The following is a 57,671-nucleotide window of genomic DNA, read 5'->3' as shown; positions in this document are numbered from 1 at the left end:
GCTCTTCTGCGTAGCGGAGCCCGTCGGCCATGTCACCTCAACGGTGAACCCATCTGGCAACGGATCGTTGTCCTTGCTGTCGGAGTTATGCCAGGCGATACCTGAGAGGCCGTTCCAGCCTGCAGAGGTGGCACCAGTGTGCGGGGCGCGCATATCGAGCACCGCATTCTTCGAGGCGGGATCAGACTCAACGCCGTCCTTGTTGACGAGCACGGCGGTAAGCACATAGTGCGTACGCTGGTCCGTGACGTTACCGTTAGTGCCGACACCGGCATTGAACTGGTTCTCGTCAAGGTCAACGGCCCACGTTCCGCCGGTAACTGGCACGGTATTGCATACCGGAGCCACCTGTTCACTGCTTCCCGGCTTGTTGACCGGCTGGTAGGAGGCATCAGCGGCTTGCGCACAAACCTTGATAGAGGCACCGTCCTCATTCCAGATGTATGTTCCGGAAATATGGAGCTTGGCGTCCTGTGGCAGTTTTCCGTTGACCGTGTGCTGCACGGTAATCGCAGCAACACCGTTGTCTCCATTGTCGCCATTGAAGGCTGGCGGTTCGCTCGGCTTCGGGGACTTGAAGGTGACGGTCTGTGCGTTTGACATTGCCGAAGTGAGGTGATAACCGCTGTTCTGAGTCTGCCGAGCGCGGTATTGAATCGTCCTGTTTGCTGCGTTGGAGACGTCCAAGTTGGCATCGGAATCGACAATCGACCAGGTACCGTCGGAATTCACCGTGGCATTGCCCACCAGGTCGTCTTCGGAAACGTCCTCGCCGCTGGCGCCGTTGTGCTCGCGATAAACCATCACGGTGGAGTTCTTTTCGGCCCCCGAACCGGTAATGGTCCTGGCTACGCTCGGGCTATCGAATGGGCTGCCATCAATCTTGTTGACGGTAAGGGCATTCGGACGCGGCACGTCGTAACGGAAGTAAGCCGAATTGTTGGTCCAGCTCTCATCAAGCAACTTGTTGACCTGATCAGGATGGTTCTTCACCATGTCCATGGTGATGCCCTTGTTGCTGGAGTCACCCGTACGATCGATCGGGTTGTAGATGTCCTGCGCCGCAGGTGTCTGCGTGCTGCAAGAGACATTGTCAGGCTGCTTCAATCCCTGAGGATTCGTGGTCACCGGCCAGGTCACCATCTTGAAGTAACCGGTCAGGTCTGGCTGGTCGGCCTTCGCCTTGGCAAAGTCGATATCGCCGCTTGCGGTGTTCGCCGCAGGACCGCCGAAACTGTTCTGCAATTGTGCAGGAGCATACATAACCGGGTAATCAGTGTGATTACGGTGATCCCTGTGCCCGTCGCCGCCATTACCGTTAGCAGGATCCTTGCCAACCTGTGCCACAGTGTTTGGAGTGTCGCTCAAAGACATTAGATTCTGGCTTGACTGATATGGCAGATTACTGGGTTGGGTCTTGAAATGACCAGCGTTGAGTTCGCCGTTCATTGACGAGTAGAACCCGATCTTGGTATTGCTCCAGTGCGAAAGTTGCTGCTGAGAGCGCAACTGTGCCGTAGGCGTCAAGTCTTTGACGGGCACCCAGTTGTTGTTGTGGTCAAGGCCCAGCCACTGGAAGTAGAAATCTGAGACTTCAGAGCACGGATGGTTTCGGTCGGCACCGTCGTTGTCTGCATCTCGGCTCTTCGGCAGCGACATGTCGTACCACATCGTCCAGAAGGAATTCATAGGTGCGACGCCCTTGGGCAATTTGTTCTGCGGCGCCTGGTTGTAACCATTGTCAGTTACCAGTGCCCAGTTGCTCTCACCGTGGTTCCATGTCTGATCGACGTTTACCGCATCGCCGTTTGTAGCAATAGGACCTGCAGCGATTCTCGGGCCATTGCAGCCGGACTTCTCATCAGCGCAGTCGCTGGAAGCATAGAGCTTGGTGGTGTAATGATGAATGGTATGGTCACCGGCCTTGTCCTGATCGGCATCAAAGGTGTTGGCGACATCCACCGTGTTAGCGGAGCTCTTGAACCCAGCGTGGGTAGGTTTGGCGTCTGTAGCAGCTACAGCCTTCTCGCCAGCGGTGACATACACATACTGCATGTAATCCGTGCCGCCGGGAGTATCTTTGCTGATCTGGTCAGCCGTAGGATTCGCGCAGCCCTTGCTAGTATCGCTTCCGTAGCATTCCAGTTCGTCGTTGCTATAGTCAACATCTGCCTTGATCGAGATGTTCAGATAATCGTAGACACCCGAATTCAACACACTATTAATAGTGAATCGCGGATCGCTGCTCTGGGCGTTTGCCCAGTACTGAGCTGCGGGATAGTCGTCGATGGTCCTGGTGTACTTGACCTTCTTCAAAGCACTATCATGGCCTGAACCGCCGTTAAAATCGTAATACACAGAAATCGACTTCTGGCTGGCGTTATCATCCTGAATATTGTGCTGGACACCATCCTTATCCGTTTCGACACGGTACCCCGTATCAGTGGTGTAATCAACGTCGTCATGAGCCACACGGACCACGAAGTCCATACGGAGCTTGTCGTTGCCGGTGTCCATCCGGTTGAAGTAATTGAGCATCTTGAAGAGCATCGGCTTGTGATCCACCGGCGTGATAGTCAAAGACTTGGTCGCCGAGAAATCGGAAGGCATATCGCGTCCACCACCCAAAGTGGTGGGAATCTGCTGCACACGATACTGATAGACGTGCTGCTGGCCGTCCGGATCCGGAGTCTGGGTGTCCTTGAACACCCACATCCCGTTCGCGCCCACGAGCACATCCTTGGAATTCTGCTGAGTGAAGCCCTTGCCGTCAATCTGGCGATAGATCATGACCTTGTCGCCGGGAGTGCCGTGTCCGGTCAACGACGGCTTGTAAACCTCAGGAAGCTTGGAATTATCGGCCGGGGTATCAATGGTCGGGACTTCCGTGAAAGAGTTGAAGTTATAGAACGCGGAGTTGACCGACCATCCCTTGGCCAACCATGCATTGGCCTCTGAAGGCTGCATGGTCGAAAGAATGCCCTTACTGCTGGTGCTCTGAGCTGCCAGCGGATTGTAGACATCTTGGTTAGCCGAGCAGGCGGTGTTATCCGGGTTCGTCGTTTCAGGCCAAGCGACCAGCTTGAAGTAACCGGTAAGTTCCGGCTGGTCGACGCGCGCCTTGGCGAAGTCGACGGAACCATCCTGAAGCTGAGCCGCAGCAAGGTCGGAACTTCCGGGTTTCTTGGCGACAAGAGGATCGGTGGTGCGTCCGCCGTAAGACGGGGAGCCATTGGTCTTGTTGAACGCGGCAAAGTAGCCATACTCATTGTTGTCAGGCGAAGAGACGACCACCTGGTTGTTCTCCTGAGCCGTTGGGGTCAGATCGTTGACGGGCACCCAATTGTTGTCCCTGTTAAGACCAACCCACTGGAAGAGGTACTTGCCAACTTGCGAGCAATCATGCTTGTCTCCCTTGGGCACGTTCCCATGCGGATCATAGGGGCTTGCCGGGTTATACCAAAGGTTCATGAATGTCGTGCTCGGGGCGACACCCGTGGGGGTATCGCTGGAGAGACCACGGCCTCCTGTTGCCAGTCCTGAAGAGGTATCCAGACCCCAGTTGGCGGAATCACCCTTGGTCCCTGGGGTATCGGTGGCGTTGTTGCCCTTCCAAGACCCAGACTTGCTGATATCCCACCAAGTGTCCACGGCGCCTTCTTTGCCGACGCCCAGGCGTGGGCCGTTGCAGCCGCTGGTAGTGTCTGTGCAGTTTACGCTCGAATAGAGCTTCAACGGTTCTGCAATCTCGGAGGAATTAGTCATGTCAAGAGTGTTGCCAGTCACATCAGAAGCGACATTATCGCTTTGTGTGGCATAAAGATAAAGTTGAGCGTCCACACCGCCAGGCGTGCTCTCGTCCACACGAGTCGCGGAATAGTCAAGGTTGCCCTTTATTGAAACGGAAATATCATCAAACTCAGTGTCTCCGCTTGCCGCAGGCTCCGTGTTGACACTGTGGATGGTGAAGGCATTGGAGCTGCCGTCATTGGCGACATTCGGGGTCTTGGCCCAGTCCGCAGCACCTTTCGAAGTACCCATCGACTTGACATATTTGGTGGGCACCAGCGCGGAATCCTTTTTCCCGTCTTTCGAGAACAGGAACGAGATTCCCGGCTTATCAAGGTTAGCGTTGACGGAACGATGCGGAACACGCAATACAAAGTCAGCACGCAGGAAACTACCGGGCACCTCGACACGGCTGACGTAGTTCAGCATCGTCTTCAATGAAATTTTGGAATCCGAGGATCGCGTTCCCACTTCGGCGTTGGCCGACTTGGCGGACTCTTCCTTCTTTGCCGATGTATCGGCCTTGGCAGCTGGGGCAGCACAGGTAATGGAGGACTTGTCGCCGCACCAGGACATGCCATCGGGATTCAAGGCCTGTCCTTGGATAAGCTCAGCTGCATAACCGGAATTTTCAAGACTATCGGGAACGGCCACATCGGCATCGGCTCCCGCCACGCTCGTGTCGCCAAGCGTAATCGGGGCATGGGCGTCGCCGTCATTAACCACGGCATAAATCTTCAAATCGTTGATATCCGAGCTCTTCAACGCATCGGCTTTCAAACCAATGGTCAGGTCGTCGTAACCCTGCTCAGCAGAAGCTGCAACGGAATGAATGGTGAAGAAGTTGCCGGCGGCACCGTTGAAGGCCTGTTCGGCGGCGTTGAGATTTTGCGTCGTGTTGTCAGCCTCTTTACTGGCACGCAACGTATTCATATACGCCAACGGACGCATCAGGTTCTTCGACTGCGCATCCGTGCCGTCGCCGACAAAGAGCTGCAACCCGCATTTACCCTGCTCGTCGAGACCACTGTTGGAGGCCGATCGCACTTTCTCGCCTTGGGCGCCGGTTGCAAGCCCGACACATTCCGGAGCGACGTCGCCGTGGCCTACACGCAACATAAAGTCCGCATGAAGACCTTGCGTGGTCCACAAGCCGCTCGCGTTGTAGCCCATCAATTTGGTCAATGAGGGTTTGTGTCCGACAATATTAGCCGAAAGTGGTTGAACGGTGTGCGAAGACCCGGCGTCTGACTCGGCAGGCGCGCTCTGAGCATTCGCACCGCCTACGACAGCCAATCCAATAACAGTTCCAGCTGCGACTACGGCAGCCAAAAGTTTGGCGAGCATAGTACGCCAACTTGTCGTGGTTTTTTTCATTCCTTGGCTTTCTCTCAATACTATTATTCTGTAATAATAGTTATCGATAAATAAAAAAGCAAATCGATCGGCGAATCGCGGTTCTGCAGAGCCTTCACGACGACGTGATAATTCTTATTATAATCGAAAGCTGCCATCCTTTAATTGTTTTTCCAAAAAGAAGACGCAAACGACCTACGCGATGCGCAAAGTTCTGATCCCCAAAATCGAATAATTTCTTCGAAAAAGTGAAGGCAAACGTTTGATATACATAAACCCGGCGAACAATCAAAAAAGATACTGTCCAATTTTTGGACTAAACAGATTTAGCCTTTAGCAGAATCCCAAAAATCTCACATTCACTAAACCATATATCTGAATTCGTTATGCCTAAATAATTTTATCGTTCGAAAAACAACGAAACAACCCTTCAAATTGCAAATAAAAGTGCTTTATATCTAGGAAAAACAAGGAAAGTAAAATGATAATACAATTTAAAAAATAAACTATTTAGGGTAATTTTTATCACATGAGAACGTTTCATTTATGACATTCATCTCTTTTACATCAAACGTTTAAGTTTTATCGTGATTCCTTTTTAAGATTCTGTGTCGCATAATAAGTGAATGACCAAAAATACGAATAATAACCCAATCGAATGGCTTAGACGCCTCACGCACGACGACTCCATCAATAAGATTTCACGATTGAGCAGGATTCCGTATACGACTCTGTATAAGCGTTTCAAATTGGACACACTCGCCACCGATGAAATCATCGCCATTGCACGAGGCTACAACATCAATCCTGTGGAGGCATTGGTTCAAACCAACGTCATCAATAAGGAGGAAGCGACCGCCGTTCGAGGAAACAACGGTCTGCGGCTCACCAGTATCAGCGACATCACCCAGGAGATTATCCGGCGCGAAAGCGATGCGAACGCTTTTTAACTGAAGGAAATCCGACTGAGCGGCACCTGGATGTGCAAAACGTTTAGGTGCCGACGAGGGACAAGACACCCATTTTGCGTTAGACAAATAGCTAGGATTACGCTAATAACTGAATCTATACTATTTCGAACGTTTTATATAATTTTTTTAAAAATTTCGTTAAACGATTTTGACGTACTAAGAAACCAAATCTATGTTATTTTTTTGACATTTTAAACACATGAAATGTGCTCACAGATTAAATATTAGTCTGATTTCCTTATAGATACAAGGCTTTATCAACATATTAGACAAAATAAAATTCACAAAAATCTTCTGTAGAAATATCATCAAAAACCGATAATCATTAAAAACGTCAAACGCTTTACGAAATATCAGCCCTTACATTTTCATCTGAATTATCGGAAAATAAAAACATGGAAATAATTCGACATAATAATATTGAATGGCTACGAGTAATCACACATGACGATTCGATCAATAGAATCTCGCAAGAGGCTGATATCCCCTATGCCACCCTTTACAAGCGTTTCAAATCAAAAGAGTTGGCGACCGATGAAATTATCGCCATCGCACGAAGCTATGGAATCAATCCCGTTGACGCACTCGTGAAAACCGGCGTCATCAGCAGCGAAGAGGCTTCAGGCGTTCGAGGAGACAACGCGCTGCGCTTGTGCAGCATTGAGTCGATCGCGCAGGAAATCGTTCGCCGCGACAACGAGAAAACACAACTGAAAGACATCGTCGGACGCGGGAATGACGTTGACGGCGAGACGCTTGAGACAAAAACCGCCTAGATAATTTATCAATTTCAATCGGGTTGACAACCAATGTGCTGCCAACCCATTTTTATATGGCTTACGAGCCGACGATGACCTTGCGGCCAGGATTGACCACATGGCTGCTGTTGGCTTGAGCCCAGAACGCATAAAGGTCGGCCGACAGGCTGCGGAAATGGTGAAATCAATACCAACCGCGAACCTGTCGGCCGACCTTTATAGCGAAACTGTCGTTAGCGACGAGCGAGCCGGTTGTTAGGCACGCTTGCAATCGACTATGAACATATATGGCAAACGGTTGCCATACAAAATATTGAGACACGCTTATGTCATTTTTCCCACACGGCGATTTTCGGCTGACGCCGAAAGACGTTCGGACATATGCGATAATAAGATAGACGTAAATTGTTTAACCATTTATCGCTCACGTAAACAAATCAGGAGCCGATAGCGACAACATAGCGGAATCTCCGGAAAAACCGCAGAATCATGCTATAGAGGAATATTATGAGGTAAGAACCTTGTGCGAAAGGCGGCGACGATGCGCGGCATCAGAGTTGGGGTAGTAGAAGACGAGCCCGCCGCATGCCAGAAAGTGCTGGATTATCTCAACCGTTACCAAACCGAAAACGGCGAAAACTTTACCGTTTCGGTTTTCGACGACGGTGCGAAAATCGTCGAGAATTACCGGCCGATCTATGACATTCTTTTGCTTGACATCGAAATGAAGCAGATGAACGGAATGGAGGCGGCACGGCGGATACGCAAGATCGACAACAGCGTCGTCATCGTCTTCATCACCAACGCCTCGCAATACGCCATCAATGGCTATGAGGTGCAGGCGCTCTCCTACCTGCTGAAGCCAGTGCCTTACTTCGCATTCAGCCAGGAAATCAAGCGCTCAATCGAGACGGTGCGGCGGCAGGCCGACGATTCGATGCTCTTCGAGACCGGTTCGCAGCGCACGCGCATCGAGCTCAGATCCATCGTCTACATCGAATCAATTCGTCATACAATCATCATCCATACGCTCGACGGCAAACTTTCCGTCACATCAACGCTGAAGGAACTCGAAACGCAGCTGGACGGGCATGACTTCTTCCGCTCCAATTCCTGCTATCTGGTCAATCTGCGGCATGTCACCGGCATCCAAGACCAAGACTGCATCATGAGCACCGGCGAGCGCCTGCGCGTCAGCCGCCCGCGCAAGAAAGCCTTCGTCGCTGCGCTGACCGGCTATATCAACGGCGGCCTGCAATGAACGTGTTCGCTTGCACCGTCAGAAAAGCGCATCCAAGCCCAGTCATCATGCATGTTTTCGACACCACCGTCAGAAACACACAACTTAGCCCCCTCTCAGCACACTTTTACGACGGCAGCTGGAGGAACGTTCGGCGGGAGCGCAGGCTGCAACAAACAGGCACGCACCGATGTAACCTGGGAGGCTCTCGATGAACACCATCACCAATGCGCTGCCCAACATTCCGCGACTTTACACCGGCATCTGCGAATGGCTGGCCTGCGTGGTCTACCTGTTGGTCATCTACCGAAGGGCACCGAAATGGCGGAGCCTGCTCGTGGCCGGAATCGGGCTGCCGGCGATTATCGGCATCCAATATTTCGACGGGACGATGAGCCTTGATTTCTGGATTCTGGGTATGCTACTTGCCGTAGCGGGAATGTACCTTATTATCTTTCTTGGCGCACAAACAACGCCACGCGAAGGGCTGTATATCACCGCGCGCGCGTTCGTGCTCGCGGAACTCGTCGCATCGCTGCACTGGCAGATCGCGACGTTCATCGGATTTAATATGCATAGGCGACTCTCCAAAACGGGCCTGTCCACAGCCATACTCGCCACGGCGATCTATCTGGTCGGCTTTGGCTTGGCTTGGGCCATCGAACGCCGTAATTTCGAGCGTGACAAGCCAATGAATCCAAGCCGCACTGCGGTATTGGGTTCCATCATCATCACCATCGTCACCTTTGCGATGAGCAACCTGAGCTTTGTTTCGACCAACACGCCTTTCTCCGGTTCCGTGGGGCAGGAGATCTTCTATATCCGCACGCTCGTCGATCTGTGCGGTTACGCGATTCTCGGCGCGCAGCAGGAGCAGGCGAGGGTGGCGCGGGCCAATGTCGAACTCGCTTCCATCGATGCCAAGCTGCAGAGCGAGCACCAGGAATACCTGCAATCCAAGGAAAACATCGAATCGCTTGGGCGCATTTCGCACGACCTGAAGCACCAGATCACCGCGCTGCGCGCCGAAGTCGACCCGGAACACGCGGCCGCCGGCTTCGAACAGCTTGAGGCGTCGGTCAAGGAATATAGCGCGCAAGAGCATACCGGCAATTCCGTGCTCGATGTCATCCTTACTTCCAAAGTGAAAGCCTGCGAGAAAAAGGCATTACGCTCACCACCGTTGCGGACGGCAAGCTCCTGACTGATATGAGCTCGATGGATATCGCCACGCTTTTCGGCAACGCTCTCGACAACGCCATCGAAGCGACCTCCAAGGTCACAGAACCGGAACGCCGGCTGATCAAGCTCGCACTTTATCAACACGGTCAATTTACCGTCATTCGCGTCGAAAACTATTACGAATCGGCTTTGCGAACCGACGATCAAGGCAACCTGCGTACCACCAAGTCCGATCAGCGGGTCCATGGCTTTGGCGTGAAATCGATCAAGCATATCGCCGGTCTCTATCACGGCGACGTCACCATCAAGGCCCGCGACCACTGGTTCACCCTGACCGTATTGCTCCCACGATAAAAGACCACATACAACAAAAGGCCAGCCGATAGGTTATCCGCAATGGCGGAATTCCGCCAATCACGTATTCCTATCGACCGACCTTTTACCCCTTTATAACGTCGGTACCGCGCCTAGCCGATACCGACGAAACTGCCTCTACTTGTCGGCTTCGTCGTCCTTCTTGGCGGGGGCGATCCACCACTTCAGAAGCGGGTAGCTGATGATGACGGCCAGGACGGTGTTGACCACGGAAGCGAGGGTGGAGGAAACGGCGTCATTCCAGCCGAAACCCTTGCACAGCGTGGTGATGTAGCCTGGCAGCAACAGGCCGCAGACCACGATGATGATGGCCAGGATCGCGTACTTCCAAGCCGCGGACTTGAAGCTCGCGTCGGACTTGAAGACCCACTTCATCTGCACCACGAAGTTAACGGCCTGCGCGCAGATTTCCGCGATGAGGAAGGTGAGGAAGCCGCCAAGGCCGTTGGTACTGGGCTTCGAGTAGTTGAAGATGAGGAAGCTGAACGGCTGGGTCAGGTGCATGGCGTGCACGAACAGCGCAGTCAGAATCCACACGGCCACGAAACGCGTGATGGTCGAGATATTCGAAAGCACGTTGAACTTAATGAATTCCCACAGGTTCGGATACTTATTGATCAGACGCTTGCACGCGGCGATGAAACCCGTGCCCTCGACCTGCTGCGAGCTTTCGTTCTTGTTGGTGTCACTCATTTGTTTTCAAGCTCCTTTGCTACGCGCTTGTTGGCGGAAATATTGCGGAAATAACCGGCGATGAACGAACCGGCGCCACGGAAGGTATGGCCGTTCGCGATCTTGACGACGGCCTGCACCATCGCGGAATCGATCATGCCTTGCGCCATTTTGCATATCGCACGCGGCGGCATATTCAGCACGAAGAGGATGCTGAGGTCGGGTTGGCCAGTCTTCTGGCGAATTTTGACCTCTTTATTGGTCAATACCTTGGCGATGGTTCGAGCCACAAAGCCGCGCGAATCCGCCCACGAGGAAATCGGGTCGTTCTCGCCGAAAACGGTTGGTTCGCCGGACGCGGCAACGCTGTGACCGAAGAGAGCCGTCATCTCGCTGTCGGAGACTTCCTTGATCTGCCCTTTGAGATAGTGGCCAAGAGCCGGGTTCGGCGGGCACAAATCGCTATCGCCCCGAACCATCTGGGTGACGGAAAGCGGCAAATGCTCCACGCTGTCGCCGACCAGAATCTCACGCATGCCGGTCTCGGTTTTCCATTGTCCGGTAACGACGTCGTAATGGCGGAATGTATAGCGATCGAAGGGGATCGTGACCGTCTTGGTCTCGTGCGCGCCGAGGAAGACCTTCTTGAAGCCCCTGAGCTCGCGGTCGGGACGCATCGCGCCACCACGAGGCCCGCGGACATACATCTGGGCGACGGTGGCACCGGCGACATCCGAATCGTTGGTCACGGTGAACGCGATGCCGTTCTTGTCGCCGGCCAGACCGGAATAGGTGAACGCGCTGTAACTCAGACCGTAACCGAACGGGAAGCGCACCGGCACCCCGGCCGTTTCGTAGTAACGGTAACCGACGAACGGACCTTCGCGATAGATCGAATCGCGGCCGGGGGACGGGTACCAGCCGGAACTGGGGACGTCTTCGTATTTGAGCGGCCAGGTTTCGGCAAGGTGTCCGGACGGATTGACCTTGCCAGTGAGTACACGGGCGGCAGCGGAAGCACCAGCCTGGCCACAAAGTCCTATATAAAGGAGTGCGGCAACGCTGTCGAACCACGGCAGCTCAACGGGGGAACCGGCAACGAGCACGATGACCACGGGCTTGCCGGTGGACGCCAACGCCTCCACCAGTTCGTTCTGGCACTCGGGGAGGGCCATAGTGGAGCGGTCGAGACCTTCGGATTCGCTGCGCTCGTCAAGACCGATGACGGCAAGCACCACGTCGGTGTCATCGGCTGCGGCCAACGTTATGGCACCATCAATCAGCACGCCGTTCTTGCCGCCGTGACGCTCATAGCCCTGCCGATAGCCCGCAACTTCCACACCGTCGATCTTCTTGAGCTCGTCAAGCAGGTTTTCTTCCTGCGTTGCATTGACTTTGGCGGAACCGGAACCTTGATATCGTGCGGTTTTCGCCATGTCACCGATGACTGCGACACGAGTGCCGGGTTTCAGAGGGAGCGCCGGGGCAATCTTGTCGTCGACACTGCCGTTTTTCAACAATACGCTGGTGTTTTCGGCGACCTGACGGGCGATCTTGTGGTGTTCTTGCGCCACCTCATCACTAAGCAGGTCATCGCGACCAACTCCTGCGAAATGCGTCCGTTTGGCAAGTTTGGCGACCTCACCGGCACGAGCGTCGATATCCGCCTCGGAAAGCGTTCCGGCCTTCACCGCGGCAACCAGCTCACGCACGGAAGTGTAACCGGGAGAAGGCATCTCGAGCGTTCCGCCGGCCTTCACCGCGGCGAGAGCGGACTTGGAACCGCCCCAATCCGAGATGACCGCGCCATCGAAACCCCACTCCTGACGCAGGATTTCGGTGAGCAGATGCTTGTTTTCGTGAGAATACGTGCCGTTGACCTGATTGTACGACGTCATAATGGCCCAAGGACGCGCCTGACGGACCATAATCTCGAAACCGGTCAGGTACAGCTCGCGCAACGTCCGTTCGTCGACCACGGAATTGGAAGCCTGACGCCGCAACTCCTGGCTGTTGACCGCGAAATGTTTCGGGCACGCGGCCACGCCATTGCTCTGGATACCTTTGACCAGGCCCGCCGCCATGCGCCCGGCGACCTGAGGGTCCTCGGAATAGTACTCGAAATTGCGGCCGCAAAGCGGGTTGCGTTTGATATTCAGGCCAGGGCCGAGCAGCACGTTGACACCGAGGTCGTGAGCCTCGCGCCCCAGAGCCTTACCCAGAACTTCCGCGAGCGCGGGATCCCAGGAATTGGCCACCGTGCCGGCTGTCGGGAAACAGGTGGCGGGCTTGGACACACCGATGCCCAAGTGGTCGCCCACACCAAGTTGGCAGCGCACCCCGTTGGGGCCGTCGCTCATCGCAAAGCTCGGAATTCCGGCCCGCTCATTGCCGCGCGAAGTCCACTCCGACGCGCCGGAAAGCAATGCCGCCTTCTCGGTAACGCTAAGTTCCTCGAGTTTCATGATTCTCCTTACAACATCTTGCCGTTCGCACCGTCTCGTCGCCGATGCCCTGAACGAACGTTGGTTGGCACATTTATGCGGCACTGCAAGCTTGTGCCACACCGCATAAATCCACCACCGGCAAGTCTATTTAATCAATAATCTTCAATATCCTGCCTGATGAAAGGCTAAGCTGTCATTTCTTTCGCACGATTGGCGCACGGACATATCTGCTATATAAAAAGGTGATGGAGCCTCGCTGTAACTGTTGTTGCGGCGAGGCTCTATCTCAGTGATTCCGTATTACAATTCCGTATCAGTGGAATTGCTTAGCAATCACTGTTCGTCAGGAGTCGCGGCATCGGCCGAATCGCTGGTGACAACGACCTTGGCTTCGTTGCGGCGACGGAGGTAACGGCGGACCGCTACGACTTCAAGGCCGACGAAGAGCACCGCGGCGACAACCCAGACGACGTACATGGCCGTCTTCCAGACCGGCGTGGCAGCCTTGGGCTCACCATTCTGGTACTCCCAGCCGTTCACCACAGTGTAGAGGATGTTCTTCGATGCACGACGCATCGCGATCACGGAGGTCGCGGACTTGTCGGTAATGTGGTTGGTCACCTTGGTGGTGGCGAGCATCGCATCGCCGCCGTTGCGGATGATCTGGTCGGCATTCTGCATCGGATCGCCCGAGAAGTAATCGGTCAACACGAAGCCGTGGAAGCCCCATTCGTCACGCAGCACCTTGTTGAGCAACGCATCGCTGGCGCCCGCATAGGTGGGTCCGAGGTAGTTGAAGGCGCTCATCGCAGCGGTTGCGCCGCCGGTCTTGACACCCATCTCGAACGGCTTCAAGTAGATCTCGCGCATCGACTGCTCATTGGCCCAGGTGGCCAGCATGTCGTTACGGTTGGTCTCCTGGTCGTTCAGCGCGAACTGCTTGATGAAGGCGTAGACACCCTTGGACTGGGCACCCTGCACCTGGCTTGCGGCCAAAGCGCCGGCGAGCTCGCCGTCCTCGGAGAAGTACTCAAAGTTACGGCCGGAGAACGGGCTGCGGTGCGTATCCATGCCCGGGGCGTACCAGCCGTCCACGTGCATGTCGTGAGCCATGTCGCCGATCATCTTGCCGAATTCCTTGTTGAGATCCTTGTTCCAGGAGCAGGCGAAGGAGACTTCAGCCGGGAAACCGATGGAGCCGACCTTGGTGAAGTTGTTGTTCAGAGCGGCCGGGCCGTCAGCGTCGGTGGTATGAACCTTGCCGACGGAATCCACAGCTGCGGTGCCATAACCAGCGTTAGCAATCAGGTCGTCCATGTCCTTGAAGGTCATCTGATCAAGCAGCTTGTCCCACTCCGGATCGTCGATGGACTTGCCGCGAAGCTGGGCCAAGCGCACGTTGTTCTTCGCACCTGTGGTCGGCATCTTGTCGCTGGACTTGTCGTGATCGGTCGGCTTGTAGTTGCCGTTGTTAATGAACTCGGACTTCACCTTGTCGCTCATGGAAAGGCTCTTCGGAGCGGCAGTAGCCTGCGCATAGTTCGCGAAGTGGTTGGCGCGGGACAGATAAGTCACATCGCCTTCGACATCGTCGAACCGGTTGGTGGCCGGAGTCTTGTCGCCGTTATGGGTCTTGGACTTGGAATTATAGGTGATGGTCTCTGGAACGTTGACGTTCTGCTGATCGATCGCCGTATGCGAATCGGAGTTGATGGAGACGGAATAATCGCCCTTCTCCAGCACCCAGGCCTTGGCGTTCTTCGAATCGTAAGAGGCCATGTCGCCATCCGTGAAGGAAATCTTGACGTCCTGGGATTCACCGGGCTTGAGGGTCTTGGTCTTGCCGAGAGCCACAAGGTTGGTGCTGGCCTTTCGATGCCGCCGTTGGTGTATGGCGGATCGAAGTAGGCCTCGACGACATCCTTACCGGCCTTGTCACCGTCGTTCTTGACGGTCACATCGAAGGAAACCTTGCCATCGGCATGGTTGATCTTGCCCATCTTCTGGCTGAACTTGGTGTAGCTCAGGCCATAGCCGAACGGGAACTCAACCACATCGTCATAGTTGATGAGGCCCTCCTTGGCGGCGGTCTCGTAGAACTTATAGCCCATGTAGATGCCTTCGGAATAGTTGACGAACGACGGGGTCTTGACCTTGGTCTTGCCATCGAAACCGGTGGTGGCCACACCAAGGCTCTGAGCGTTGTCATACTTGAAGTTGCCGAAGTTGTTGATGTTGACGGTCTTCTTGAGGTCCTTCAGGAACGTGTCGGAAGTACGGCCGGACGGGTTGACCGTGCCGGCGAGCACCTTGCCGAGGGCCGTGAAACCGGTCTGGCCGGCAGGCGGGCACCACAGCACGGACTTGATCTGCGGATAGTCCTTGAGGAAGCTGAACTGGAAGGCGTTGCCGCCATTGTAGACGACGGTGACGTTCTTGAAGTTCTTGGTGACCATGTCGAGCATGTTGCGCTCGGTCTGATCGAGTTCGAGGAAGGACTGGCCGTCCTTGAAGTCCTCATAGCTCTTGGAGTTGTTGTTGAAGGAGACGCCCGGAGCCTTCATATTGGTCGGCAGGTCGTTGCCCTCTCCGCCCTGGCGAGCCAGGAACACGACGGCATTGTCGGAGAACTTCTTGGCGTTCTCCATAGCGTTGGCCGGATACTTGTCGACCGGAGCCTCAGGAAGCTCCCAATTCGGCGCGAACATGGCACCCTTGATGACCGGACGCTGCTTCATGTAGTCGGTGTAGACCTTGGTCAGATCGGCGTTGGTCTGAAGACCTGCCTTCTTCATGCCATCGAGAACGCTCACGGTCTTGTACTGCGTATTCATGGCGCCTGAACCGGTGCCGGAATAAATTGGGTTGGTCGAGGCCCAGCCGAAGACGTTGACCTTCTTGCCGTTCAACGGCAGATTGGAATCATCGTTCTTGAGCATGGTGATGCCTTCGGCCTGCACCTCTTCGGCGAGCTTGTTGGCCCGGCTGATGGTGTCCTGCGAAAGCACGTATTTCTTGGAAGTCACGTTGTTGAGCAACGTGGACATCGGGCCAGTGAGCATCATCGAAACAGCGGCGACGATGGCGACCAGCACCACCAGCCACGTCTCGCTGTGCACAAGCTTACGTGTTCCGGTATTTTGCACCGTCTTCTTGTTGACGGCGACGCTGATGATAATGGCCAGAACCAGCAAGACGCCGATGACTACCAGGTAGGGCACCAGCGACTTGATGACGTTGACGACATCAGCCATGTTGATCTGCAACATGAGAAGTCCTCTCTTTATGTTTCACATATCATGAATGAACAATGGCTGTCACGTCTCATTTGACGTAACCACCACATCTACTCGCTCAACTTTGAACCAAGCCATGCGACGATGCTACATTCATACAGCTTCATTGTGTAATGGCAATCCTGAATTCTCAAGACTGTGGCTCAGCCTGTCATTTTCCACGCACGTTTTGCAACCATCCCACGTCAAATCCTTTTCGACAACGCACGACGGTAGTATCAAAACATAGTAGAAAAGAGCGTCTATGCAGTCAACAGGATTCGACGGGAACTGGCAGGTTCGGCACTTGGACAGCGACGAAGCGTTTACGCCGGTGACGCTGCCGCATGACGCCATGCTTTACGAGCCCCGTCTGGAGAACGCTCCGGGAGGGACCAACACCGGATGGTTCGACGGACGCGATTACGAATACATCCGACACTTCACACCTGGCGAGGACCTGCGCGACGACGCCATCATTCTCGAGTTCGAGGGCGTCTACCGGCTTGCCGAAGTCTTCGTCAACGGGCGAAAGGCCGGTTCCTGCGACTATGGGTACAGCGGATTCACGGTTGACATCACCGAGCTGGTCGCCATCGGCAAGGACAACGAAATCCGGGTGGTAGCGCATAACGCCGACCAGCCCAACTCCCGCTGGTATTCAGGAGCGGGCATCTACCGTCCGGTCACGCTTTGGACGGGGCCACGCGAGCATATCCGCTTCGAAGGCATCGGGGTGCGCACGATATCGACGGACCCGGCAAGAATCGAAGTCACGCTGCAGACCACCGGAGCAGGCAGCGCGTATATCGAGATCTTCGAGGGGAAACAGGATACCGATACGCCGGCATCCGAACGCATTACATCAAAAGCTTCCGGGTCAATGCCATCGGTGGCATCCGCAAACTGCGAAACCGACGAGCAAGGCAACGCAACCGTCATGCTCGATATCCCCAATGCACAATTGTGGAGCCCGGAACATCCCAATCTTTATACCTGCCAAGTAAGGTACCAAGCCGAACACGGCGAGACCACCGCCGACACGGCCAGCACGACGTTCGGTGTGCGTACGCTTGCCTGGGGCGAGCGCGGATTCCTCATCAACGCAAGACGTACCATCCTGCAAGGCGCCTGCATCCACCACACCAACGGCATACTGGGGGCCGCCGCGTTCCCCGATGCCGAACGGCGCAAAGTCGAAGAGCTGAAGGCCCAAGGCTACAATGCCATACGCTCGGCCCATAACCCTTGCTCCAAGGCCCTTCTCGATGCATGTGACGAGCTGGGGATGCTCGTCCTGGACGAATACATCGACCATTGGTACATTCACAAAACCCTCTACGACTATGTCGATTACTTCTCCGCCAATTGGCGCGGGGACCTAGCGGCCATGGTCTCAAAAGACCGCAACCATCCCAGCGTCGTCATGTATTCGATCGGCAATGAAGTGAGCGAAACCGCCGAAAAGAAGGGCATCGCGCTGACCCGATCCATGGTCGATCTGCTGCACACCCTCGACCCTAGCCGACCGGTGACCTGCGGGATCAATATCTTTTTCAATTTCTTGAGCTCGATCGGTTTCGGCGTCTATTCCGACAAGAAAGCGCACAAAGAGGCCGAATCGGAAGCCGGCGAGCGCCCACCCGAGCTTTCGCGAGAAGACATCGTACCCGGAGCATGCGGGTTCAACCGCCGAAAACCGGCAGGATAAATCCAGACACAAAGCCGTGGGCAGCGAGTTCTTCAATAATCTTGCGGGAATCTTGGGCGCCGATTTCATGAAAACCGGAGCCACACTGCATGCCTGCGACGTCAAGACCCGCGACGCCTTCGCGCAGCTCGATATCGCCGGCTACAACTATGGCATCAAACGTTACCGAAAGGACCTGCAGCGCTACCCACATCGGCTCATCCTCGGTTCCGAAACGTTCTGCAGCGATGCCTACCGGTTCCGCGAAATGGCTAAAGCGAACCCGCGGCTTATCGGGGATTTCGTATGGGCAGGTATGGATTACCTGGGCGAAACCGGCATCGGAGCCTGGGAATACGAGGATTATGCACCAGCGGAAAGCGGGTTCGGATGGCTCGCCGCGGGCTCAGGCCGTCTCGATCTGACGGGAAGGGTGACCGGCGAGGCTCTCTATACCCGCGTTGCTCTTGAAAAGGACCAGGGCCCTTACCTTGCGGTGCAGCCAGTGAATCATACCAACGACAAGCACTCCCCAAGCGCCTGGAGAATGACCGACGCCATGCCTTCCTGGAGTTGGGCGGGCTGCGAAGGCCATAAGGCGAACGTGGAGGTCTATGCGCGTGCGGCCAGCGTCGCCCTGATATTGAACGGACAGGAAATCGGACGGAAGACATTGCACGACGATTGCCTTGCGCGATTCAGCTGCGAATATCAACCCGGAACGCTTGAGGCCGTAAGCTTCGATGCAAACGGCGCGGAAATCGGCCGGTGTGCATTGACCAGCGCCCAAGGCCCGACCCGACTCACCGCTTCTCTGGAACCCGAAAGCGGTTTCGAGGAATCACAATCCGTTTACGCGGATACGACGGAGCATAGGCAACACATGGCCTCATCCGGCATCTGCCGTCCGGGACATCTGGCATACGTGCGCGTGCGCTACACCGATGCCGTCGGAATCACCAAACCGCTGGAACGCGGCATTTTACGGGCCAGAATCAGCGCTGGCCGGCTGGTCGCTTTCGGCTGCGCCGCACCGTTCAACCCGGGCAGTTTTGTTATCGGCAGCACCGACACCTACTACGGTGAAGCATTGGCAATCATTGAAATGCCTACTGCGGGAGAGACCCCGAAAACCGACGCCGAACCATCGCCGGTAGTCCTGAGCGTCACCGACGGCAAACTGGAAACCAGCCTTGCCATCAAAATGGCGTAACGGGCTCCGCGCATTTCAGTATCGGATATCCTGCCATCAGCGCCGTTACGTACGAATCTGCCACGTCCTGTCAACATACGATAATTTACCTATTTAAATAAAATAGACACGCTAAAATGCTCTATTTCAATCACATGGTATCATCTTAGAAAAATTATAATTCAAATAGGTCACAGCGGAGCACCTATATTCCTTTAATCCGGACGTGCATGTTGGCCCATTGCAGAGCACATGAACGATAGTCTTCCACGCTGGATTCACCACCGCCTGCGCTATTTACGACGAAGTCACGCAGGCAACCCAAAGAGAAAGGGATATCATGAACAAAGTCCTAGCGAAAGCAATCGCCATGCCTGCGGCAATCGCGCTTATTTGCCTTGCCGGCGCATGTGGATCCGACACGAAAGCAAATAATACAGCCCAGACGAATGCGGCCGCGCAGACCACCACCATCTACCTGGTCCGTCACGGCGAAACCGCAGCAAATGTGATGCATCGCGCACAAGGTTGGAGCGACTTCACGCTGACGCAAAACGGCGTCGACGGCGCCAAATACTTGGGCAAGGGGCTGAAAGACGTGAAATTCGCAGCAGCCTATTCCGGCGATTTGACCAGGCAGGAAAAGACAGCCGACGGCGCGCTGAAGGCCTCGGGCAACAACAACGTCAATCTGAAAATAGACCCGCGTTTAAGGGAGTGCAACTACGGCAGTTACGAGGGAGTGCCAGACACAGACGAGGCCATACCTGCAATAGCCCAGCATTTCGGCTACGCGAATTCCCCAAGACTTCATGAAAGGCTCCGGGAGCCAGCTGATGAGCAAGATGCAGGAAGGATACTACGAACTTGACCAGGCCAACAGCCTCAAAACCGACCTGCCGACGGAATTGCGCGCCGAAAAGCCCGAAACCGTTGAAAACAGAATGAGCGAAGCCCTGACCCAAATCGCCAAGAAGCAGGCCGACAAAGGCGGCAACATCCTCGTGGTGAGTTCGGGAATGTCAATCAGCCTGTTCCTGGAAGCGCAAAAGATTCTCAACAACGCAGGGCCGCTGAAAAATGATTCGGTCACCAAACTCACCTACAAAAACGGCAAGTTCACACTGGTCGGCGACATCGGAAGCCTAAAATATTACGACGCCGGCAAAAAGGCGGCATAACGGGCTTACGCCACTGTCGAGAAAGTGCACTTCAGAGCTACTGGAGTGCACTTTTTGATGCTGCGTGCAGGGAACACGCACTTTGGCTGAGCTGGCTTGCGGCTTTTGACGGCAGCGTCCGGAAAGTGCTCATATGGGCCGGGCCAGGGACGATGCGGCAGCCAAACGGCAACGTGCCATGCCCCAAGTAGTATTGACCATATGAGCGACTTGAACGCGTTGGACCTGGAACCCGGGGAGATTGTCGGCGGATACACGCTGATCTCACGGCTGGGCGGCGGCGCGATGGGCTCGGTCTGGCGGGTGCGCGATGACGGCGGGCAGATATACGCCATGAAGATTCTGCGCGATTCACTCAAGGACGAGAGCGAAACCGATAGTCCGGATTACCAAAACAACGGTACTTCAGGCAACAATGGATCCGATGATTACGGCAACACCGCTGCCGATGGCAACGGCGAATCAACGGGCCATCACCGCAGCCACGATCCGCACGTCACGGCCCGCGAGCGCATGCGGCGCGAGGCAGTGGCCATGCGCAAAATCAACCACCCAGGTGTCTGCGCCATCGTCGACATGGAACTCGACGATTCCCTCGCTTTCATCGTCACGGAACTGATCGAGGGCAAGAACCTGCGCGATGACGTGGCGGCGAACGGCCGATATGTCGGCGACGATCTGCAGCGTCTGGCTTCCAAGCTCATCGACGCGGTCCGCGCAGTGCACGCGCAAGGCATCATCCACCGCGACATCAAGCCCACGAATGTCATGGTAAGCGCCTCGGGACCGGTCTTGGTCGATTTCGGCATCGCCATGAGTGCCGGGGAAAGCCACGTCACCCGCACCGGTCTGGTGATGGGCACGCCCGGCTTCATCGCCCCCGAAATCATCGACGGCGCGGAGAGCGACGAAGCCACCGACTGGTGGTCGCTCGCCAGCGTCATCGCCTTCGCCGCTACTGGCAGACCGGTTTTCGGCAGCAAACCGATGATGGCGGTGCTCGAGCGCGAGGCGAGTGGCAACGCCAATCTCGCCGGCCTTCCGCCCAATACGTTGAACGCACTGCGAAGCGCGCTCAACCCCGACCCTGCCAAGCGCTGCAGCCCCGACCAATTGCTGCAAGCCATCACGCTCGACGCCCTGAACCCGTTCGAAAACGGCGAGCTGGATGATGAGGACGACAACGCGACTGGCAACAATGCCAACGGCTCTGACGGGGTGATGCCCCCTTTGGCCAAACGCCTCGGCCTGATTCCGGCCCTGGTTCGGGGAGTCTGGCAACAAGCAATCCCCGAACCAATTGGACCGATGACATTCCCCTATCACCGGCGGTATCAGAGGACGAGACTTCTGAACACGATGCCAATAATGTCGAAACAAAGCCAATGACCCCGCAAGGTCGGCAAATACGCGGTTCCACGCGAGCAATGCCGCAAGGAGACAATAAAGGCGACGGTGGCACTGCCGCAACGATGCCGCTCGCCCCGTTCACCGGGACAATGCCACTGAGCACAGAAATGACGCAAAGTCTGGAGCCGACGTCGACTCTGACCTCTGCGAACCCACAGGACGTTGAGCAGACGGGAGCCGGGACCGTACCTATGGCAATCGCCCCACTGGCTCCAGGCCAGCAACAAGTCCCGGGCGCACAATGCCCGGCACCATATGTATACGGTCAGCCGAACACGCAACCTGGCTATATACCTCAACAAGCGCAACCGCAACCGCTGATTCAGCCGCTTGAATCCGAACCAGCGGTAAACCCGGCAGATATCAGACGCGGCAGGCTCCTTTCGCGTTCCGTCCTGCCGCTTTGGCTTCTGGCGATTCCGCTCGCGCTGCTTTCGGCTTCGGCACCGCTCATCTCGATTTGTTGCGCCACGGCCCTGCTTTGGTTCCTTCTGATGTTGGGTTACAGCGAAGAGGGGCAACTTGGGCGCGAGGGTCGTCACGGCGGCATCCGCAAAGGCGGGGACACGGCGCTGCGTACGGTAAGCCTGCCTTGGCATACCCTCAAAGCTCTGCTGTTCACCGTCCCGCGAGCGCTGGCGCTCATCTTCATCGCCGGCGTGGGCCCGGTGGTCGTCAATCTGGTTTCGGGGCTTCCCATGCGCATGGTTACTTTGCCTCTCGGCCCCTTGCATCTTCCGCTTGCCTTGCCGGCGGATCTTTCCCTCTCCTATTCGAGCGCTTCGCTGGCGATATTCATGGCCGCCGCCTGGATTGCCGCCGTTTTCGGCCCGAAGAGTACGCTGTTGCGTATCGGCGCCGGCAGACTGCGCGGTGCAGCTTATCCCAAGCCAGGCAATACGATGCAGGCAGGGCCTCAACCTCTTCCCCCAACCCCAACTTCCAACGAATACAGATATAATTTATTAAATTATGAAAACAATGCCAGCGATATCGACGCTGATGTGGACATGAATGGCAGTGGGTCTTCCAAACGTCACTCGGCTGGGCACTGGGTACTTTTAGCGATTTGGCTGATACTCTCGCTTGCGGCGCTCGCGTTGGCCCTCAGCAACCATCAGATCAACTGGGTCCCTCTGCCCACCCCTCAATTGTGATCGCGCAATCCGAACATACGGTCAGAATCCGCATCGGTCACAAAATGCAATCAGCGTTCGCCCCAAAGCTATTTCATCCACCCATACGTGCAAAATAAAGAACATTAGGTCTATTGCAATGCGTTGGTGCTTCAGTCGCTACGACAAAGGGCCAACCAGCGGTTGACAGTATTTTGCAATCACAAAGAAGGGCATATGGCACAGCAGGGCAACAATAAAAGGCAAAAGCGCAAGATGAGAGCCAGACGCCAGGCCGAAGAAGCGGCGCGCCAGAAAGCGCTCGAAGAGGCTGCCGCCAAGGAACGCAAGCAACAGACCATCATCGGCGCTATCGTCGTCGCCGTCATCGTCATCCTTGTTGCCATCATCGCCATCGTCAGTTTCCGTTCCATTCACAAGAAGAACGAAGCGAACAAGGTCACCGCTAACGCTTCATACTCCGCCCTGCAAAAAGTGAAGACCAAACCGAAATACGCCGACGACAAGGGCGGCATTCTGATTTCCAAGGACGGCTACAACAAGAAAATCGCCAAAGTGCCGACCGTCGAGATCTACATGGATCCGCTTTGCCCCGGCTGCGGTTCGCTGCACCGCCAGATTGACACCGACCTCGATAAATTGGTGAACTCCGGCCAAATCAATCTGGTTTACCATCCCATGAACTTCCTCGATGCGGATTCGACCGACCAGTACTCCACCCGCGCCGCCGGAGCCCTGCTTTACGTCTCCAGCCACGATCCGGACGCCCAGCACCTGCTTGATTTCGTCAGCAACCTTTACAAGGAGGGCTATCAGCCTGCCGAAGGTCCTGAATACAAGCCGACCAGCAACGCCCAGATTCAGGCCCAGGCCGTCTCCGCCGGGATTTCCCGGGACGTGATGAGCAAGGCGTTCAACGGCACCTATAACAAGTGGCTCAAGGCCTCCTACGACTACACGGTCCGGCGCAAGGATCTGCTCAACAGTTCCGGGCAGATGAGCACCCCGGCCGTCACCATCAACGGCAAGCTCATGGACATGTCTGAGATTTCGCAACTGGGCATCACCCAGAAGCTAGGCTTTGCTCAAGCAGCTTGGCATCAAGGAATCGCAGGTCGGCGAGGAAGGGGTCCTGCCGAAGATCGGCACCGGAGCTCCCGAACCCTTAAACTGACAGTCTGATTATGAGCTTCAAGACCGGCGGCAGATTCACGCGTTCGTGCGCAATCTGCCGCCGGTTTTTGTTTTGTTGATGCGCTGAACTCACACGGAAGGCTGCGTCTTGGGGAACGTAGGATTGCCTGTGCTGCCGATCGCCGGTTGTTTGCCGACTATGCCTACATCCGCGTTGGCGAGGCCTATGGACTGAAGAATAGCCACTTTATAGGTGAGTCCAATATCGGAAATTCCTGAGATATCAAGCATTTTGCCGTTGATGACCACTACCGGCGTAGTGAGTTTGCCCTTGAACTGGCCGGCGACGTCCTTAAGTTCCGGGCGACGCAACGTATATTGCGCAGCGGCGGAGAGCCAGGGATCGTATTCACCGCCGAAGGCTTTGCTCGCAATATCCGCAGGCACCCCTGCCGCCTCGGCCTGCTCTTGCAATCGCCGATTATTCACCGGCTTGTAGTTGGCGGCCTCTTCAGGCTGGAAGGAGTCGCTATGAATGTTGGTGATGAAATCCAGAAGATGGTCGGGATCGGGATCGTGGGAAGCAATATAGGCCAAGCCGTTATCGGCTCGCGAAGAATAATGATCCGTCGACATATTGTCAAGGAATGTCACTGGATGAATTTCAAGATTGATCTGGCCGGAATCCAGCAGCGTACGCAACGTCGCATCCATCTGCTGATGCAGCACGGCACAACCAGGGCACATCGGATCGGTGTAGATTTCCAGCGTGGGGGCGTTGGCGGCCTTCTTGCCATACCCGACTTTCGAAAAAAGTATGCCACCTTTGTCATTAGCGTATTGTGGCTTCACTTTCACGTTCTGCAATGCCCTGTATGCCTGGTCCTCGCTAATATCCTGCGCCGCATTGCGCTTGACAATAGACCGGTAACTCACCATGGCAATAACCGCAATAAAAATTACTACAAGAATAAACGCGACAAAGCCGATGATACGGCGCTGCTTACGTTCTTTGGCTTCCTGTGCCCGCCGTGCCTGAATCAACAAATCGCCTGCGTCTGCACCATCAAACCAAGAAAAATCTGCTGGCGCCTGTGCGTAGCCATTGCCTGTCTGCCGAGCCATACTCCGTCCTCTATACTCTTTGCGCTAGCAACATTGTCTATTTGCCGGATCTTTGAGGGATACCGGCCGCTTATGTCCTGCCATTTCTACCCCCCAACAAACTATGTGGCCTATGCCGAAAAACGCAACGCCAATCAAGCTGTGCGAGAAGCAGCATTATTACAATATAACACGAGTCAAAACCCGACGAATTCTCTCTCGTCTAGCGAAGGCGTTTTGCGCAAAACGCAACTTCATTTTACATGACGTCAAACGGCAGCAAGGGTTGAGAATCTATTAATATCAACAATTATTTCCTTCCGATAGATTCTACAGAGAATCAACGAAATTATATTGAAACGTTTTATGTTTTGAATTGACGTATATGTATTTCGATTTAAGCAACTTTCATCACAAACCGTTTAAATGACACAAAATATCGATACGATTCCATGTCGCTCAATACCACGCAGGCACGTTTCAGTAATCGAGCCTTGCTGTTAAAGTGAGAGGCTGTCTGGTTTTGTCGGATACGATTGAAACCAACGCCTCCTTAGCTCAGATGGCCAGAGCGGCCGCCTTGTAAGCGGCAGGTCGTCGGTTCGATCCCGACAGGAGGCTCACCGGTGCAATGTTGCGGTGAAAGACATATGTTGTTTTTGTGTTGTACATGTTTGCAGTTGAGGCAAGCAATTCGCTTCGGCTGAAGTAGTAACGGATTTGTTGTAAGAGCCACGAGAGTGGTTTGCGTGCGTTGCGGTGACGGCACCAGCCAAGCCCAACGGTTCCGGCGTGAAGGAGGCGCCGACGATATTACTCGCGCTCGAGTAAGTAAGCGTTGTTCCTCTTCATATGGGGGACGACGTCCAAGGGCGTAGCTTCCCCCAATTTGCTTCGCCCTTTAGGGGCGGGAATATCCCCTTCTCTCCCGCCCCTTTCCCTTTTCTGCGAGCAAAGAGCGGTCAGGAAGAAAAGCACTATTTTGGGTCCGTTTTGGCGCTTTTCTTCCTGATTCACCCTTTCTTTGCACAATCTCGACCAAACAGACCGATCACGCATGGCACACTCATAGCGAAACCGATAGCCTGTAGACTAGATTGAGCAGCAGGAATACGCGGCATATTCCGCACACTACTTCAGGGGGTTTTCATGGCACGTCGATGGACTCCACGGCGGTTCGTCACCTTGCGCAGGGTTCGCGTGGCGGTTTGCGTGGGCGTGGTGCTGCTGGCCAGCATCGTCTTCTTCGCCATCACCGCACGCAAGACGGTAGCCCTGACGGTCAACGGCGCGACCAAAACCGTGACCACCTACTCCGCATCCGTCCCCAGATTCCTTGAATCGCAAGGCGTGAAAGCCAAAACCCACGATTTCATCGACTCCACCGACGAGAAAGCGGGCCTCAAGAACCACGATGTGGTCACCGTGCGCAGCGCTTACCAGACCACCATCAACATCGAGGGCCAGGAAGTCCCCTTCTGGACGTACGCCACCAGCGCCGACCAGTTGCTCGGGTTCTTCAAGGCCAATGAGCGCAATGCCACGAAGGTGTCGGTCGACGTGGGCAACGTCTACAACCAGCTCACCGGCGGGTTCGTGATCAACAAGGCCGGCCCGGTCACCGTCATCGCCGACGGCAAGACCTCGATCGCCCCCAACGGCAAGCTTACGGCCGCTTCGATTCTCGATTCCAAGAACATCACGGTCGGCAAGGACGATCGCGTCAGCGTGAGCGTCGAGAACGGGCAGACCATCCTGCGCGTCCAACGCGTCACGCACGGCCAGGAGACGAAAGACGTCAGCTTGCCGTTCGCCACGCGCACCGTGGTTGATTCCAGCCTGCAGCCCGGCCAGACCGAAATTCGTCAGGCAGGCCAAAACGGCAACAAACGGCAGATCTACGACGTCACCTACGTCGACGGCCAGGCCGAAAGCTCCACATTGGAGTCCGAAACCGTCACGCAGGTGGCCCTCGACCAGGTTGTGGCCGTAGGGCCTGCCGCGCCCGCTGCTCCCGCACCTTCGACCGGGAACGACAGTGGCACTGCGGCAGATAAAGACAACGGCTCAAACAACAACGATTCCGGCAAAGACAATAACTCAAATAACAATTCGACTCCGTCCACGCCAGCCCCTTCGACTCCGTCACAGCAACCCAGTCAACCGAGCACACCTTCCGCTCCTGCGCAGCCATCGCAACCTTCCAAGCCTTCAACTCCCACACCGGCTCCAGCCCCTGCGCCAACGCCTGCACCGGCCCCGACTCCGCCAAGCTCAAGCAGCAGCACTTGGCACGCAAGCTCCTCCGCCGCGCAAACCTATGCAGCCGGCGCTGCCGCACAACGTTATGGCTGGACTGGTCAACAATTCCAAGACCTCGTCTCACTGTGGAATCACGAATCCGGCTGGCGTTGGAATGCTGGCAATCCAACGTCCGGAGCATATGGCATTCCCCAATCACTTCCAGGCAATAAAATGGCCCTCTATGGATCCGATTGGCGCGATAATGCAGCAACGCAAATTGACTGGGGTCTCAACTACATAAAAACGACCTACGGTTATGGCGACCCGTCCACGACATGGCAAAAATGGCTTTCCCGCTGCAAGCCGCCGTATTCAGGCGTCGGCGGCTGGTACTAAATCGTTCGGATCCGAACTATATCCGGAGTATCTTTCAGCCCGGCAATGTCTCCGGAGCCGACGACAGCAGAACGCTATCCCCAATAACCCGTTTCAAGTGCCGACAATAATTAATGACTTCTGCTTATCGTTCCAAGCGTTAACCATACCCAAAACTTCATCGTCCCGAATCCAAAAGTGTCAGGTATAACTGGAACTTTTCTGCCAAAAGTACTGATTTTCAGTAGAAATGAAACCTCGCACCACCTCAGTTGTCTTCAACGAGTTACTTGATTATGAAAATTTCCGATTCTTGAGCTGAGGGTATGTTGAAAGCATGAACGAACACACGACGAATCACGATGGCTCCGACCACACAGGCCATCTGCTGGGAGCGGGGGATATCCGGCGCATCGCGGCCGAGGCCGGAATCAGCCCGACCAAGAAATTCGGGCAGAACTTCGTCATCGACCCGGGCACGGTGCGGCGCATTGTGCGCGAGGCCAGGGTCACCGCCGATACCCGCGTGCTCGAAGTCGGTCCGGGGCTGGGTTCACTCACCTTGGCATTGCTGGAAACCGGAGCTGCCGTCACCGCGGTGGAAATCGACCCGGCCCTGGCCGCTCGCCTGCCGGAAACCGTCGCGCAATTCATGCCCGAAGCAGCCAATCGGCTTACCGTCGTCACCGCCGACGCGATGAGCCTGAGCCCGAAGACGTTGCCGGACTTCGCGCCGAACGCTACCAGCAGCGCTACCAGCAGCAACAACCCGTTCACCCTGGTTTCCAATTTGCCATACAATGTGGCGACGCCGATATTGCTGACGCTGCTCGAGCGGTTCGAAAATCTCGATCATTTCCTTGTCATGGTGCAGAAGGAGGTGGCCGACCGACTCGCGGCCAAGCCCGGCTCCAAGATCTACGGCACCCCGAGCGTGAAACTGGCATGGTACGGGCAGGCCGAGCGCGTCGGTCTGGTGGGGCGCAACGTCTTCTGGCCCGCGCCGAACGTCGATTCCGCATTGGTCTCGTTTACGCGCTATGCCGAAAATGACGACAGGAACATAACCTCAAAAGCCAGTCGCGAGAAGGTGTTCCAACTCATCGACGCCGCTTTCGGCCAACGCCGCAAAACACTTCACGCAGCCCTGAAAAAGCTGGTACCCGCGGAAGCGTTCGCCAAAGCCGGCATTGACCCGACCAGACGCGGCGAGACCCTGACCGTCAATGAATTCGCCGCTCTGGCGACCGCAGCAGAGCAAGCCACATACCCCGAGGCATAAAGAATCGCGCCATAAATAAGCCACTCAGCAGACCTCAGCGGCCCAAATCTGGCGATACCCACAATAGCCGCCATATTTAAGCCGGTCAGCGTCACTCAGCGACTTATGTATGGCGCAAAACGGCCAAGCGGTAGCCACGCCTCGCGCGTCACACTCTCACGGTAAAGTGAAAACGTCGATATTTCGCCAAATCCTTAACACGTCGGGGAACCCACGCGCTGATAGGAATGGCGCAGGCACGGGTTGACAGGAATGGACAATGCAGCAATTTAGCGACGAGCGCAAGGCACGCAAGGAATATGTGCATCATCGTCAGGTGCGCGTGTTTTCAACGATTTCGGCCGTCTTGGTCGTGGCACTGGTGGCCTCGTTCTTCGTCTTCTTCCACACCATCGGCAAAAGCAATGCCGGGGTGCCACAGGCACAAACCAACTTCGGCGCGCCACTTGTCTGCGTTTCCAACGATTCGGACAAAAATCCCGCGACCTACATGCAAAATGGCAACATCGAGGTCAACGTCCTCAACGGCACGAAGTCGGTCGGCCTCGCCAAGGCAGTCGGCGAAGCCCTGCAAAACCGTAATTTCAACGTGTCCAGCGTCGGCGATTTTGGTTCACGGAGAATGGAACGGACCACCATTTATTTCGGAATGAACAACATTGCGCAGGCCTATACGGTCTATAGCAATTTCACCGACGCCAAACTGGTGCTGGACAACAGGCAGGACAAGGTCGTAAGCGTGGTCATCGGCTCGACATTCACCGATCTGGCGGATAAAGAATCAATACCCGCCGCCGGCACCCAAATCAAGAACATCAAGGGTTGCACGCCGCCGAACAAAATCGACGCCAAAAAGATTCCCAAGGATTTCCGTCAGAAAAAGCAGTAAATACTTGTAATCAGCCGAGCTTGCAATCAGCCGATTAGTCCCTCTTCCGCGGCCCAACGCTTGAGTTCGGCGACGGCGGTGTCGTGGTCAGCGGGGCCGTGGTCAAGGCGGAAATCAAGCATGTGCTTGTAGGCGCGGCCGACCTCCGGGCCAGGCTTGATACCCAAGATCTCGATGATTTCGTTGCCGTTGACATCCGGTCGAATCGCGTCGAAGTCCTCCTGCTGTTTGAGCTCCTTGACGCGGGCTTCCAGCTCGTCCATCGCGTCAGAGAACATCAGCGCCTTGCGCTTGTTCTGCGTAGTCGCGTCGGCGCGGGTCAAGCGGTTCAGACGCTCGTAAAGATGGCCGGAATCCTTGACATACCGGCGAACAGCGGAGTCCGTCCAAGGTTCATCGACGTAGCCGTGGAAGCGCAGATGCAGGTTCACCAGCTCGCTGACGTCCTGGATGAGATGCTTGTCGAAACGCAGCGCCTTCATCCGCTTGCGCACCAGTTTCGCGCCCACCGCGTCGTGATGGTGGAAGCTGACCTTGCCGTGCGGTTCGAAGCGGCGCGTGGCGGGCTTGCCGATGTCGTGCAGCAACGCGGCCAGACGCAAGGTCAAATCAGGCGCGGGCACCGGGCCGTCGGGACCGGTTTCCAGAGCAATCGCGCGGTCGAGCACCATCAACGTATGCTCGAAAACGTCCTTGTGACGATGATGTTCGTCGATTTCCAGCTTCAGCGCCGGAATTTCAGGCAATACGATATCGGCTAAACCAGAATCGCACAGCGCCTCGATACCCTCGTGCGGGCGCTGCGAAAGCAGCAACTTGGTAATCTCATCACGCACGCGCTCGGCGGAGACGATGGAGATGCGGTCGACCATATCGGTGATGGCTTCGGCGGTGTCCGGCTCGATGCGGAAACCGAGCTGGGCCACGAACCGCACCGCGCGCATCATGCGCAACGGATCGTCCTCGAAGGACTGTCGCGGGTCGACCGGCGTGCGCAGAATACCTTTGGCCAGATCGCTGGCGCCGCCGAACGGGTCGACAAATTCCAGATCAGGCACACGCAGGGCCATCGCATTGACGGTGAAATCGCGCCGGGAAAGATCTCCCTCGAGCAAGTCGCCGTAGCTGACCTCGGGTTTGCGGGAATCGGGGTCGTATTTGTCGGAGCGGTACGTGGTGACCTCGACCTTGACTTCGGTGCCGTCCTTGCGACGCCGCATCGCGCCCAACGTGCCGAATTTGCGGCCCATGTCCCAGAAACCGTCGTGGCCGAAACGCTTCAGAATCGGCTCGAACTGCTCAGGCCTGGCGGAAGAGCAGAAATCGAGGTCATGGCTTTTGCGGTGCAACAACAGGTCGCGCACAGGTCCGCCCACCAGCGAAAGCTCGTAGCCCTGCTCGGCGAACATACGCCCCAGCTCAATGGCCTCAGGCCACACCTCAAACTCCACGATTTGCCTCCAACGTTCAAATTTCACGCGCCTTCCAGCATACCGTCACCGTTGCCCGCACACATAAGAATCGAAAATTCGGCCGTGTCCTCAGCAATTCATAGCAGTAAAGGCTCCAACCGTGCTGCCCAACAGCCATTCATTAATATACGATTCGTTGAAAATACGCCATTCTATATTTTATATGCACAGCAATCACAGCAGGGAAGCAAGAAACCCTTATAAAAACGCTTTAGTGCTACAGATGCACGATGGTCGAGAGTACGATTCGTTGATATTTCATCATTTCTTATTTATAATAACGTAATACACATAGCAGAGAGGTCATTTTTCTGCTTAAACGAAGTTCCATACTTTACCACGCCGCAAATCCAACATAATCGCACAGCTTATTTATGTTATTTATGGCATTGGCAACGCTTCCGCCAAGAATCGCCAACAGACTTAGTACGGCTGTATGACCGCGAAAAGCATTCCGTCACCCCACCTGCACACCCTGTTGAGTAAGCTGGGTTGTATGATAACGCCCGCAGACCTGGCCCGCATGATGGCCAACTCCTCGGGCAACCATACCCAAAACGAGGACAGGGAAGACACATTGCTTTATACCTCACAATCCGAACGTCATATCGTCCGTTTCATCGAACCTGACGGCGCACCGACGCCAAAGATGATGCCGCACCACCGTGCCGGCCACGGTCCCACGAAATTCGCCACGCTCGACGCCCAAGAACTGCCGGTAGCCCGTGAATATTCAGCCGGCGGCTTGATTTTCGATTCACACAACCGCGTCGCGCTCATCGCACGCCATTCACGCAGCGGCCATCTTGAATGGTGCCTGCCGAAAGGCCATATCGAAAAAGGGGAGACCCCCGAACAGACCGCCGTGCGCGAAGTACACGAAGAGACCGGAATATTGGGCGAGATCATCGATTCCATCGCCACCATCGATTATTGGTTCACCGGCCAGGCCGAACGCGTCCACAAGCTCGTCCATCACTTCGCGCTACGGCAGACCGGCGGTTTCCTTACCGTCGAAGGCGACCCTGACCATGAGGCCGAAGACGCCATCTGGGTAGATTTCGATGACCTTGACAACGTGCTGAGCTATCCTAACGAACGTAAAATCGTGTGGCTTTATGCCAAGAAACTGAACAGGCAGGCAGAAGGTTGAACCACTCGAACCCCTGCATCGCTCACACCAATACACACCATAAGCAATCGCTGATTCGCACCCGGATTTCGGCGATTGTTTCTTCTGTCATAGCCTTGTTGTGCGCATCCGCCCTCATCCTCTCACCGAATACCGCATTTGCCGCGGACGGCACGGAAACCAACCCACCTTCCAGCGGCACTTCGGAACCCGGTGGGTCCAGTACCCCGCAAACCCCTGCCTCGCCTTCCGCGCCAAACAGCAATACCAATACGGAACCGACCAAGCCCACGACACCGGCCCAGCCTGCACCATCGCAGCAAAACGGAACCTTAAAGGAACAAACGCCGAGACCCCAAACGACCACGGCCCCACGCTCTTCAAATAATTCCGCGTCTTCCTCAAGACGTTCAACGCAGAGCAGCACCGGCAACAGCAGCGCTCAAGACAACTCGGCTTCCACCGATTCCAACACCGAAAGTGCGGGAAAGGATGCAGAGGTGACGATTGCCGCGTCGACGCCCGTGGTCACGTCGAATTCCGGCTATCACTTGAACGTGGCCATCAAAAACACTGGTAGTGATGCACTGCCTGCAGGCACCCTCACCGTGGCCGTCAACGATTACTACACGTTCGCCTCACGCTCGGACCTGCAGCAATGGGCACAGGGCAATTCGCGGATCCAGGTGCCCAATCAGATCGGGCAGGTCAACGTCCCGACCATCGCCAAAGGCGAGAAAACCAGCGTCACCATCGATGCGAATCCCGACCAACCAAGCCTGAAGAACATGCTTTCGTGGGGGCCAAAGCCTCTGCGCATCGATTATTCCTTCGCTCGTGATTCGACGGACAGCGGCAAAACCTCAGCAAAATCGAACCGCACCTATCTCAACACCACCCACACCTTCCTGACCCGTTCCAGCGATGGTCTCAAAACCGCGAACACCCCTCCGATGGATATCACCATCGCCATGCCGCTGACCAGTGACGAATGGCAGGTCGACGGGCAAAAACTCACGCAGTTCATGACTGCGGGGGAGGGCGATACCGCCAAAATCGTCAACGCACACAAGCTTTCGCAGCCCGTCGAACAATTGATCAGCAAACATCCCGGCCTGCAGGTGATCACGGATCCGACTCTGGCGCAAAGCCTTCCCGTGCCCCCGAAATCCAGCGGAATCATGCAGTCCGGCGATTTCGACATCACCGCATATTCCGCCATCAATGACGGCACCTCATACGAAAAAGCCGGAATCGCAGCCAAAGACTGGAATTCGGAAACCGCGCTGAAGCAATATCGTGACGCCGTGGGCGACGCCAAAGCCAATATGCCGGCCTACGCTTGGCCCGGGCGCGGGCACTGGACGATCAACGCGCTGGAAACAGCCAGAGCGCAGGGATATTCCACCGTCATCGAGCCGGACGCCACGGGCATGGATGACGGCAACACCAATTCCACCATCCGCACCGGCAAATACACCGTTCACACGTCTGCGGGCGATATCACCGTACTCACCGCACAGAACGAGCTGAGCAGGCTCGCCCAAGGCAAACCGACAGACAAAACCGTGGACGGGGAATCAAGCCCTGCCGGCCGTCTGGCACGTTTCATGGCACAAAGCGCTTTCTACCAGATGGAAAGCCCCTATGCCACACGCAACCTGCTGATCTGTTTCAATACCGCCACCGCGAATTCCGAGAGCAACGCGCAGGATGCAGACACATTGATGCAGACGGTGGAGCAGGCACCGTGGCTCAAGTTGAACAACATCGGCGATCTGAATCAGGCCAAAGCCTATCTTTCCGGGGACAAGGCCAATGCTTTGGTGCCCGGCTCACCCAATATCCACGCTTCCACCTTGCAGAATATCCGGGAAACGCTTGCCACGCTCGCCGCAAGCAAAAACGACATCGACCGATTCAATACCTCCATTCTCGATGAGTCCTCGGCTTCAGCCAATTCGTCTTCATCATCCGCCGGAACGTCGGGAACATCAGGAACATCGGGTGATTCGAATAATTCCGGGAATTTCAAGACGCAAGGCGGGGAAAACGGATCGTCAACCGCCAAATCAGGGTCTGAGACGGCTCCGGGAGCAAGCACGAGCACGAATTCAGACGGCGCTTCAGGCCAGTCCGGCGATTCCTCCAAAACCGGCGGTTCCGACAAATCAAGTAATACAAATAATTCCGGAAATGCTTCGTCCTCTTCAAATGCCAACGACGGCAACGCGGCCAACGGCAACAGCGGCAAGGTAGATACGGGCGACGCGCAATCGCTCGCACGCCAAGACGCCGACGCCACGGCGAAACGCTCGAAGAACGGCTGCGACTGGATCGCCGCCATCTCAAGCACGCAAAGCACCATCGCCTTGCATGCGCTTTCCCGCAGCGACACCGTCGCCAAACACATGGTCGCGAGCGCCCAGAACCTCGCCTCCCAACTGATGAACGGCATCAAAATCACCCCTTCGGAATCCATCACCGTCTTGAGCGAATCCGCGAAAATGCCGGTAACCGTGAGCAACAACCACCCTTACCCAGTCACGGTCAAGATCTCGTCGCTCTCCGATTCGATGGAAATCGTCACGACACGTTTCGCCACGCTTTCCATTCCCGCCCGCAGCGAGGCCCAGACCACCTTCAACGTGCGCGTCTCGACTTCCGGCACCGCCACGGCGCGTCTCACACTCACCGACCGAAGGGGAGACGAATTCTCCACTCCGCAGTCGACACGCATCACCAGCACCTTGCGCTTAAGCGACATGAGCGGCATGATTTTCATTGCAATCGCGCTGGTTCTGGGTGTGCTCGGCCTGTGGCGCCAATTCAATCGCAAGAAAGATCCTGACGAATGAGTTCTTCTGTAGGTCATAATTCCATGGTTATGGCCGTGGGCACGGCAGCGAGCCGTGTCACCGGCCAGGTACGCACCATCCTTCTGGCGGCGGCTTTGGGCACCACCGGTCTTGCGGCGAACGCCTATCAGGCCGGCTCCACGATTCCGCAAGTCATCTTCACGCTGGTTTCCGGCGGCATCTTCAACGCAGTGCTCGTTCCGCAAATCGTGCGCACGCTCAAGGCCAAGGACGCCGAAGACCGGCTCAACAAGCTCATCACCTTCGCCATCGTCCTCTTAGCCGGGGTCACTGCGCTGGTGGCCGCGCTCACCCCGCTGCTGGTGCGCCTTTACGTCCACGCCGGGCCGGACATGCTCGCGCTTTCCACCGCGTTCACCTTCTGGTGCGTCCCGCAGATCTTCTTCTACGGGCTCTATACGGTCATCGGCCAAATCCTCGCGGCGAAAGACCATTTCGGCGCCTACTCCTGGAGTTCGGTGGGCGCGAACGTCATCAGCTGCATCGGTTTCACCGTGTTCATCCTGATGTTCGGCCGTTCCAGCCACCAGCCGCTCGGTTACTGGACCACCGGCAAAATAGCGCTTACGGCCGGCACGTGGACGCTCGGCGTGGCCTTCCAAGCGCTGATCCTCTTCATTCCGCTTTTCCGTATCGGCATCCATTACCGCCCGAGCTGGGGCATCCACGGCATCGGCCTGCGCTCGATGGGCCCTGTGGCGGCTTGGAGTCTCGGCATCGTCGTGGCCGGGCAGATCTCGAACATCGTCAATAACCGCGTGCTGACCAGCATCCCCGGAAAGGCCGCCGCGGCCCAGCACTTAAGCCAGTTCGACGTCGCCGGCAACGCCTCGTACCAGAACGCCTACACCATTTACATCCTGCCGTATTCACTGATCGCCGTCTCCGTGGCGACGGCCGTCTTCCCGAAAATCGCCCAGGCCATCGCCGACCACAACATCGACGCCGCGCGCGGCGACCTAAGCGAATCCCTGCGCAACGTATGGCTCATGATGTGCTTCTTCACCGTCGCCTTCGTGGTGATGCCCACGCCGATCGCGCTGGCCCTACTGCCCAGCGTCAGCGTCAAGGAAGCCGTGCTGATGGCCACGCCGATGAGCCTGCTTTCGCTGAGCCTGCCGATTTCCTCGGCCTACCTGCTTATCCAGCGCACCTTCTACGGCTTCGAGGACGGCTACCATCCCTTCCTGTTCGTTGTCATCCAGAACATCATACAAATCGGCATCCTGCTGGTCGGCTGCCTGTTCATCTCGCCTTCGAATTGGGCTTCGCTGCTCGCGTTCTCGAGCGCGGCCGGCTACATCCTCTCGTTCCCGACCCTGCTGATCATGATCCGCAAACGTTTCAACGGCGATATCGACGGCAAACGCATCACCGCGACCTATGCCAAAGGCATCATCGCCACGCTGGTCGCCATCGCGGGTGGCCTGCTGCTGCGCTATCCGACCTACGCGCTCTTCCACGCCGACATCGAACCGGGTTCGGGTGTACGCGGCGGGCACATGAACTGGCTGCAGGCAGTGGGCGTCTGCTGCGTGCTGACCATCATCATCATCCTGCTGTATATCGCTACGTTGTGGGTACTTCGCACACACGAATTGATGCCGATTGCACGAACGCTCGCCGCCAAATTCGGTATCAGACTCCCCGGCGGCACCGACACCGCCGGTCGAGGGAATAGTAACAGTAAGGCTACCGCCGACGGTAACGTCAGCCAAAACACCACCAAGCGGACCGCGCAAAGCAGCCCGCGCAACGACGACAGCTTCTGCCAAATCATCAACGGCACCCAGCCCAACGCCGTCTCGCCCGATCGCAGCTTCGCGCGGACGGAGGAAATCGAGGATGCGGGCATTCCCGACAATTTCGGCGTTCCCGACGAACCGGACGTGCCACAGAACGATGAAACCGACGGCTCGAACGGCTCGGCCGCGACCTCAACAAAAAAACCCGATATGTCGCAAGAAACAACGGTTTCTGACTCGCCTAGCGCAACCCATGGCGCTAAAATAGAGGATATGCCCACCACAAATGTCGATTCCTCCGATACCGAAAAGAAGGGCTTTTAGACTTTGTCAGACAGACTTCCTTTCGGTGTAGGCCATCCGCGGCATTATGACCCGGTCGGTTTCAATCCGTTGGATCTCAATCCAGCGGATGACGCTTCGTCGCATGGAAATCCATCTGCTGATTCTGCCGATAACACGTCAAGCAACGTCTCGGAGTCCGCGCCGGCACCGCGCGATGCCGAGCCGTCGGCGGATTCCGCACATCTCCAAGGACGGAGTCCGCTTCAGGATTTCGGAATTTCGGGCGATTTGACATTTTCTTCCATTTCGCCGGCTTCGGAATCGAGAAATACCACCGAAACGGAACTCCCCGCCCTGCCGATCGCACCCATCAATTCCGGTGATTCGGCTTATGGCGAGCGCCCGCCTTCGCAGATCAAGCCACTTTTCGACGCTGCGGGCATGCCCACACGCCAAACCGACGCCGAGTCCGACGAAACCAAAAACGACGGCGTAGAATCCGGCACCTGGCTTCCGGCCCATGCCGATGATTTTGCATGGCTTTCCCCACAATCGCTGGGTTTGCTGCCGGCCGCCGAAGACAGCGGGATAGCCCTGGAAAGCGAGATCGCCAAGACTGCCCGCCACCGCGCACGCTGAGTCGGCGGGAATCTGAACTCCGTCAAGCAGACGACATTTTATAAATCGACACGAAACCTTGCCACAAAACCTTCCCGTCCGGCCACCGACATGGATAGAATGAAAGGGGCGGTTTGTCGCCTGACATTGTTTACATTCGTTTGCGTATAGGGTCGAGGACATTATGAAGCCACAGCTGGGAGATATCGTCATCAGCAGATATACGTTGGTGTCGCCGCTGCGTAGCGTACCTGGGCTCGAAGCGTGGAAAGCCAATGACCGCGTCCTCGCGCGCGATTGCCAGCTCTTCATCGTCACCGACAAGGCTGCCATCCCCAGTTTCGAGGCCATCGCTTCGACACTCACCCTTTCGCGCAACCCTCATTTCACACCGGTTATCCAGATGCAGCGCGTCGATGACGTCCCCGTGCTCATCACGCAACTGGACCGAGGACTTTCGCTCAACGATTTCATCGGGCACGGCACGCGCAAGCTTAGCTACACAGCCATGCATTCCGTCATCGCCGAAGTCGCCGACGGACTCGAAACACTGCTGCGTGACGATTTGGGCATGAAGTCTCTGAGCACCGACATCATTCGCATTACCTCAAAGGGTGTCCAGATCGCCGACGCCCCTCTTCAGGAGATGTTCACTGATACCCCCGCGCAAAGAAGCCTCCAACCGGAGATGCGCGCAATCCATGAACTCGCGTCGCTGATTTACGCCATGCTCATCGGCAAATGGACTTCGGAAATCAAGGATTTTGACCTTTCTGCGTTGCCGGAAGACACTCCGGAAGAATTGCGTATCATCTGCGAACGTGGGCTGCCCATCAACGATACGGATGGCAGTCCGACCCTTTCGATGGTTTCTCTGTCCGAGCTTGTGGCGTTGCTGGGCGAGGCCAAACCGTTGGCAACGCTTCCGGCAAGCGAAATAAAGCGACCCAATTCCGATGGTGAGGCTTCGATTCAGAGGCTTCCACTTCGCAGGACTCGGCCAAATAACCTGCTTGATTTTCCACAAAATCTTTCGACCAACCAGTTGCAGTTCCGTGCGCGTCAGGCACAATCCGCGGCGACAAAGGGCGCCAACACAGCTGCGGGCGCGGCCGGAGCCGGAGCTCTGGCCTCAGCGGCACGAAAACAAGGGGATAAGGCAGCTTCCAAAGCCGCCACTTCCACCGTCTCGGGGAAATCTGCGGCTTCCAGCCAGTCTGGCGCAAATCCGGTAAACGCCGGCTCACCGAACAAGTCAAAAGCCTCAAAGCCAACCGACGGCACCAACCGAACTCCCGACAAGGCGCCGTCCGCTTCATCACAACATACCCCGGCACCATTGCCGCTGCCAGCAAGCGCCGCACAAGGTACTCCTTCCGGCTCCGCAAACAACGCGAACAGCAACCCCGACGCCCCACAGAGCCCGAATCCAAAATCCTCACAAGACAAATCCTCGAAATGGTGGCGTCAACACGGCAAGTCCGGCAGCAATCAGCCCGGCGCTTCTGATGATTTGACCAACGCTGCAGCCCCGCGCATGGATCTGCACGATCTGACCGCCGCGGAAATGGCGGATGCTTTCAAATCCTTCGATTCGACCGCCGACGACTCCATCTTCTCGGATTTCGACCAGAACGCCGTGCAAAACACCAATCCGACGATGCAATTTGACTTCGCCATGAAGGGTGATGTCGACGGCACGCACGACGTCACCCCAGGAAACCGTACTGAAGCCACAGGCCGCATTCCGCTGCTTGACGCCAACGGGAATTTCATCGAGCCGGGGCACGAGTCCGCACAGGCGCTGCAGGCGGAGCAAGAGGCCATCGACGCCGCCAACCCTGTCATCACGCCTCCCAGCTTCACGCCTCAGCAGCGGGCCCATCAGCAATCCACCAACCCGACCAGCGACGATATCGCCGACACCCCCTTGCTCGGCAAACTCACCACCAAAGCCGTCGCCATCATCGCCGTCATCGTGCTGATTCTTGCGGCCGCAGGGGTCGCCGCGTTCGTGCTCACCGGCCATAACAGCAGAGGCGCGGGCAGCTACCAGCAATCCAGCTCCGACCCATGGCCCGATATGAACCTCAACAAAGTGCCCTTCGGCGCTCAAGGCAACGGAGCGGGCAATGATGCACAAGGCTCGGCCAGTTCCGAAAGCTCCAAAAAGCAAAACAGTGATTCTTCGAACGGCTCGTCCAACGGGTCAACTTCGAAGTCTGAAGCGGGTTCCAGCTCCAGCTCCAGCTCCAAAGTCATTACCTCCGACAAGGTCGCCAACGCCGTGCCCGCGCCCTCGATTCCGGTGAACAATACGCCGCTGACCATCGACAAGCAGGAGTTCTACCGTCAGCCTGCCGGGCAGAACGGCCTTGCATATTACATGCATGTCAGCGATCCTGCGACCGTCACCCGGTTCGTGGTCCAGATCCGCACTTCCGGCGGTACGGGCTATCTCATCGCCAACACCACTCAGGACCCGAACGCCGGCCAGCAGGTCGCGCAGTTCACCTTCGACGAGAGCGGCACCACAGAGGTCAAGCTGGCCAAACCCGTCAAGTCCCAGGACTTCATGCTCTGGGTCCCCATGGACTCCCTGCCGAACCATTCCCTCTACATCAACCACGTCCAACTGTTCTAAAACGTCCGGCTATTCCAAGGATTCTGTTGCTTTAAGAATCGGCATTCTAGAGACTTCCGATTCTTGGTTTTTGATTCGGCGAGCCGCCGGAAGCGTGTTGAAGCAGTGCCGGTTTTTCGTGGGTGTTTACGCCACGACTGATGACGACTAAAGTCTTCTTCTATATTGTTTTAAACGCGCGAAATCTGTTTGGAAGGCGGCGCTCGTTTAAGGCGGTGCCGCAACCGAAGAAAGGGATGGTTGATGTCTGAGACCAAGAACATTTCCGGAAAACCGAACGAGGGCAAAGGCAACGGTTCCAAAATAATCGCAGGAGCTGCAGCCGCGAAAACCGAGAGCGCCGAAACGAAAACCACGGAATCCAAGGTCTTCAAGAACGACCCATGGTACGACTCCTACGCAGCCCGCGCCGACAATATGCGCGCCTCCGAGATCCGGGCCCTGTTCGCCACCGCCTCGCGTCCGGACGTGGTCTCGCTGGCCGGAGGCATGCCCTATCTCGACTACCTGCCGTTCAAGGAGCTTTCGCAGCTCATCGCCAAGATGCTCGTCGACAAGGGCGACGTGGCCTGGCAGTATGGCTCGGCGCAGGGCGATCCGCATCTGCGCGAGGACGTGCTGCAGATCATGGCGCTCGAAGGCATCAAGGACGTGCAGCCCGATGACGTGGTCATCTCCAACGGTTCGCAGAACGCCATCGACCTGATTACCCGCATCATGTGCGACCCGGGCGACGTGGTGATCGCCGAAGCCCCGAATTACGTGGGCGCGCTGGGTGTTTTCGCCTCCTTCCAAGTCGAAGTGGTCAACGCGATGACCGATGCAGACGGCCTTATCCCCGAATCGTTCGAGGAGACCATCGAGGCCCTGCGCAAGGCCGGCAAAAAGGTCAAATTCCTTTACACCGTGCCCAATTTCCACAACCCCGCCGGCGTGACGATGAGCGTCGAACGCCGACCGCGCATCATCGAGATCGCGCGCAAATACCATGTGCTCATCGTGGAAGACAACCCTTACGGCCTGCTCGGTTTCAATGGCCAGACCTACCCCGCGCTGCGTTCGATGGACGCCGAGAACGTCGTCTACCTTTCCAGCTTCTCCAAGATCATCGGGCCGGGCATGCGCATCGCGTGGATCGTGGCGCCTCCGGGAATCCGCAAGAAGCTCGTTCTGGCCAACGAGGCGTCGATTCTCTGTCCGCCGAACATGAGCCAGCTGACCATCACCACCTATCTCGACAACTTCGACTGGAAGAAGCAGATCAGCCAGTACCGCGGGATGTACAAGGAGCGATGCGACACCATGGACGCGGCGCTCAAGAAGTATCTGCCGTACTGTTCCTGGAACAAACCCCAGGGCGGCTTCTATATCTGGCTGAAAATCCCCGAGGGCTTGAATTCCAAGGCAATGCTGCCTCGCGCCATCACCGCGAAAGTCGCCTACGTGGCCGGCACCGGCTTCTATCTCGACGGCAGCGGCACGCACCACATGCGCCTTTCGTTCTGCTATCCGACGCCGGACAAGATCACGCTGGGTATCAAGCGGCTTGCAAGTGTGATGGACGGCGAGCTCAAGACCGCCGAACTCTTCGGCACCGCTGCGGCCGATGCGGACACGCGCCGCACCACGGGCACGGACAAGAAAGACTGAAGGAGCGTAATTATGGCAAAGCATATCAAGGCCACAAAGCGTGCAACCACAACGAAAGACATTGCTCCCATCGACCGAGCGGCGACCAAGGTGCTCGTCATCTGTGGTGGCATGAGCCATGAGCGCGATGTCTCGCTCGCCAGCGGCCACCGCGTCTCCGGCTACCTCGAAAAGGCTGGCTGGAATGTTGCCACGCATGATATGGACAGCGAGCTGCTGCCCTACCTGAGCGACCCCAAGACCCGCCCCGACATCGTCTGGCCGCTGCTGCACGGCGCCAATGGCGAGGACGGCTCGATCCGCGACATCCTCGAGTTGGAGGGCCTGCCGTATATCGGTTCGCGTGCCAAGGCGTCGCGCACCGCCTGGAGCAAGCCCATCGCCAAGAACGTGGTGCGCAAACTCGGCGGACTTTCCACGCCCGTTTCGGTGGCGCTGCCCGAATCGATGTTCCGCGAGCTGGGTGCGAAGAAGGTGGTGGACCTGCTGGTCTCCTCGCTTAAGCTGCCGCTGTTCGTCAAGCCGACCCAAGGCGGATCGGCGATGGGCTGCACCCGCGTTGACAAGGCCTCCGAGCTGCCGCAAGCCATGGTCAACAGCTTCGCATATGGCGATGTTGCGCTGGTGGAGCAAGCCGTCACCGGTACCGAGATTTCCGTTTCCTTGCTGGAAATCGACGGGGAACCGCTCGTTCTGCCGCCGCTCGAAGTGGCCACGCCTGACGGCGATTACGATTACGAAGCCCGCGTGACCCCCGGCCCGACCGATTTCTACGTTCCCGCGCGCTTGCCCGAAGCCGTGCTCAAGGCGGCGCAGGAAGCGGCACTCACCGCGCACAACACTCTGAGTCTACGCGACATCTCCCGCACCGACTTCATCGTCGACGAGTCCGGCATCCCGCAGTTCCTCGAATCGAACGTGGCTCCCGGCATGACCGCGACCTCGCAGCTACCGCAAGCCGCCATCGCCGCCGGTTACAGTCTGTCCGATCTCTACTCGCAGCTGGTGGAGTCCGTCCTACGCCAGCATCGCGCCGATCAGTAAGAACCGTTCCCGTTTTCTCGCCGTCTGAGATAGCGGCCTTCTGTCGACAGACGCACTCCGCCTTCCGACGGGTGGTACACGTCGCAATGTGCAACTTGTTTCATGCAGGTTGCACATTTTTATGTATTACATAACTTATGCTCTACAATTGACACTTTTTACTTGCTCGCTCATGGACACTAAGTAAAAGGCACAATTAGTGGCTGCATTCGTGTCTTTTTAGTTGGCTTACCGTTTATCGCAAGTAAAAAAGACACAATTTCACCGGTAAACGGAACAAATCAGGAATAAAGCGATTCCTTACGGCATGTCCGGCAAATTAATCTGCGGAGTTTGCAACTCGAAGCGAATCAGCCACGACGGCGTCAGTACCACCGCCAACACGACCAGCAGCACGACGAGAACCGCACCGTAAACCAACATCCGTACCCACAACGGGCGGCGACGCAGTGCGGGAATCCCATCCAACAGCAACCAGCCCAGCACCAAGCCAATCACAAATCCGCCGATGTGCGCCTGCCACGCCACGTTCGGAATGAACAATGGCATCGCCAAGTCGAGGACGATCCAAATCACCATCCCACGAATATCCGCGTGCGTACGCTGGAAAACAAGCAGCACCACGCCGAAAAGCCCGAACAACGCGCCGGAAGCGCCGTATGCGGACGTGCCCCAATCGTGAGTGACATAGCTGTAGACCATCAGGCCATCAGAAGCGCCGAGCCCACAAATCAGATAAACCGCGAGGAAGCACCAGTGCCCAAGCAGCTTTTCCAAGTACGGCCCGATGATAATCAGCGTCAGCATGTTGCCCAAGACATGCAATACATTTGGGGAATGCATAAACATCGACGTGAACCACGTCCACGGCTTCACAACCGCCAAACCTGAAGCGAACGAGCCATTAAAAATCAGGGTATTGAACTGTTGCGGGAAGGGCATACTTGAACAGCACTTCCACAAGCCATACCGCTACGCATGCAACCACAATCGCCCACGTGACCACCGGCCCATTGGATCGCCACTCGTACCTCAGCCTTCGAAACCACCGTTGAATGTCGCCGCTCTGATTGGTCATTACTCCATTTTATCGATGACCATTCCCAACAGGCCATCTTCCCACACACCCCGATAGGGACATTGACCAACAAAACCTCACCAAGCAGCCAATCATATTTTGAATACCGCTGTTTAGGGATGCGAGAATTCTGATTTTTCACTTTTCCACCCAATTGTCACAGAACATCGGCTAGGATAGAAGCAACGTCGGCTTGGACGCACAGGTCGACACTTATGAAAGGAGCCGTCATGGAGAACAAGTCTTCTAACGGTTGGAAGTTCTTTGCACTGCTCTTCGGCGGTCTGCTCGCTGCAGTCGTCGGTCTGTACATGTACAAGCAGCAGAACCCCGACTATGATCCGTGGGAAGAGCCGTGGGAAAACAGCTCTTCACCAGTCGATTTGGGTCTTGATAAGGAAGCCGATCCGAAGCCCGAGCAGGGCCCGGAAACCGCTACCGCCTGATCTTTATTTATTTCATTATTCAAAGCCGCCGTATTGCTTTCGAGGTAGTGCGGCGGTTTTGTTATATCTGCTTCCGTCCACAACGCGAGGGACGATGGCGCTATGGCAGCGATACGGGAACAGGACATTTCGAAGGGCATGGCGGCGCTGGACGCGTGGCGCAAAGTGGCAGACGCACATCGCGGAGAACCGCTTGAGGCACGACTTGCGTTTTCGCCGGACGGCCTGCCGCGCAATACTTGGGCGATGGCCGTGCGCTATTCCCTGTACCTGCTGGAAAACAAGGCTCCTGGTCCCGGCGTCGAAGTGCGTGTGGCACCGTGGGGAGCAGTGAAGATTCTCGATGGGCCGAAGTCGGACCCGCACAATCTCACCCCGCCAGACGTCATCGAGCTCGACCCGGACGTGTGGCTGCGCTTGACTTGCGGGCTGACGAAGTGGGATGAAGAAAAGAACGCCGGCCACATCAGCGCGGTGGGCGAGCGCGATAATTTGAGCGCACTTCTACCACTGGATTAATACAACTCACGTACTTGATAAACACGCTTATCAAGTACGCAAATTCCGCTTATCAGTATGTCAATTCCGCTATTTAGCAACACCGTGTGTCAACTATTAAAAAGAGAGCTGTCAAGTCACCTTCACTTGACAGCTCTCAATACAAATAACTAAACCTGCTAGGCCTCGCTGGCCTTGGGCTTCGGCTTACGCAAAGCGCTGGGAATAGGCATGTGAATCGGCTTGTGCGGCTTCGGCATCGGCGCTTTCTTGGCGCTGGAAGCAGATTTCGCATTGTCACCGCTTGCCGCCTTTGCTGCGGCCTCGGCAGCCCACTTGGCGTAATCGTCCAAATCATCGTCGACAATCGGCGAATCCTCATGCCGGTCTACGTCTTGCTCGGCCGTATCTTCATGTCGCTTGCCGTGAGTCTTTGAATATTCCTTCTCGACTTCATCGAACGGATCTGCCGACCCGCTACCCGGTTCCTGCGCGCCAAGCTCCTTTGCCAGCTCGTCATAATCGGTATCGGTTGTCAAATACTTAAGCTTACGGGCCATTTTCTTTTGTTTAGCCTTTTGACGTCCGCGGCCCATTTGACCCCCTGAATAATTTTTAGTCGCAATTTAATCCATCAATATAGTAGGATACCACCCAATCTGTTACGTTTCATTGTCGGCTCAGACTTTTACCATAAAAACAAGATTTTCAAGGTTTCCAGACATTAAGGGCAGGTCATGGCGGACACACAAAACGACGCGAAAAAAGAACAGATCACTGCGGCGGGCAATGAGATAAGTGCAAGCTTTGTCGAGGCGAAAAAGCGTTCTGACGCGGTTTTGGCCAAGCTCGAGAAGGATCCAGGCAAGTTCACCATGCTCACCGGCGACCGACCGACCGGCCGTCTGCACCTCGGTCACTATTTCGGATCGATCCGCGAGCGTGTCGCGATGCAGAACAAGGGCGTGCACACCAACGTGCTCATCGCCGACTATCAGGTCATCACCGACCGCGACACCACCGAGCATATTCAGGAGAACACGCTGAACATGGTGCTTGACTATCTGGCCGCCGGCATCGACCCGAACAAGACCATGATCTTCGCGCATTCCGCGGTACCGAGCGAAAACCAGCTGATGCTGCCGTTCCTTTCGCTGGTCACCGAAGCCGAGCTGCTGCGCAATCCGACCGTCAAGTCCGAAGCCGAAGCGAGCGGCCACGCGCTGACCGGCCTGCTGCTGACCTATCCGGTCCATCAGGCCTGCGACATCCTCTTCTGCAAGGCCAACGTCGTGCCGATCGGCAAAGACAACCTGCCGCACGTTGAGATCACGCGCACCATCGCCCGCCGCTTCAACGAACGGTATGCCAAGAAGAACCCCGTCTTCCCCGAGCCGACGGCCATTCTCTCCGACGCCCCCGAGATTCCGGGCTTAGACGGCCGTAAGATGAGCAAGTCCTATGGCAATTCCATTATGCTCAGCGCCACTGCGGAGGAAACCGCCAAGCTCATTAAGAAGAGCCCGACCGATTCCGAACGCCGCATCACTTTCGACCCGGTCAAGCGTCCGCAGGTTTCGGCGCTGTTGACCACCGCCGGCCTGGTCACCAATCGCGACCCGAGGGACATTGCCGAGGAGATCGGCGACGCAGGCGCAGGGGCCTTGAAGCAGTACGTCACCAAGGCCGTCAACGAATTCCTCGCCCCGCACCGCGAGCGCCGCGAGGAGCTGGCGAAGGACATGGATTCGGTCCGCGACATCATCCACGACGGCAACAAGCGCGCCAACGAGATCGCCGAGGAGACGCTCGACCAGGTGCGCGACGCTATGGGCATGAAGTACTGATTCAGCGTATTGGTGACGCTTGGCATCCGCTTAGCGCCACCAACGTAACTAACGATTGCAAACTGTTGCAAATACGACGCTAAACCCTTAACTTGCGTCGCAAATGCAACAGTCCATTACGTTCTCATTGCTTTTGTGACGCATAAACGCCGATTTGCGTCACAAAAGCAGCACTTGTTGCCGACGAAACCTGAAATCTCACACGTCGTAGCGCCAGGACTTGTCGGTAATCACGCGGGCCATCGCCAGACCGATGGGCAGGCAGAGGATGACCATGAAGGCGCGGAAGGCCCAATCGAGCGCGTTGGCCGTGTCGAACTGGCCCAAGTAGAACATCGCGCGGTACATATAGAGGCCGGGCACCATGATGACGATCGACGGCACAGTCAAGCAGATGCGCGGATAGCCCAGATAAGGCGGCAGAAAGCCGTGGCGCACCGACGAGCGCCATACCGAGGCAAGCAGGCCGGCGAGCATCGCACCCAGAAACGCGGCGGCCTCCGGCGGCATACCGAAATCGACGATGGTCAGGCGCAAGGTATCGGTGATGGCGCCGATGATGGCCGCGGTGAAGCACATCCGCTGAGGCGAGTTGAACAGCACCGAGAATCCCCAGACACCGCCGAATGCGCAGATTGCACGCAAGCCGGCATTGACCCACGGGTTCAGGCCTAACGGCTCGAAGCCTTGCGGGCTCAGATGGACGATGGACGCGACCATCCAGCCTGCGAGTGTGGCCATGAGGATGAGCGCGAGCGTGTAGACCAAGCGTTGGATGCCGCTGGGAAGGTCCATTTTGGCGATATCAAGACCGCCGGTGATAAGCGGGAAACCGGGAATGACAAAGAGCATCGCGCCGATGTAGGCGGTATCGTGGCGCAGCGCCACCGGGTCGAAAACGCCGATGAGACGCAAGGTGCCCACACAGGCGAACGCAGCCACCGCAACCGCCACGAACGTGACGAAGAACTGGTTCAGGTGATAGATGAACATCCGCCGCCGCACCCAATGGCCAACGCCCGCGCCGACGAACGCGCCGATCATGTCGTAGGGGCCACCGCCGAGCAGGAAAACGAAGCATGCACATGCCACGGCGGAAGCGATCGCCGAGAACCACGGCGCGTAAAGCGGCTTGCGATGCTGGATGAGGCTTAGCCGTTCATGCGCCTGACGTACCGTGATGCCACGGCTGGACTTCGACTTGGCAGGCTGGGGCTTCTGACCTGCCGACGCCGTCGCAACCGAGGATTGGCCGGCCCTGACGCCATCGTGCTGTTCAGGCACATGATGAGTGCCATTCACGGGGCCTTGCTTCAGCGAAACGCCAGGCTCGTTCTGGCCAGCGGCGGTCTCGCGTTCGGCCGCGATATCCTCGCGTGTCTTGCCAATGTGCTCGAAATGCTCCGCATATTCGCCCTTCGGCGGCTGGAATCCGCGCTTTTTGGCACGTTTGATGGCCTTTTCGTGGACCCGTTTGCGTCGCTCGATCTCACGATGGGCTTTTTGCGTGGCACGCAGCATGGAACGTTGGGCGTCGGGGTTGTCGAGCTGTTGCACCATCTCTTGCGACACCGCGGTCTGCGCGTGGTAGGTGGTCGCCGGCGCGCCGATGTTGACGCTGAACCAATCGGCGAAATGCTCAAGCAGCCAGATACGCTCCGTATTGACTCCGGTCGTCGGCAAATCGACAACTTGCGTAATCCTGCTGACGCCATCGCTGCACGAGACCCCCATATCGGTGAGGTTGATGTTCGCCCGCACATGCACGCCAAGCGGATAGCCGATGCGGTGCATCAACTCGCGGATGCGGAAGCTTCCCGTGCCGGCGCGCAGGTCGAGCAGGCCCACACGAGCAATGATGCTCGCCTTCGCCGCAATGCCGGCGTCGACCACCGGCGTATCCCAGTCACGCTCGATATCGGCGGTGTCCAACGGCATATAATGCGTCAGCCGGTCGTGCACCTTGGCTGGGTCGCTGCGGGCTTTGTCCCCGGCCTCATCGCCGGCATCATCGCGGCTGCCTTCAATATCGTCAATGGAAGCCACCGCCCTGGCCACACGCCGGTATTCTTCGGAATCAGATTCGTTCAAATCGCCGAAAATATCTTCTAGCCCGGAATCACCCTTGTCTTCGACCTCGTCGCCGTTGCTGTTCACCGTTTTCTCAATATCCTCGGCCACCGCATCCAAACCGACTTCATCGTCCTTGTCGCCATCAATCGAGTTTGCATTTTTCATCGACATAAAATCGGCTTCCCCCATCGCCTTTCGGCATCTTCTCACATCTTTTCAGGCGTCTCTCGCACCCAGTGCCAATAGCCCGAGTTCTCTACGTTCAAGCTTCATTGGAATCTAACAGATGTTGACAAATCACAAAAATTTTGGCATATCCTGATACATCATTTCTAGCACTCTGCCTCTAACTTATTCGCAACATCAATGCATAACAATCATGATTTGAACGATTTAAATTTTATTTCCCATCAGAAGTTAGCAATTTTTGAAACCAGCTTAATATCGTTGATTTAAAGCCTAATTCATGCCCTCGCAGCATTGCATCTTACATTTTGCGCCATTTTGATTGAGCATTTTGCACCACACTTGATGGGACATTACGAAGTCTTACCGATTCTAGACCGCCAACTCTGGAAATAAAAATGGTCCAACTCTGGAAACGAAATCTCAAAACCCTGATATAACCACGAAACGACCAGGCCCTGCTTTTGCGCCGCAAAAACCAAAACCAATACAAATGTCCTAATGACGCAACCAATTCGTCCGGCATATGGCCATTGTCGAGTTCCTATTACATAAATGTCGATTAGGTCACCCTACAATCAAAGCGTACTCGCCAAGCAATGGCTTTGGGTTCGCAACAGATGGCACCACAACTGCGGAGGAGCCGCGGAATGCCGACAGACCGAACAACCGGAACTTGGTTTGAAGGAGGTCTGAATGGCTACAAGTACCAAAAACAACAAGCCAGCCAACAATCAACCGATCACGCAGCCTGATGCCGCACTGTTCACTTCCGGAGTCGGGACCAAAGGCCCCGAGGAACGTGATCTTCCCCAGTCGCTCAAAGACGACCTTGCACTCTGCCTTGAGATTTTGCGCACCGTGCTGGGGGAGTACGACAAGAATCTGCTTTCCACGTTCGACACCGTACGCGACTACGCCGTCAAGGCGAGTGCCGAACACTACGCGGAAACCATCGGCAAGGAAAAGCCCAAGGAAGACAACCTCGAAAAAGCCGAAAAGGTCATCGACGCCCTGAATGTCCACGAAGCGCAACTGCTCGCGCGAGCGCTCACCACCTACTTCCATCTGGCGAATCTCTGCGAGGAGAATTACCGCGTTTCGGTGCTTCACAAGCGCGAGGCGAATGTGGGCGAAGACGCGGCGACCGATCCCGTCAACGAACTGACCGGCGCCTACCATCAGCTCATCGGCGAAATGGGCCCGGCAAAGGCCAAGGAGCTTCTGAACAAACTCGAGTTCCACCCTGTCTTCACCGCCCACCCCACCGAAGCGCGTCGCAAGGCCGTCGAAGGAAAGATCCGCAGAATCGCTACGCTTTTGGGCGCCGGCAAGCTGCTGGGCGGGTCCGACAAGAAGGAAAACTACCGTCGTCTGTATAACGAGATTGACGCGCTCTTCCGCACCTCGCCGATCGGCGCCAAGAAGCCGACACCCGTCGAGGAAGCCGACACCATCATCGACATTTTCGACAACACGCTTTTCGAAACCATTCCACAGGTCTATCGCCGTTTCGACGATTGGATCCTTGGCGACCAGGCCGGAATCTCGGAGCCGCAATGCCCCGCATTCTTCCATCCCGGTTCCTGGATCGGCACCGATCGCGACGGCAACCCGAACGTCACCGCCAAGGTCAGCCGCGCCGTGGCCCGCAAGTTCAGCGACCACGCCATCGAAGCGCTGGAAAAGGCGACCCGCACCGCCGGCACGAACCTGACGATGGAAGCCGTCACAACACCCCCGAGCGACGAACTCGTCAATCTTTGGAGTCACCAGAAGGAAATGAGCGAGCGCCTGACCGACAAGGCCGCCTCCACTTCCTCGCACGAGCTGCATCGCGCGGTCATGCTGGTCATGGCCGACCGCTTGCATTACACTATTGTGCGCGACGCCGACCTGATGTACAAGAACTGCGATGACTTCATCGCCGACCTCAAGATCGTGCAGCGTTCGCTGGCGGCTGCCGGCGACAAGCGCGCGGCTTACGGTCCGGTGCAGGACGTCATCTGGAAGGCGCAGACCTTCGGATTCCACCTCGTCGAGACGGAGTTCCGCCAGCATTCACTCGTCCATTCCCGCGCCCTGGAGGATATCCGCGAGCACGGCCTGCATGGCGAACGCGGCGAACTGCAGCCGATGACCCACGAGGTGCTCGACACCTTCCGCGCACTCGGCGCCATCCAGAAGCGCAACGGCCAGAAGGCCGCCCGCCGCTACATCATCTCGTTCACCAAGTCCGCGCAGAACATCCGCGACGTCTACGAGCTCAACCGCATGGCATTCTCGAACCCCGAGGATGTGCCGACCATCGACGTCATCCCGCTGTTCGAACAGCTGCAGGATCTGCGCAACTGCGTCGACGTACTTGACGAAATGATCAAGATCCCCGAGGTGCAGGCCCGCCTGAAGGCCACCGGCGGCAAGCTCGAGGTCATGCTTGGCTACTCGGATTCTTCCAAGGACGCCGGCCCCACCACCGCTACGCTCGCGCTGCATTCGGCGCAATGGCGCATCGCGCAATGGGCCAAGGAGCACGATATCGACCTGACGCTCTTCCACGGGCGCGGCGGCGCTGTCGGTCGTGGCGGCGGCCCAGCGAACCGTGCGGTGCTTGCGCAGCCAGCCGGTTCCGTCAACTGCCGCTTCAAGCTCACCGAACAGGGCGAGAGCATTTTCGCTCGCTACGGCAATCAGGCGCTGGCCATCCGCCACGTCGAGTCCGTGGCTGCGGCGACGCTTCTGCAATCCGCCCCGAGCGTTGAGAAGCGCACCACTGAGATGACCGAGAAGTACGCGCCGATGACGCAGAAGCTCGACGAATCCGCGCACAAGCGCTTCCTTGACCTGCTCAATACGCCTGATTTCACACCTTGGTTCTCCACGGTGACCCCGCTGACCGAAATCGGCCTGCTGCCGATCGGCTCACGCCCGGCCAAGCGCGGTCTCGGCGCCAAGTCGCTCGATGACCTTCGCACGATTCCGTGGGTCTTCTCCTGGGCCCAGGCACGCATCAACCTGGCCGCCTGGTACGGCCTCGGCTCGGCATGCGAGGAGTTCGGCGACCTTGAGACCCTGCGCGGCGCCTACAAGGAGCTGCCGATGTTCTCCACGTTCATCGACAACATCGAGATGTCGCTGGCCAAGACCGACGAACGCATCGCCAAGATGTATCTGGCGCTGGGCGACCGCGATGACCTGCGCGACAAGGTCCTGAACGAAATGGAGCTCACCCGCAAGTGGGTACTCGCCATCGTCGGCGACGATTGGCCGCTGCAGCACCGTCATGTGCTCGGCCAGGCCGTGCGCGTGCGTTCGCCGTACGTCGACATCCTTTCCGTCATCCAGGTGCTTGCCCTGCGCAGCCAGCGTGAACTGCAGAAGAAGCAGGACGCCGAGGCCGCCAAGGCGAAGGCCAACGGCAAGGCCGCTGCCGATGCGAGCGCCGTTGCGCCCAAGAAGACGGACAACGAGGAGCTGGCCCGCGACCAACAGCGCGGAGGCTTCACCTACCTCATCCTCTGCACGGTTTCCGGAGTAGCCGCCGGCCTGCAGAACACCGGCTGATTCGCAGCCGATAAGCGGTAAAACGAAGCCTCGCCGGCAATCCCGATTTTTAAGGATTCCGGCGAGGCTTCGTCGTATTTACTCGAAATTGATGAATAGAAAGACAATCCATCTGTTTTAAAGTACAAAAACTACCAAAATCGACATTGATGATCCTTTTCTTTGAGACCTCTGTCAGAACCAGCTATCAAAACCAGTGAAAATGTGTAAGTAAACGACCTCAACAGCAGTGAAAGTGTGCAGTAAATAGCTTAAAAGTGCTGTGAAAGCGTGTACGCAACCGTAACTTGTGATGTTTCACACCACAAGCTGAGCGACATCGTCAAGCGTAAGAAGACGGCCGAAACGGGTGTTGAGGGCCTGGTCGCCGCCGTAGACAACGATGCGCCGATCGGTGGGCAGGCCAATGGTTTCACCCAGTTCATCGACCCTTGTAAAGGCGTGCAAATCATAAGTGGCAGAAGCCTTGACCTCTACTAGGTACTGGACTTCACCGCCCTTTTCGATAATCAGGTCAACTTCCTTCTGGTTGGTGTCGCGCCAAAAATAAAGAGTCGGCTTGCGGCCATGCACATAATATTCCTTGGCGACTGCATTGATCACCGTATTCTCAAACAGAGGCCCGCGGTACTTGCTCAAAGCAAGGCTTTCCGGCGACTCAATACCCAACAGGTAAGCGGCCAATCCAGTGTCGTAAAAGTACAGTTTCGGGGTCTTGACCAAGCGCTTGCCGTAATTTTTATAATACGGATAGAGCCGATAGACGATGAAACTGGATTCCAGCACGGAAAGCCATTCTTCCACGGTTTTCCTGTCGATTTCGCAGGCTTTGGCCAGCGCAGTGTAATTGAGAAGTTCGCCGTCACGCACTGCACATTGCACCAAAAAATTCTCGAACGCCGCCAGTTTGCGCACGCCTAGCTCGGCACGGACGTCACGCTCAAGGTAAGTGTTGATATAGTTCGGGAAATAATCGGCTGGCTTGATTTTGGAATCGTAAAGCCGGGGATATCCGCCTCGCCACATCCATTCGTCCATTGCCCCAGTGTCTCTGCCCGCGGCCTTGAGTTCGGCACGGGAGAACGGCATGAGATACAGCAACGCTACGCGGCCGGCAAGGGATTGCGAAATCGACTTCATCAACAGGAAATTCTGTGAACCGGAGAGAATGAACTGCCCCGGCTCCTGATGACGCTCGTCGACAATACCCTGAAGATACGAGAACAGTTCCGGCACCCTCTGAGCTTCGTCGAAAATGACGTGGTTACTGTATTGGCCGAAAAACGTTTCAGGATCGGTTTCGGCAAGCGCCCGTACTTTCGGATTTTCGAGTGAAACGTAGACGTAATCGCTGAATACTTCGCGCAGCAAAGTGGTTTTACCGGTCTGCCGGGCACCGGTAAGCGAAATGACAGGAAACTGCCCAGCCAGCTCCCGCATTTTTGTCGTGATTCTTCGAGGAACCATCTTCGTATTGACTGTACTCATAATCGGCCTATTCCCAACGATTATCACTGTCTATTCCACAATTAACATAAGGTCTATTACCCAATTAACATAAACTCTACTCCACAATTAACATAAAGTCTATTCCACAATTAACATAGGAGCTACCACCCAATTAACATAAACCCTACTCCACAATTAACATAAAAGACCTCCACCGGAATCATCCGGGGAGGCCTTGAGAAGAGGGACTCGGCGCCTTACGCTCTAAGCCTCGTTAATGAGATCGAGCATTTGCGGGACCGACTTCTTGCCGAACTCGACCTTTTGAGCGGTCGTGCCGTCGGCAGCGGTCTTGTTGACGACGATGCAGGGCACGCTCATCGCACCGTACCGCTTCTGCAGCTCGGGGAAATGCGAGATGTCGTATGCTTCGGCCCGCACCTTCGGGTTATCGGCGGCAATGCGCTGCGCGGAAAGCACCGTGGTCGGGCACATCGTGCAAGTCAGCGAGACGAGGACCATCACATCGGCAGAACCGCCGTCAGAGCCCAACGTATCGATGCGCTGCTGGGTATCGTTGTCAACGGACTGACCGGGGCCGGCCGCGTTGTACAGCGCTAGAACGAACGAGTTGAACTCATGGCCGCTGGGGACGCCGTGGAACGCAAGTCCGGTAGGTTGCGGCTTGCCGTCGTCTCCCACCTTGCACAGGCGAACGCAGGGACGGGCCATCGGCATCACTGCTTCGACGTCGAACTTGGCGCGGCCTTCGGCGTCCTCTTCGCCTTCACCAGGCTCGGAAGCCACGACGGAAGTAAGCTTGCCCCCGCTTAAGTCAACCAACTCGTCGATGAAGCCTTTGAGCTCCTGCGAAAGCTTGGTTTTGTCAAGCGAAAGCTCAAGCACCAGCGGCCGGCTCATGCGGCCGAAGACCACATCGAGCTGTTTGCGAATGGCGTCGTCAAAGAACCCGGAGGTCTTGACCGGTCCGGCGGCCTGAGCGCCGGTAGCATCGGAAGCGGCGGCCGGAGCCGGGGAAGTACCGGAATTGGCGGCTTTCCTCGCTTGCTCGGCTTCACGTCGTTCGTAATTCGAGCTAGTCGGGCGAGGCGGCACAAGGCCGGTCTTCTCGCTGAGGTCCTTGGCATAACGCTCAAGCTCCACACCTGCAACGGCACCGTCGGAAACGGCGGTGACCACCTGACGCAGGTTCTTCTCGCGCAGATCGCCGGCGGCATACACCCCGGCGGCGGAGGTTTCGAGATAATCGTGCGTGATGACATACCCGTAGTCGTCAAGGTCGATGACGCCTTTGAGAATCTCGGTTTGCGGCACATACCCCGCAAAGACGAAAACACCGAAGTTCTTGCTCTTGGTCGGTTTCCATTCGATGTCCTCACCGGTTTTGCGGTTGTGGAACACGGCGCTGACCAGACCGCCTTCACCGGCGGAAACCGACTTCATCTCGGTGTTGAAGTGAATTTCGATGTTGGGATCGTTCTTGGCCTCGTTGGAAACGGAGGCGTCGCAAGTGAAATCGTCATCGCGCGCCAGAATGGTGACCTTGCTGGCGTATTTGGTGAGGAATACGGATTCCTCGGCCGCGGAGAAGCCGCCGCCAACGACGATGACTTCCATATCGTTGAAGAATTCGCCGTCGCATGTCGCACAATAGGAAATGCCGCGACCAGCGTACTCGGCCTCACCCTGGAAGCCGATTTTGCGCGGATTTGCGCCGGTAGCTACGAGAATACCGAACGTTTTGAGGTCGCCGCGGTTGGTATGCACGGTCTTGATATCGCCTTTAACGTCAAGTCCGGTGGCATCGGCTGCCATGAATTCGGCACCGAAATCCTCGGCTTGCTGACGCATGGTTTCGGTCAATGACCGGCCGTCCGTCTTGGCGATGCCAGGATAGTTGACCACTTCATTGGTGATGTTGATCTGGCCACCGTACTCTTCCTTCTCAAGAATGAGCACACGGTACCGTGCACGCGCAAGATAAAGACCAGCAGTCAGGCCAGCCGGGCCCCCGCCGATCACCACTACATCGTACAAATCGTCTTGCTGCTTCATAATTTCCTTTATATCAGTACCTGCATCCGCACATCGGCGCAATCCCCATACGGACTTCGTGCGCCGCTACCGTCGCATATCATCGCGCCGGCGTTACAAAATGGCGGAACCTGTAATTTTGCGTCATATTTTGGCCTGTACTTTCTCAGAGGCCCAAATATGACGCAACCCAAAAATGCAGGCAACACCGCCTAAGATCAGAGCTGACCGACGAGATCGAGGCTCGGGGCGATGGTTTCGTCACCCGGCTCCCACTTCGCGGGGCAGACTTGATCGCCGTGCTCATACACGAACTGCGAAGCCTCGACGCGACGCAGAATCTCTTCGGCGTTGCGGCCGACGTTGGAGGAGATGACCTCGTAGGCCACGACCTTGCCTTCGGGGCTCAGGATGAAGTCGCCACGCTCGGCCTGGCCGTTGACCGGGTCATAGCTGTCGAGATCGCGAGAAAGCGTGTTGGTCGGATCGGCGACCATCGGGAACTGAATCTTCGCGATCTTGTCGTTGGCCTCGTGCCAAGCCTTGTGAACGAACTCGGTGTCGTGGGAGACGCCGTAGATCTCGCAGCCCGCCTTCTTGAACTCGTCGTAGTGATCGGCGAGATCCTCGAGCTCGGTGGGGCAGACGAAGCTGAAATCGTTCGGATAGAAGAAAATCAGGGACCAGTGGCCGAGCACATCCGCCTTGGTGAGCTTGCTGAATTTGTTGTCCTGATAGATATTGGCCGTGAAATCGGTCAATTCATGCTGAAGCATGGTCATAATTTGTACCCCTTTAACCTCGAAAATGCCATACATGTCTACGAGCGACTCTGGCCGTCATGATTCCGCCTGACGCTCTTCACGAACGTTTGTGACAATAATCCAGCACCCTACAGGAGCGCCTATGGAACCTTTCGTCGTTGCGACCATATTATCGTAACGCCGAAAACAGCAAGATCGGCAGTTCGCATGCGCCTGAAGGCACTTCTTTTCGTGAACCGCAATAAAGAAAGACGCATACGGGCACAATGTCCTGAAAATCACCGATTAATTAGACATATCCGTATCGAATATTAAATTGCATGTCGAATTATGAACATCTATTCCATACGGTTTAATTATTTCATATATAAAAATACTTATTTGCAATACAGCTATCTATTCAGACTATCACATAAGAAAACTGCGAAAATCCCAAGGTGACCCGGCAAGAGGGTAACCTTGAAGACAAACGACTTCACCCCTCGAGCGCTTTTCGCTTGGAAGGAAGACTCACAAGACAACGACCCGAATTCTGCCGAA

General features: G+C 56.4%; 34 protein-coding genes, 1 tRNA gene and 3 pseudogenes (1 of these 38 only partly in view). 26 read left to right on the top strand and 12 right to left on the bottom strand.

Translation table 11 applies throughout. The features are described from left to right. Positions 1 to 4,908: the 5' portion of a hypothetical protein gene (locus OZX74_RS00405; RefSeq protein ID WP_277156645.1), read on the bottom strand. The gene continues 294 nt to the left of window position 1, outside the view; the window shows 4,908 of its 5,202 coding nt (coding positions 1-4,908); the start codon lies at positions 4,906 to 4,908; its stop codon lies off the left edge, out of view. Positions 4,909 to 5,852: 944 nt separating this feature from the next. Here OZX74_RS00405 and OZX74_RS00400 point away from each other — a divergent pair. From OZX74_RS00400 to OZX74_RS00385, 4 genes and pseudogenes are all read left to right on the top strand, one after another. Further along, on the top strand, positions 5,853 to 6,095 hold the full coding sequence (locus tag OZX74_RS00400; RefSeq protein ID WP_277156644.1) for a hypothetical protein: 243 nt from the start codon (positions 5,853 to 5,855) through the stop codon (positions 6,093 to 6,095). Between the two features lie 545 nt (positions 6,096 to 6,640). Beyond that, complete coding sequence (locus OZX74_RS00395) at positions 6,641 to 6,892, top strand: hypothetical protein (protein ID WP_277156643.1); 252 nt, start codon at positions 6,641 to 6,643, stop codon at positions 6,890 to 6,892. 523 nt (positions 6,893 to 7,415) lie between these two features. Continuing rightward, positions 7,416 to 8,135, top strand: coding sequence for a LytTR family DNA-binding domain-containing protein (locus tag OZX74_RS00390; RefSeq protein ID WP_277156642.1), 720 nt, complete (start codon positions 7,416 to 7,418; stop codon positions 8,133 to 8,135). A gap of 190 nt (positions 8,136 to 8,325) precedes the next feature. Continuing rightward, positions 8,326 to 9,650: pseudogene (locus OZX74_RS00385) on the top strand (GHKL domain-containing protein). A gap of 138 nt (positions 9,651 to 9,788) precedes the next feature. Here OZX74_RS00385 and OZX74_RS00380 read toward each other — a convergent pair. The 3 genes and pseudogenes from OZX74_RS00380 to OZX74_RS00370 all read right to left on the bottom strand — a co-directional run bounded on the left by OZX74_RS00380 (position 9,789) and on the right by OZX74_RS00370 (position 16,059). Next, positions 9,789 to 10,364 carry a GtrA family protein gene (locus OZX74_RS00380; protein ID WP_277156641.1) on the bottom strand — a complete coding sequence of 192 codons (576 nt, stop codon included), beginning with the start codon at positions 10,362 to 10,364 and terminating at the stop codon, positions 9,789 to 9,791. Continuing rightward, positions 10,361 to 12,808, bottom strand: coding sequence for a glycoside hydrolase family 3 C-terminal domain-containing protein (locus OZX74_RS00375; RefSeq protein ID WP_277156640.1), 2,448 nt, complete (start codon positions 12,806 to 12,808; stop codon positions 10,361 to 10,363). Before OZX74_RS00375 ends, OZX74_RS00380 begins: the two co-directional genes overlap by 4 nt. A gap of 315 nt (positions 12,809 to 13,123) precedes the next feature. Next, positions 13,124 to 16,059: pseudogene (locus OZX74_RS00370) on the bottom strand (glycoside hydrolase family 3 N-terminal domain-containing protein). A 271-nt stretch (positions 16,060 to 16,330) separates the two neighbouring features. On the opposite strand from OZX74_RS00370, the gene OZX74_RS00365 reads away from it, so the two are divergent. The 7 genes and pseudogenes from OZX74_RS00365 to OZX74_RS00335 all read left to right on the top strand — a co-directional run bounded on the left by OZX74_RS00365 (position 16,331) and on the right by OZX74_RS00335 (position 23,856). After that, a complete protein-coding gene (locus OZX74_RS00365) occupies positions 16,331 to 17,776 on the top strand; it encodes a glycoside hydrolase family 2 TIM barrel-domain containing protein (protein WP_277156639.1) in 1,446 nt (481 codons plus the stop codon). Positions 17,777 to 17,792: 16 nt separating this feature from the next. Then, entirely contained in the window at positions 17,793 to 18,968 is a 1,176-nt protein-coding gene (locus OZX74_RS00360) for a DUF4982 domain-containing protein (RefSeq protein WP_277156638.1), read from the top strand. Between the two features lie 319 nt (positions 18,969 to 19,287). Next, entirely contained in the window at positions 19,288 to 19,818 is a 531-nt protein-coding gene (locus tag OZX74_RS00355; RefSeq protein ID WP_277156637.1) for a histidine phosphatase family protein, read from the top strand. Continuing rightward, entirely contained in the window at positions 19,784 to 20,128 is a 345-nt protein-coding gene (locus tag OZX74_RS00350) for a histidine phosphatase family protein (protein ID WP_277156636.1), read from the top strand. Before OZX74_RS00355 ends, OZX74_RS00350 begins: the two co-directional genes overlap by 35 nt. A gap of 192 nt (positions 20,129 to 20,320) precedes the next feature. Continuing rightward, a pseudogene (locus OZX74_RS00345) lies at positions 20,321 to 21,277 on the top strand (serine/threonine-protein kinase); the annotation flags it as partial. A 236-nt stretch (positions 21,278 to 21,513) separates the two neighbouring features. Continuing rightward, complete coding sequence (locus tag OZX74_RS00340) at positions 21,514 to 22,695, top strand: hypothetical protein (protein WP_277156635.1); 1,182 nt, start codon at positions 21,514 to 21,516, stop codon at positions 22,693 to 22,695. 195 nt (positions 22,696 to 22,890) lie between these two features. Further along, on the top strand, positions 22,891 to 23,856 hold the full coding sequence (locus OZX74_RS00335; RefSeq protein ID WP_277156634.1) for a thioredoxin domain-containing protein: 966 nt from the start codon (positions 22,891 to 22,893) through the stop codon (positions 23,854 to 23,856). 81 nt (positions 23,857 to 23,937) lie between these two features. Here the strand turns inward: OZX74_RS00335 and OZX74_RS00330 are convergent, their stop codons facing one another. Further along, entirely contained in the window at positions 23,938 to 24,933 is a 996-nt protein-coding gene (locus OZX74_RS00330; RefSeq protein ID WP_277156633.1) for a thioredoxin domain-containing protein, read from the bottom strand. A 526-nt stretch (positions 24,934 to 25,459) separates the two neighbouring features. Here OZX74_RS00330 and OZX74_RS00325 point away from each other — a divergent pair. The 4 genes from OZX74_RS00325 to OZX74_RS00310 all read left to right on the top strand — a co-directional run bounded on the left by OZX74_RS00325 (position 25,460) and on the right by OZX74_RS00310 (position 29,702). After that, a tRNA-Thr gene (locus tag OZX74_RS00325) sits at positions 25,460 to 25,533 on the top strand. A gap of 528 nt (positions 25,534 to 26,061) precedes the next feature. Further along, positions 26,062 to 27,552, top strand: a complete 1,491-nt coding sequence (locus OZX74_RS00320; RefSeq protein WP_277156632.1) for a G5 domain-containing protein — start codon at positions 26,062 to 26,064, stop codon at positions 27,550 to 27,552. 316 nt (positions 27,553 to 27,868) lie between these two features. Then, the gene (gene rsmA, locus OZX74_RS00315) at positions 27,869 to 28,813 is read left to right on the top strand and encodes a 16S rRNA (adenine(1518)-N(6)/adenine(1519)-N(6))-dimethyltransferase RsmA (protein WP_277156631.1); all 945 of its coding nucleotides are present in this window, start codon (positions 27,869 to 27,871) and stop codon (positions 28,811 to 28,813) included. A gap of 259 nt (positions 28,814 to 29,072) precedes the next feature. After that, on the top strand, positions 29,073 to 29,702 hold the full coding sequence (locus tag OZX74_RS00310) for a LytR C-terminal domain-containing protein (RefSeq protein WP_277156630.1): 630 nt from the start codon (positions 29,073 to 29,075) through the stop codon (positions 29,700 to 29,702). 26 nt (positions 29,703 to 29,728) lie between these two features. Here OZX74_RS00310 and OZX74_RS00305 read toward each other — a convergent pair whose 3' ends face one another. After that, positions 29,729 to 31,153, bottom strand: coding sequence for a CCA tRNA nucleotidyltransferase (locus OZX74_RS00305; protein ID WP_277156629.1), 1,425 nt, complete (start codon positions 31,151 to 31,153; stop codon positions 29,729 to 29,731). 517 nt (positions 31,154 to 31,670) lie between these two features. Between OZX74_RS00305 and OZX74_RS00300 the strand changes: the two genes are divergently transcribed. From OZX74_RS00300 to OZX74_RS00270, 7 genes are all read left to right on the top strand, one after another. Continuing rightward, positions 31,671 to 32,327, top strand: coding sequence for an NUDIX hydrolase (locus tag OZX74_RS00300; RefSeq protein WP_277156628.1), 657 nt, complete (start codon positions 31,671 to 31,673; stop codon positions 32,325 to 32,327). After that, positions 32,324 to 35,164 carry a DUF6049 family protein gene (locus tag OZX74_RS00295; protein WP_277156627.1) on the top strand — a complete coding sequence of 947 codons (2,841 nt, stop codon included), beginning with the start codon at positions 32,324 to 32,326 and terminating at the stop codon, positions 35,162 to 35,164. The genes OZX74_RS00300 and OZX74_RS00295 overlap by 4 nt, the downstream gene beginning before the upstream one ends. Next, entirely contained in the window at positions 35,161 to 37,254 is a 2,094-nt protein-coding gene (gene murJ / locus OZX74_RS00290; protein ID WP_277156626.1) for a murein biosynthesis integral membrane protein MurJ, read from the top strand. Before OZX74_RS00295 ends, murJ begins: the two co-directional genes overlap by 4 nt. Before the next feature lie 3 nt (positions 37,255 to 37,257). Beyond that, the gene (locus tag OZX74_RS00285) at positions 37,258 to 37,854 is read left to right on the top strand and encodes a hypothetical protein (RefSeq protein WP_277156625.1); all 597 of its coding nucleotides are present in this window, start codon (positions 37,258 to 37,260) and stop codon (positions 37,852 to 37,854) included. Positions 37,855 to 38,017: 163 nt separating this feature from the next. Continuing rightward, positions 38,018 to 40,477 (top strand): hypothetical protein, encoded by a 2,460-nt coding sequence (locus OZX74_RS00280; RefSeq protein ID WP_277156624.1) that lies wholly within the window; start codon positions 38,018 to 38,020, stop codon positions 40,475 to 40,477. Positions 40,478 to 40,720: 243 nt separating this feature from the next. Then, complete coding sequence (locus OZX74_RS00275) at positions 40,721 to 42,127, top strand: PLP-dependent aminotransferase family protein (RefSeq protein ID WP_277156623.1); 1,407 nt, start codon at positions 40,721 to 40,723, stop codon at positions 42,125 to 42,127. Positions 42,128 to 42,139: 12 nt separating this feature from the next. After that, positions 42,140 to 43,171: a D-alanine--D-alanine ligase gene (locus OZX74_RS00270; RefSeq protein ID WP_277156622.1), complete on the top strand. Its 1,032-nt coding sequence runs from the start codon at positions 42,140 to 42,142 to the stop codon at positions 43,169 to 43,171. A gap of 300 nt (positions 43,172 to 43,471) precedes the next feature. Here OZX74_RS00270 and OZX74_RS00265 read toward each other — a convergent pair whose 3' ends face one another. Further along, positions 43,472 to 43,987 (bottom strand): rhomboid family intramembrane serine protease, encoded by a 516-nt coding sequence (locus OZX74_RS00265; RefSeq protein WP_277156621.1) that lies wholly within the window; start codon positions 43,985 to 43,987, stop codon positions 43,472 to 43,474. A gap of 492 nt (positions 43,988 to 44,479) precedes the next feature. On the opposite strand from OZX74_RS00265, the gene OZX74_RS00260 reads away from it, so the two are divergent. Next, a complete protein-coding gene (locus OZX74_RS00260; RefSeq protein ID WP_277156620.1) occupies positions 44,480 to 44,695 on the top strand; it encodes a hypothetical protein in 216 nt (71 codons plus the stop codon). Positions 44,696 to 44,797: 102 nt separating this feature from the next. Next, on the top strand, positions 44,798 to 45,214 hold the full coding sequence (locus OZX74_RS00255) for a sterol carrier family protein (RefSeq protein ID WP_277156619.1): 417 nt from the start codon (positions 44,798 to 44,800) through the stop codon (positions 45,212 to 45,214). Positions 45,215 to 45,372: 158 nt separating this feature from the next. Here the strand turns inward: OZX74_RS00255 and OZX74_RS00250 are convergent, their stop codons facing one another. Next, entirely contained in the window at positions 45,373 to 45,789 is a 417-nt protein-coding gene (locus OZX74_RS00250; protein ID WP_277156618.1) for a DUF3073 domain-containing protein, read from the bottom strand. Positions 45,790 to 45,930: 141 nt separating this feature from the next. On the opposite strand from OZX74_RS00250, the gene trpS reads away from it, so the two are divergent. Further along, entirely contained in the window at positions 45,931 to 47,040 is a 1,110-nt protein-coding gene (gene trpS / locus OZX74_RS00245) for a tryptophan--tRNA ligase (protein WP_277156617.1), read from the top strand. A 198-nt stretch (positions 47,041 to 47,238) separates the two neighbouring features. Here trpS and OZX74_RS00240 read toward each other — a convergent pair whose 3' ends face one another. After that, positions 47,239 to 48,978: a threonine/serine exporter family protein gene (locus OZX74_RS00240; protein ID WP_277157490.1), complete on the bottom strand. Its 1,740-nt coding sequence runs from the start codon at positions 48,976 to 48,978 to the stop codon at positions 47,239 to 47,241. A gap of 1,017 nt (positions 48,979 to 49,995) precedes the next feature. On the opposite strand from OZX74_RS00240, the gene OZX74_RS00235 reads away from it, so the two are divergent. Beyond that, on the top strand, positions 49,996 to 52,863 hold the full coding sequence (locus tag OZX74_RS00235; protein ID WP_277156616.1) for a phosphoenolpyruvate carboxylase: 2,868 nt from the start codon (positions 49,996 to 49,998) through the stop codon (positions 52,861 to 52,863). Positions 52,864 to 53,160: 297 nt separating this feature from the next. Here OZX74_RS00235 and OZX74_RS00230 read toward each other — a convergent pair whose 3' ends face one another. From OZX74_RS00230 to OZX74_RS00220, 3 genes are all read right to left on the bottom strand, one after another. Continuing rightward, positions 53,161 to 54,351: an ATP-binding protein gene (locus OZX74_RS00230; protein WP_277156615.1), complete on the bottom strand. Its 1,191-nt coding sequence runs from the start codon at positions 54,349 to 54,351 to the stop codon at positions 53,161 to 53,163. Between the two features lie 225 nt (positions 54,352 to 54,576). Beyond that, positions 54,577 to 56,388, bottom strand: a complete 1,812-nt coding sequence (locus OZX74_RS00225; protein ID WP_277156614.1) for an FAD-dependent oxidoreductase — start codon at positions 56,386 to 56,388, stop codon at positions 54,577 to 54,579. Between the two features lie 197 nt (positions 56,389 to 56,585). Further along, positions 56,586 to 57,149 carry a redoxin domain-containing protein gene (locus OZX74_RS00220; RefSeq protein WP_277156613.1) on the bottom strand — a complete coding sequence of 188 codons (564 nt, stop codon included), beginning with the start codon at positions 57,147 to 57,149 and terminating at the stop codon, positions 56,586 to 56,588. Positions 57,150 to 57,671: the final 522 nt, after the last annotated feature.

This window comes from Bifidobacterium sp. ESL0798 (assembly GCF_029395415.1).
Taxonomy (GTDB): Bacteria; Actinomycetota; Actinomycetes; order Actinomycetales; family Bifidobacteriaceae; genus Bifidobacterium.
This window is presented reverse-complemented; position numbering and strand designations above follow the sequence as displayed.

What these genes read in the sequence shown, in the direction of transcription:
- OZX74_RS00270 (WP_277156622.1), top strand. Translation starts at nt 42,140, where the DNA reads ATGGCAAAGCATATCAAGGCCACAAAGCGTGCAACCACAACGAAAGAC.
- OZX74_RS00350 (WP_277156636.1), top strand. Translation starts at nt 19,784, where the DNA reads ATGAGCAAGATGCAGGAAGGATACTACGAACTTGACCAGGCCAACAGC.
- OZX74_RS00335 (WP_277156634.1), top strand. Translation starts at nt 22,891, where the DNA reads ATGGCACAGCAGGGCAACAATAAAAGGCAAAAGCGCAAGATGAGAGCC.
- OZX74_RS00355 (WP_277156637.1), top strand. Translation starts at nt 19,288, where the DNA reads ATGAACAAAGTCCTAGCGAAAGCAATCGCCATGCCTGCGGCAATCGCG.
- OZX74_RS00340 (WP_277156635.1), top strand. Translation starts at nt 21,514, where the DNA reads ATGACCCCGCAAGGTCGGCAAATACGCGGTTCCACGCGAGCAATGCCG.
- rsmA (WP_277156631.1), top strand. Translation starts at nt 27,869, where the DNA reads ATGAACGAACACACGACGAATCACGATGGCTCCGACCACACAGGCCAT.
- OZX74_RS00220 (WP_277156613.1), bottom strand. Translation starts at nt 57,149, where the DNA reads ATGACCATGCTTCAGCATGAATTGACCGATTTCACGGCCAATATCTAT.
- OZX74_RS00300 (WP_277156628.1), top strand. Translation starts at nt 31,671, where the DNA reads ATGATAACGCCCGCAGACCTGGCCCGCATGATGGCCAACTCCTCGGGC.
- OZX74_RS00225 (WP_277156614.1), bottom strand. Translation starts at nt 56,388, where the DNA reads ATGAAGCAGCAAGACGATTTGTACGATGTAGTGGTGATCGGCGGGGGC.
- OZX74_RS00330 (WP_277156633.1), bottom strand. Translation starts at nt 24,933, where the DNA reads ATGGCTCGGCAGACAGGCAATGGCTACGCACAGGCGCCAGCAGATTTT.
- OZX74_RS00275 (WP_277156623.1), top strand. Translation starts at nt 40,721, where the DNA reads ATGTCTGAGACCAAGAACATTTCCGGAAAACCGAACGAGGGCAAAGGC.
- OZX74_RS00255 (WP_277156619.1), top strand. Translation starts at nt 44,798, where the DNA reads ATGGCAGCGATACGGGAACAGGACATTTCGAAGGGCATGGCGGCGCTG.
- OZX74_RS00320 (WP_277156632.1), top strand. Translation starts at nt 26,062, where the DNA reads ATGGCACGTCGATGGACTCCACGGCGGTTCGTCACCTTGCGCAGGGTT.
- OZX74_RS00380 (WP_277156641.1), bottom strand. Translation starts at nt 10,364, where the DNA reads ATGAGTGACACCAACAAGAACGAAAGCTCGCAGCAGGTCGAGGGCACG.
- OZX74_RS00390 (WP_277156642.1), top strand. Translation starts at nt 7,416, where the DNA reads ATGCGCGGCATCAGAGTTGGGGTAGTAGAAGACGAGCCCGCCGCATGC.
- OZX74_RS00375 (WP_277156640.1), bottom strand. Translation starts at nt 12,808, where the DNA reads ATGAAACTCGAGGAACTTAGCGTTACCGAGAAGGCGGCATTGCTTTCC.
- OZX74_RS00240 (WP_277157490.1), bottom strand. Translation starts at nt 48,978, where the DNA reads ATGCCGTTGGACACCGCCGATATCGAGCGTGACTGGGATACGCCGGTG.
- OZX74_RS00365 (WP_277156639.1), top strand. Translation starts at nt 16,331, where the DNA reads ATGCAGTCAACAGGATTCGACGGGAACTGGCAGGTTCGGCACTTGGAC.
- murJ (WP_277156626.1), top strand. Translation starts at nt 35,161, where the DNA reads ATGAGTTCTTCTGTAGGTCATAATTCCATGGTTATGGCCGTGGGCACG.
- OZX74_RS00235 (WP_277156616.1), top strand. Translation starts at nt 49,996, where the DNA reads ATGGCTACAAGTACCAAAAACAACAAGCCAGCCAACAATCAACCGATC.
- OZX74_RS00310 (WP_277156630.1), top strand. Translation starts at nt 29,073, where the DNA reads ATGCAGCAATTTAGCGACGAGCGCAAGGCACGCAAGGAATATGTGCAT.
- trpS (WP_277156617.1), top strand. Translation starts at nt 45,931, where the DNA reads ATGGCGGACACACAAAACGACGCGAAAAAAGAACAGATCACTGCGGCG.
- OZX74_RS00280 (WP_277156624.1), top strand. Translation starts at nt 38,018, where the DNA reads ATGAAGCCACAGCTGGGAGATATCGTCATCAGCAGATATACGTTGGTG.
- OZX74_RS00250 (WP_277156618.1), bottom strand. Translation starts at nt 45,789, where the DNA reads ATGGGCCGCGGACGTCAAAAGGCTAAACAAAAGAAAATGGCCCGTAAG.
- OZX74_RS00230 (WP_277156615.1), bottom strand. Translation starts at nt 54,351, where the DNA reads ATGAGTACAGTCAATACGAAGATGGTTCCTCGAAGAATCACGACAAAA.
- OZX74_RS00260 (WP_277156620.1), top strand. Translation starts at nt 44,480, where the DNA reads ATGGAGAACAAGTCTTCTAACGGTTGGAAGTTCTTTGCACTGCTCTTC.